Annotated in this window: 50 protein-coding genes, 1 pseudogene and 1 riboswitch (2 of these 52 cut by a window edge); of the genes and pseudogenes, 15 read left to right on the top strand and 36 right to left on the bottom strand. The window is 47.3% G+C overall.

The features are described from left to right. The 3 genes from ASD24_RS25735 to ASD24_RS25725 all read right to left on the bottom strand — a co-directional run. On the bottom strand, window positions 1–72 hold the beginning of the coding sequence (locus ASD24_RS25735; protein WP_056702012.1) for a hypothetical protein. 1,131 nt of this gene lie to the left of the window's left edge; only the first 72 of its 1,203 coding nucleotides appear in the window; it begins with the start codon at window positions 70–72; its stop codon lies beyond the left edge, outside the window. 405 nt (window positions 73–477) lie between these two features. Next, window positions 478–2,082 (bottom strand): DEAD/DEAH box helicase, encoded by a 1,605-nt coding sequence (locus ASD24_RS25730; protein ID WP_056702010.1) that lies wholly within the window; start codon window positions 2,080–2,082, stop codon window positions 478–480. Window positions 2,083–2,757: 675 nt separating this feature from the next. Then, on the bottom strand, window positions 2,758–4,209 hold the full coding sequence (locus ASD24_RS25725) for a SulP family inorganic anion transporter (protein WP_056702007.1): 1,452 nt from the start codon (window positions 4,207–4,209) through the stop codon (window positions 2,758–2,760). Between the two features lie 630 nt (window positions 4,210–4,839). Between ASD24_RS25725 and ASD24_RS31165 the strand changes: the two genes are divergently transcribed. Beyond that, entirely contained in the window at window positions 4,840–5,358 is a 519-nt protein-coding gene (locus ASD24_RS31165; protein ID WP_056702006.1) for a hypothetical protein, read from the top strand. Window positions 5,359–5,783: 425 nt separating this feature from the next. On the opposite strand, the gene ASD24_RS25715 is transcribed toward ASD24_RS31165, so the two are convergent. The 26 genes and pseudogenes from ASD24_RS25715 to ASD24_RS25590 form a co-directional block, all read right to left on the bottom strand. Beyond that, complete coding sequence (locus ASD24_RS25715) at window positions 5,784–7,454, bottom strand: ABC1 kinase family protein (RefSeq protein WP_056702004.1); 1,671 nt, start codon at window positions 7,452–7,454, stop codon at window positions 5,784–5,786. Beyond that, on the bottom strand, window positions 7,455–7,832 hold the full coding sequence (locus tag ASD24_RS25710; RefSeq protein WP_056702003.1) for a phasin family protein: 378 nt from the start codon (window positions 7,830–7,832) through the stop codon (window positions 7,455–7,457). A 100-nt stretch (window positions 7,833–7,932) separates the two neighbouring features. Beyond that, window positions 7,933–8,571 (bottom strand): ThuA domain-containing protein, encoded by a 639-nt coding sequence (locus ASD24_RS25705; protein ID WP_056702001.1) that lies wholly within the window; start codon window positions 8,569–8,571, stop codon window positions 7,933–7,935. A gap of 421 nt (window positions 8,572–8,992) precedes the next feature. Continuing rightward, complete coding sequence (locus tag ASD24_RS25700; RefSeq protein ID WP_056702229.1) at window positions 8,993–10,555, bottom strand: cobyrinate a,c-diamide synthase; 1,563 nt, start codon at window positions 10,553–10,555, stop codon at window positions 8,993–8,995. A 97-nt stretch (window positions 10,556–10,652) separates the two neighbouring features. Continuing rightward, window positions 10,653–11,744, bottom strand: coding sequence for a cobalt-precorrin 5A hydrolase (locus tag ASD24_RS25695; protein ID WP_056701999.1), 1,092 nt, complete (start codon window positions 11,742–11,744; stop codon window positions 10,653–10,655). Continuing rightward, window positions 11,737–12,534, bottom strand: coding sequence for a precorrin-4 C(11)-methyltransferase (gene cobM, locus ASD24_RS25690; RefSeq protein WP_056701998.1), 798 nt, complete (start codon window positions 12,532–12,534; stop codon window positions 11,737–11,739). Before cobM ends, ASD24_RS25695 begins: the two co-directional genes overlap by 8 nt. Further along, window positions 12,531–13,247 (bottom strand): precorrin-2 C(20)-methyltransferase, encoded by a 717-nt coding sequence (cobI, locus tag ASD24_RS25685; protein WP_082560573.1) that lies wholly within the window; start codon window positions 13,245–13,247, stop codon window positions 12,531–12,533. The genes cobM and cobI overlap by 4 nt, the downstream gene beginning before the upstream one ends. Before the next feature lie 32 nt (window positions 13,248–13,279). Beyond that, complete coding sequence (gene cbiE / locus ASD24_RS25680) at window positions 13,280–14,581, bottom strand: precorrin-6y C5,15-methyltransferase (decarboxylating) subunit CbiE (RefSeq protein WP_235540849.1); 1,302 nt, start codon at window positions 14,579–14,581, stop codon at window positions 13,280–13,282. Then, window positions 14,544–15,695, bottom strand: coding sequence for a cobalt-precorrin-5B (C(1))-methyltransferase (locus ASD24_RS25675; protein WP_056702223.1), 1,152 nt, complete (start codon window positions 15,693–15,695; stop codon window positions 14,544–14,546). Before ASD24_RS25675 ends, cbiE begins: the two co-directional genes overlap by 38 nt. 575 nt (window positions 15,696–16,270) lie before the next feature. Beyond that, a complete protein-coding gene (locus ASD24_RS25670; protein WP_056701995.1) occupies window positions 16,271–16,918 on the bottom strand; it encodes a precorrin-8X methylmutase in 648 nt (215 codons plus the stop codon). Between the two features lie 123 nt (window positions 16,919–17,041). Then, window positions 17,042–17,812: a precorrin-6A reductase gene (gene cobK / locus ASD24_RS25665; RefSeq protein ID WP_056701994.1), complete on the bottom strand. Its 771-nt coding sequence runs from the start codon at window positions 17,810–17,812 to the stop codon at window positions 17,042–17,044. Window positions 17,813–18,036: 224 nt separating this feature from the next. Continuing rightward, window positions 18,037–19,095, bottom strand: a pseudogene (locus tag ASD24_RS25660) (sirohydrochlorin chelatase); the annotation flags it as partial. Between the two features lie 278 nt (window positions 19,096–19,373). Then, complete coding sequence (gene cobJ, locus ASD24_RS25655; RefSeq protein WP_056701992.1) at window positions 19,374–21,305, bottom strand: precorrin-3B C(17)-methyltransferase; 1,932 nt, start codon at window positions 21,303–21,305, stop codon at window positions 19,374–19,376. A 335-nt stretch (window positions 21,306–21,640) separates the two neighbouring features. Then, window positions 21,641–21,830: riboswitch (cobalamin riboswitch) on the bottom strand. 330 nt (window positions 21,831–22,160) lie between these two features. Then, window positions 22,161–22,985, bottom strand: a complete 825-nt coding sequence (locus tag ASD24_RS25650; RefSeq protein ID WP_056701989.1) for a uroporphyrinogen-III synthase — start codon at window positions 22,983–22,985, stop codon at window positions 22,161–22,163. 132 nt (window positions 22,986–23,117) lie between these two features. Then, window positions 23,118–24,320, bottom strand: coding sequence for a GerAB/ArcD/ProY family transporter (locus ASD24_RS25645; RefSeq protein WP_056701988.1), 1,203 nt, complete (start codon window positions 24,318–24,320; stop codon window positions 23,118–23,120). A gap of 46 nt (window positions 24,321–24,366) precedes the next feature. Next, entirely contained in the window at window positions 24,367–24,588 is a 222-nt protein-coding gene (locus tag ASD24_RS25640) for a hypothetical protein (protein ID WP_056701986.1), read from the bottom strand. Beyond that, on the bottom strand, window positions 24,581–25,777 hold the full coding sequence (locus ASD24_RS25635) for a Ger(x)C family spore germination protein (RefSeq protein WP_056701984.1): 1,197 nt from the start codon (window positions 25,775–25,777) through the stop codon (window positions 24,581–24,583). The genes ASD24_RS25640 and ASD24_RS25635 overlap by 8 nt, the downstream gene beginning before the upstream one ends. Before the next feature lie 4 nt (window positions 25,778–25,781). Further along, on the bottom strand, window positions 25,782–27,365 hold the full coding sequence (locus ASD24_RS25630) for a spore germination protein (RefSeq protein WP_082560557.1): 1,584 nt from the start codon (window positions 27,363–27,365) through the stop codon (window positions 25,782–25,784). A gap of 254 nt (window positions 27,366–27,619) precedes the next feature. Further along, window positions 27,620–27,955, bottom strand: coding sequence for a hypothetical protein (locus ASD24_RS25625; protein ID WP_056701982.1), 336 nt, complete (start codon window positions 27,953–27,955; stop codon window positions 27,620–27,622). Window positions 27,956–28,001: 46 nt separating this feature from the next. Then, entirely contained in the window at window positions 28,002–28,703 is a 702-nt protein-coding gene (locus ASD24_RS25620; protein ID WP_056701980.1) for a pirin family protein, read from the bottom strand. A 250-nt stretch (window positions 28,704–28,953) separates the two neighbouring features. Then, on the bottom strand, window positions 28,954–29,367 hold the full coding sequence (locus ASD24_RS25615) for a DoxX family protein (protein WP_056701978.1): 414 nt from the start codon (window positions 29,365–29,367) through the stop codon (window positions 28,954–28,956). 56 nt (window positions 29,368–29,423) lie between these two features. Further along, complete coding sequence (locus tag ASD24_RS25610) at window positions 29,424–30,284, bottom strand: M56 family metallopeptidase (protein ID WP_056701977.1); 861 nt, start codon at window positions 30,282–30,284, stop codon at window positions 29,424–29,426. A gap of 1 nt (window position 30,285) precedes the next feature. Continuing rightward, complete coding sequence (locus ASD24_RS25605) at window positions 30,286–30,702, bottom strand: BlaI/MecI/CopY family transcriptional regulator (RefSeq protein WP_056701974.1); 417 nt, start codon at window positions 30,700–30,702, stop codon at window positions 30,286–30,288. A gap of 246 nt (window positions 30,703–30,948) precedes the next feature. After that, window positions 30,949–32,409, bottom strand: a complete 1,461-nt coding sequence (locus ASD24_RS25600) for a catalase (protein WP_056701972.1) — start codon at window positions 32,407–32,409, stop codon at window positions 30,949–30,951. A 265-nt stretch (window positions 32,410–32,674) separates the two neighbouring features. Then, complete coding sequence (locus tag ASD24_RS25595; protein ID WP_056701969.1) at window positions 32,675–33,481, bottom strand: winged helix-turn-helix transcriptional regulator; 807 nt, start codon at window positions 33,479–33,481, stop codon at window positions 32,675–32,677. Further along, window positions 33,457–33,852 carry a Fur family transcriptional regulator gene (locus ASD24_RS25590; RefSeq protein ID WP_056701967.1) on the bottom strand — a complete coding sequence of 132 codons (396 nt, stop codon included), beginning with the start codon at window positions 33,850–33,852 and terminating at the stop codon, window positions 33,457–33,459. The genes ASD24_RS25595 and ASD24_RS25590 overlap by 25 nt, the downstream gene beginning before the upstream one ends. A 282-nt stretch (window positions 33,853–34,134) precedes the next feature. On the opposite strand from ASD24_RS25590, the gene ASD24_RS25585 reads away from it, so the two are divergent. Further along, entirely contained in the window at window positions 34,135–35,226 is a 1,092-nt protein-coding gene (locus tag ASD24_RS25585; protein WP_235540847.1) for a GGDEF domain-containing protein, read from the top strand. 179 nt (window positions 35,227–35,405) lie between these two features. Here the strand turns inward: ASD24_RS25585 and ASD24_RS25580 are convergent, their stop codons facing one another. Together ASD24_RS25580 and ASD24_RS25575 are read right to left on the bottom strand one after the other, a co-directional pair. Continuing rightward, window positions 35,406–36,344, bottom strand: a complete 939-nt coding sequence (locus ASD24_RS25580) for an aldo/keto reductase family protein (protein WP_056701962.1) — start codon at window positions 36,342–36,344, stop codon at window positions 35,406–35,408. 155 nt (window positions 36,345–36,499) lie between these two features. Continuing rightward, complete coding sequence (locus ASD24_RS25575) at window positions 36,500–38,137, bottom strand: hybrid sensor histidine kinase/response regulator (RefSeq protein WP_056701960.1); 1,638 nt, start codon at window positions 38,135–38,137, stop codon at window positions 36,500–36,502. 481 nt (window positions 38,138–38,618) lie between these two features. Here ASD24_RS25575 and ASD24_RS25570 point away from each other — a divergent pair, with 481 nt between their 5' ends. The 3 genes from ASD24_RS25570 to ASD24_RS31455 all read left to right on the top strand — a co-directional run bounded on the left by ASD24_RS25570 (window position 38,619) and on the right by ASD24_RS31455 (window position 42,083). After that, a complete protein-coding gene (locus ASD24_RS25570; RefSeq protein WP_056701958.1) occupies window positions 38,619–40,580 on the top strand; it encodes an anaerobic ribonucleoside triphosphate reductase in 1,962 nt (653 codons plus the stop codon). Continuing rightward, a complete protein-coding gene (gene nrdG, locus ASD24_RS25565; RefSeq protein WP_056701955.1) occupies window positions 40,577–41,086 on the top strand; it encodes an anaerobic ribonucleoside-triphosphate reductase activating protein in 510 nt (169 codons plus the stop codon). Before ASD24_RS25570 ends, nrdG begins: the two co-directional genes overlap by 4 nt. Before the next feature lie 157 nt (window positions 41,087–41,243). Continuing rightward, the gene (locus ASD24_RS31455; RefSeq protein ID WP_056701953.1) at window positions 41,244–42,083 is read left to right on the top strand and encodes a methyl-accepting chemotaxis protein; all 840 of its coding nucleotides are present in this window, start codon (window positions 41,244–41,246) and stop codon (window positions 42,081–42,083) included. A gap of 165 nt (window positions 42,084–42,248) precedes the next feature. Here the strand turns inward: ASD24_RS31455 and ASD24_RS25555 are convergent, their stop codons facing one another. Further along, complete coding sequence (locus ASD24_RS25555) at window positions 42,249–45,068, bottom strand: glycoside hydrolase family 3 C-terminal domain-containing protein (protein ID WP_056701951.1); 2,820 nt, start codon at window positions 45,066–45,068, stop codon at window positions 42,249–42,251. Window positions 45,069–45,432: 364 nt separating this feature from the next. Between ASD24_RS25555 and ASD24_RS25550 the strand changes: the two genes are divergently transcribed. From ASD24_RS25550 to ASD24_RS25530, 5 genes are all read left to right on the top strand, one after another. Next, on the top strand, window positions 45,433–46,977 hold the full coding sequence (locus ASD24_RS25550; RefSeq protein WP_056701950.1) for an FAD-dependent oxidoreductase: 1,545 nt from the start codon (window positions 45,433–45,435) through the stop codon (window positions 46,975–46,977). A gap of 303 nt (window positions 46,978–47,280) precedes the next feature. Beyond that, on the top strand, window positions 47,281–47,610 hold the full coding sequence (locus ASD24_RS25545) for a PadR family transcriptional regulator (RefSeq protein ID WP_056701948.1): 330 nt from the start codon (window positions 47,281–47,283) through the stop codon (window positions 47,608–47,610). Then, on the top strand, window positions 47,603–48,193 hold the full coding sequence (locus ASD24_RS25540; RefSeq protein ID WP_056701945.1) for an HAAS signaling domain-containing protein: 591 nt from the start codon (window positions 47,603–47,605) through the stop codon (window positions 48,191–48,193). Before ASD24_RS25545 ends, ASD24_RS25540 begins: the two co-directional genes overlap by 8 nt. Beyond that, window positions 48,190–49,089, top strand: coding sequence for a DUF4097 family beta strand repeat-containing protein (locus tag ASD24_RS25535; RefSeq protein WP_056701944.1), 900 nt, complete (start codon window positions 48,190–48,192; stop codon window positions 49,087–49,089). The genes ASD24_RS25540 and ASD24_RS25535 overlap by 4 nt, the downstream gene beginning before the upstream one ends. A gap of 305 nt (window positions 49,090–49,394) precedes the next feature. After that, on the top strand, window positions 49,395–50,114 hold the full coding sequence (locus ASD24_RS25530; protein WP_056701941.1) for a 3-ketoacyl-ACP reductase: 720 nt from the start codon (window positions 49,395–49,397) through the stop codon (window positions 50,112–50,114). Window positions 50,115–50,235: 121 nt separating this feature from the next. Here the strand turns inward: ASD24_RS25530 and ASD24_RS25525 are convergent, their stop codons facing one another. Then, window positions 50,236–50,784 (bottom strand): helix-turn-helix domain-containing protein, encoded by a 549-nt coding sequence (locus ASD24_RS25525; protein ID WP_056701940.1) that lies wholly within the window; start codon window positions 50,782–50,784, stop codon window positions 50,236–50,238. A 32-nt stretch (window positions 50,785–50,816) separates the two neighbouring features. Then, window positions 50,817–51,182 (bottom strand): glyoxalase superfamily protein, encoded by a 366-nt coding sequence (locus ASD24_RS25520; protein ID WP_056702220.1) that lies wholly within the window; start codon window positions 51,180–51,182, stop codon window positions 50,817–50,819. 227 nt (window positions 51,183–51,409) lie between these two features. Between ASD24_RS25520 and ASD24_RS25515 the strand changes: the two genes are divergently transcribed. The 5 genes from ASD24_RS25515 (at window position 51,410) to ASD24_RS25495 (ending at window position 55,570) form a co-directional block, all read left to right on the top strand. Continuing rightward, window positions 51,410–52,084 carry an alpha/beta hydrolase gene (locus tag ASD24_RS25515; protein ID WP_056701938.1) on the top strand — a complete coding sequence of 225 codons (675 nt, stop codon included), beginning with the start codon at window positions 51,410–51,412 and terminating at the stop codon, window positions 52,082–52,084. Continuing rightward, a complete protein-coding gene (locus ASD24_RS25510; RefSeq protein ID WP_056701935.1) occupies window positions 52,084–52,854 on the top strand; it encodes a dioxygenase family protein in 771 nt (256 codons plus the stop codon). Before ASD24_RS25515 ends, ASD24_RS25510 begins: the two co-directional genes overlap by 1 nt. A 241-nt stretch (window positions 52,855–53,095) precedes the next feature. After that, on the top strand, window positions 53,096–53,692 hold the full coding sequence (locus ASD24_RS25505) for an SMI1/KNR4 family protein (protein WP_056701933.1): 597 nt from the start codon (window positions 53,096–53,098) through the stop codon (window positions 53,690–53,692). A 194-nt stretch (window positions 53,693–53,886) separates the two neighbouring features. After that, window positions 53,887–54,891, top strand: coding sequence for a cation diffusion facilitator family transporter (locus tag ASD24_RS25500; RefSeq protein ID WP_156395552.1), 1,005 nt, complete (start codon window positions 53,887–53,889; stop codon window positions 54,889–54,891). A 178-nt stretch (window positions 54,892–55,069) separates the two neighbouring features. Next, window positions 55,070–55,570, top strand: coding sequence for a hypothetical protein (locus ASD24_RS25495; protein ID WP_056701931.1), 501 nt, complete (start codon window positions 55,070–55,072; stop codon window positions 55,568–55,570). A gap of 579 nt (window positions 55,571–56,149) precedes the next feature. On the opposite strand, the gene ASD24_RS25490 is transcribed toward ASD24_RS25495, so the two are convergent. Then, complete coding sequence (locus ASD24_RS25490) at window positions 56,150–57,223, bottom strand: ABC transporter substrate-binding protein (RefSeq protein WP_056701929.1); 1,074 nt, start codon at window positions 57,221–57,223, stop codon at window positions 56,150–56,152. Further along, a protein-coding gene (locus ASD24_RS25485) for an ABC transporter permease (protein ID WP_056701927.1) crosses the window boundary here: on the bottom strand, window positions 57,220–57,671 show its 3' portion. It continues 355 nt past the right edge of the window; 452 of the gene's 807 nt are visible here — the last part of the coding sequence; the start codon falls outside the window, past its right edge; it ends in the stop codon at window positions 57,220–57,222. The genes ASD24_RS25490 and ASD24_RS25485 overlap by 4 nt, the downstream gene beginning before the upstream one ends.

The following is a 57,671-nucleotide window of genomic DNA, read 5'->3' as shown; positions in this document are numbered from 1 at the left end:
AAATTTTCGATACGAAGGCGACATGGGTCGTTGCTTCTCGACGAGATCGTGCGGATGGGTATACGTACTCATACGAAGTCCTCCTTCTATAAGGCGTAAACTAGGCTTTAATTCTATATGTTTTATTTTATGACAATTCATTTCAAAAATCCTAGCCTAAAACGGTTCAATATACATAACCACAATGGGCAAAACCCCACTTCTTGTATACCCGCATTCTCCACATTTGCAACAATTCATCCTACTCCCTCGCAAGTGAAGTTACCTTATAAATAATCCATAACTATCCAATACGCACCAGGATTCAAAGCGTTTCTCCCACGGAAAAAAGGGCCACGGCAACATTCCTGCCGTGACCCTTGTTCGAGAACTCGGTACCGTTGTACCGGAGTCCTCTCGTATATATGCCATGCTTACATCCAGCATGGCATCCATCGTTACGCCAGCATGGTAACACCACCGCTGGCGTAATCGATCTTACCGTCCGCGACGTGAATCGCGACGGTCGCCCTTCGCTGCACCGCGCCCAGCGTTGCGCGGGTCGGCGCTGCGTCCACCCCAGCCGCCGCTGCTGCGCCCATCGGCGCTACGGCCACCACTACGGCTGCTGCTACGCTCATCGCCGCTGCGACCACCACGGCTGCTGCTGCGCTCATCACCGCTGCGACCTGCGCCGCGTCCGCCTTGACCAGCGCCGCGACTGCTGTCGCTGCTGCGCGCGGAACCACGTCCGGCGCTACGCTCGTCGCCACTGCGTCCGCCACTACGGCCGCCGCTACGTCCACCGCTGCGTCCACCTTCGCCGCCGCGGGAACCACGGCCACCACGACCGCCATCTCTGCGGTCGCTACGACCTGCGCCGCGGCGAGCACTACCTGTGCCCGCAGAACGTCCGCCTGAACGCTCGTCATCACCTTGACTGTGGATCGTACGACGGGTTTCTCCAGTAGAAGCTACTGGCCCTTCACTTGTCCACTGAATACGGTTCAGCTTCTGATTTGTACCTTCTTCAATACGTGCAAGCTCCGGTCTGTCGTGCTGTGTTGCAAATGTAATAGCAAGACCTGTTCCACCCGCACGACCTGTACGGCCGATTCGGTGAATATAGCTTTCCGCATCATGAGGAATATCGTAGTTGAATACATGTGTTACGCCTTCAACATCCAGACCACGTGCCGCTACATCGGTAGCAACAAGGATCTGCAATTTGGCATCACGGAATGCTTTCATTACATTCTCACGCTTGGATTGGGACAGATCCCCGTGAAGCTCGTCACTTTCGTATCCTGCTTCGCGCAGATCTTCATTCAGCTTGTTGGCGCGACGCTTCGTCCGACAGAAAATGATCGCGAGGTACGGGCGATACGTATCAATCATGCCGCGAAGCGCATCAAACTTACCACGATCCGTGCACTCCAGCACCTGCTGACGAATCTGATGGATCGGAATAACCGACTTCGAGGATACTTTGACATCCTCAGGGTCCTTCATGTAGTTCTTAGCCAGCATCCGAATGCCCTTCGGCATGGTTGCTGAGAACAGCATTGTCTGACGTTTGTGTGGCAGTTCACGAATAATCGTCTCCACATCATCTAAGAAGCCCATGTGCAACATTTGGTCTGCTTCGTCCAGTACCAATTTTTTCACGTTATCCAGCTTCAATGTGCCACGGCGCAAGTGATCGAGCAGACGTCCCGGTGTACCAATCACGATCTGAGTACCGTTCTGCAATTTACGCAGCTGCTTCTCTACATCTTGTCCACCATATACAGCAAGTACATGCAGCTTATCATCATTAGCTGTCAGCTTTTTCGCTTCTTCCGTAATCTGCAACGCGAGTTCACGCGTAGGCGCAATAATTAACGCTTGCGGTGAGCGGTCAGATACGTTGATTTTCTGAATGATCGGCAGCAAAAAAGCCAGCGTTTTCCCTGTGCCTGTCTGTGCCTCAGCAATAATATCGCGTCCTCCGAGTAGTACGGGAATCGAACGTTCCTGTACCGGAGTCGCAACAGCGATTCCTTGATGCTTCAGGATTTCGCACCATTCTGGACGAATGCCCAGTTGTTCAAAGTTTGCCAATCGTTACACCTCTGTATATTCATTTAGATAAGTCCATTTCATAATGGCTTGCGTAATAAATTGAACCAGTTTACTTTACAATGACCACTCCAATGACTTAATAACCATCTAATCAGTGTAAAATGTCTATTTTCAACCTACATAGTTTCCCTTATATCAATCATGATTATGAAATGAATTTTTGAAAAGCAATCCACTCGTTGCTCTTCTTCTCCATACACTGTAGTTTACACGTTAGTCAAGCAAAACAAAAGGGGATACCGCTTTCCCCGCTAACTTGTATCACAAATCTCCGAGATTTGTAGCAGGCTGCATATAACGAAGCTATCCCGAATTTCTAACGAACCTAACGCACTCTATTCCAGCGTATTAAGCGATTTGTCATTTCTAACGAACTCCAGCCGCCCTATTACACGATATATCCGCAAAAACAGAGGACATACTGGCGATAATGGCAAATTAACGTGCCTATGATTCGTTAGAAAAACAAAACCATGGACTATCCCCATATAAGACGTGTTAGGTTCGTTAAAACTAGAACAGCGGCGCCCTCTCCTAAGTTAAACCCTGAGAGAAGTCACCGCTGTAAGTAATTTGACTCCACCGCTACCAAAACCACTTCATTCAGCTACAAATCATATCATCCTGCCGTGGTTCAAACGTAGTTTCAATTGGTTATGTTCCATGACCGCCAGATGTGGCGAATCCGCTTCGCTCTAACAAACGTGAGCTTTCCTCATTCAGTCCACGCAGATGAACGGTTTTGCCAAGCTTCGCGTATTTGAACTTCACCTTGCCAATCGCAACGACGGCCGTATTATCCCAGATATGTGATCCGCCAAAATCAATCGTAATCTCTTCCGGATCAGCCTCCGCGTTGAACTTATCAACAAAATGAGAGGATGAACCGAAGAAAAATGGTCCAACCACGCGATAAATCTTCTGCCCTTGCTCTTGGCTTGTCTGCACACGAATTTTGGTCTGTTTCCAGCCGAAGTGTAGCACACTGAGTACAACCCCAACCATAACCCCGATCGACAGATCGTGTGTATAGACTACAATTGCTACGGTAATTACCATGACAATGGCTTCTGCCCGAGGTACACGAGCAATGTTTTTAACCGAACTCCAGTCGAAGGTTCCGATGCACACCATAAACATGACACCTACGAGTGCCCCCATTGGCACCTCCTTGACTACATCACTGAGAAGCAGCAACAGAATCGCCAGAAATGCTCCTGCAGTGAAGGTCGATAAGCGCCCACGCCCACCCGACTTCACATTAATGACCGATTGCCCGATCATCGCACAACCGCCCATACCACCGAACAAGCCGTTAACAAAGTTAGCGATCCCCTGCCCACGTACTTCTCGGTTTTTACTACTCTTCGTCTCCGTCATCTCATCCACAATCGTTGCGGTCAATAGGGATTCCAGCAAACCTACCAGCGCCATAGTGAAGGAATAAGGTAACAGAATCATCAGCGTGTCCCACGTCCAAGCGATATTAGGCAAATGGAACATCGGGAGTGTACTAGTCAAATTGCCCATATTACCTACTGTTTTTACATCTAAGTGAAAGACCACGGTAATAATCGTCATGACAATGATCGCGATGAGCGGAGCCGGTACCCCTTTGAAAAACCTTGGCAAAATATAAACAATCGCCAGCGTGCCCGCAACCATCGCATACATAATCCAGTTTGCGCCTGTAAAATGCGTGAGCTGTGCCATAAAAATGAGAATCGCCAGTGCATTCACGAATCCGGTCAAAACCGAATGCGGCACAAAGGTTATAAATCGTCCCACTTTGAAAATACCTAAAATAAACTGAATGACCCCTGTCAAAATAGTTGCTGCAAACAGATACTCCAAACCATGATCTTTCACGAGCCCAACCATGAGTACCGCCATAGCACCCGTTGCAGCCGAGATCATACCCGGTCTGCCTCCTGCAATCGAAATCACGATTGCAATCGTAATGGAAGCGTACAATCCGACCATCGGATCGACACCTGCAATGATGGAGAAGGCAATCGCTTCGGGAATAAGTGCGAGCGCAACCGTAATACCTGCCAGCACATCTCCGCGAATGTTGCCAAACCATTGTTGTTTTAACGTATTCATATGTTTCTTGCTGATCCTCCCGCTCTATAACTCCAAATTTAAAATGAGTACCCGATCATCGAGAGAACGATTCATCACTGATTTACGAAGGCAACCAGCACAAAATAGCGGAATACATGATCCGCAAATGATCATCTGCGCCTGTGGTATGACTTCATAACCATCCGAGACTACTGCACAGCAAAAAATAATGCAGGTCTACACCGACATCCGTTCCAGTGTGAATCCATCTAAATTCCATCGTTTCATTCCGGGCTTTGCAATACTGATGAGTCATCATGATAAAAGATTGATACGTGAAGCTCACGATACTCTTGGTTTTCCCCTCTCAGAAAAACCGGATCCGTTATGTACTGACCTATTATTATAGACAAGGCGCCCTATATGTACGAATACGTTTATGTGGATATAATAACGAATTATCTTTTAATATCTTCCTTTTTCTATAAATTACTCCTATATGCTCTAATTAGTCAAAAAATATAACTTGCTCTTTATGCCGCCATGGTTTAGATTCATAAAAAATACCTATTATAGTTAATTACACGTAACGATTGACATATTATAGAATAAACTGCTCTAGCATGCCTTGTTCCATTTTATATCTTTCGATTTGGAGGACTATGATTCATGAAGAAAAGGGTAACGATCATCTTAGTTTTGACCATCGCAATGACGACATTCATCACATTTATTGTAGGTGTCACCTCAGATAGGTCACATTCCGGCAACTCTCAAGACAGCATACTTCCAACGGAAACAACATACTCGGTGATCCATACGTCGGCGGATGGAGGAGATGAGGCCCACCCATCCACTAAAAGTGCCGATTGGGAACATAAAGCCATTGGTGGTACTTCATTTTCTAACGCATTTAACATAGATGCTGGTCGTGGACATCTTAAACTCATCATGAAAAATAATAGTATCCATCCAGTCAAAGTCACCCTGACACATCAGGGGAAGACGGATAAAATCTATTTCGAGAAAATAATCGCTGCACACGATACTCTCATCTGGACTAATTTTGAAGAGGGGTATCCACAAGGAATGCGTGGCGGAAGTTACATCCTACAATGGATCGGCGGTGAACACGCCGTGAATGGCGAGGTTTCGGGTAAGCTTGCATCCAGCATTCATGATTTCTGATCGACTCTGAATTTGGATGGCAAAAAGATTCCAATAAATAAGCATTAATAGGCTTTTTAAAGGCTTAGAAAACTATATGTAATAGTTCTAGTTCCTAAAAGTCCAAATGGTTACCAACATTTTTGTATACTTCTGATATAAAAATTACGAGGCTGTCTTCAAGTCGCCTATGTGACTTTGAGACAGCCTCGTAATATTTACTCCCCAATAAATCACGGTTCTACCTATATTTTTGAACTAAACATTTACACCATAACGGAGAGGACAGAAATAACATGAAGAAGCGAAGCGTTCGCCTTTATCCCCGGATTTTCCCTTTGTAAAAGGGATTCAAAAAAATCTGGGGGTAACAGCGATCGGAAGGTTATTCTGTCATCGGAGCGGCTAGCGTGTAAATTACCCTTATTGTTTATTTCAATATTAGTCTAGAACCGCCCTGATTTAAATATCGAATAGAGCAGAAACGCCACCATCAGAATAGCCACGAGAAATCCAATCTCAATTACTGGAATGTCCCATAGCATCGTTGCCTGATGACTGATCGATGAACCGATAATAAGTCCAACCATAATGATACAAAAGGCAAGGAGTACGATACTGAATGATAGTCGGTTACTGATCTGATCCAACCTTCGCAGCAGCGTCTCCAGTTCAGGCACACTGACTTCCAAACGCAGCTTTCCTTTGCTGATTATAGAAGATAACTGCCGTAGCTGCCCTGGCAATCCAATCACACTCTCTGCCATATCGGCCGCACTGCGGAACAGTTTATTTTTGATCCTACCGGGGCTGAATCGTTCCTTAATCAGTTTACGTCCAAAGGGCTCCGCCATATCAACAATACTCAAGGATGGGTCGAGATGCTCAATTACACCTTCCATCGTCAGTAGCGACTTCCCTAATAGCAGTATATCCGCAGGCATCACCACGCGGTGCCGCTGAGCCACACCAAACAGGTCATTGAGTGCCTCACCTACACTGATCTTAGAGAATGGAATATCGTAATACTTCGTTCTAAGCTTGTCCAGATCGACATGTAGCCCCCGCAGATCCATATCATCAGGCATCATGCCCAGCTTCTCAATGGAACGAACCATACTGTCCGTATCTTTGCGCATCAGTCCAATAATAAGTGAGGCTAGCTGTTGCTTCATCTCGTCACTCAGCGTTCCTACCATACCAAAGTCAATAAAGGCTAATCTACCATCCTTGAGTACCATCAGGTTACCTGGATGTGGGTCGGCATGGAAGAAGCCGTGAATGAAAATCTGATTCAATAACGAATCTACCAGCCGCTGTGCAATATCGTTCAGGTCATGTCCTTTTTTAACTAATTGTTCACGGTCATTCAGCTTGATTCCTTCGATATACTCCATCGTCAGCACACGGGAAGACGTCTGATCCCAGTAAATCGTCGGAATCTTCACCTTATTGTCCGGTTGATATTGCTGAGCGATCTTCTCGGTATTTCTCGCCTCGATGGTATAATCTAGCTCGGCCATAAGAGCCTGTGCATACTCCTCAACCATTTGCGGAATCTGATACTGCTTGATCCAATCCCAGCGCTTCTCTGCCATCGCGGTCAATTCGCGTAAAATATCCAAATCTCGCTGCACAATTCGTGAGATGCCAGGTCGCTGAATTTTGATTGCAACCGCCTCACCGCTCTGAAGTTTACCCAAATGCACCTGACCAATGCTGGCCGCAGCTACAGGGGTATCCTCGAACCGGGAGAAGATCTCTTCCAGCGGTATATCCAATTCCTGTTCCAAAATACCCCTGGCCGTCTCCGAAGAAAATGGCGGAACCTGATCCTGCAGTTTCACCAGTTCACGAATGACCGACTCAGGCAATAAATCTGCCCGTGTGCTCGCCAATTGCCCCAGCTTAACGAAAGCCGGCCCCAGCTCCTGCAGCACTAGCCGTATACGCTCACTCAGTGTTTTGGTCGTGTGGGCTTCACGCGACATCCATCGGCGGGGTAAGGCGAGAATTTGGAACAATCCCAACTCCTCGACCATATAACCGAAGCCATGACGCACCAGCGCCATGGCAATTTCCCGGTATCTGCCGACATGTTTAATTCGTACAGCCATCTACTCGATCTCGTTTCCTTTGAGAGGAGGAACTTCAAGTGGAGCAGGGGAGCTATCCGTTTGAAGCTGTGGTGTCTGATTCAGTTCTGCAAGTTTCTTCTCAAGGAGCGCTACACGTTGCTCTAGACTTGTTACTTCATCTTTTGAAGGTACGCCCACTTCCTGCAGCACACGTTTAACCTGTTCGTGAATCACTCTCTTCAACTGACCTTGCTCCTCGTCACCTCGTTCCATCAGACGCTCAACCAGAGCTTTGGATTCACCCGGCGCGAGTTCACCGCGTTTTACTAGATCATCCACTGTTTTTTCAATCTTTTCCTTGCTTACGACGGTAAGACCTAGCCCTAATGAAATCGCCTTTTTGAACAAATCGCTCATTCCTGTCATCCCCCTCTTTCATTGATGCATATATTATACCCCTATTAGAGGTCGTTCAAAAAGTCCGTACACACAAGTAACACAAACATACAACGATAAGTTACACGTAACGTGCAGCCCATTTGCCTGCTTGGAAGATCAACTTCCGATACGTCTCGTGGGCAAACGTTGGCACATGATGTCCTGGCATCAAGTACACAATCCGTCCCAAACCATATCTATGCGCCCAAGCCGCTGGCTTCGGCCCTTCTTCCGTCTGGTACTCAAGCAATACTTTTGTTTCGGAGAAAGAACCAAACTCAAACTGGTAAGGCTCTTCTTCTAACGTAAACCCGGTAATTCCTTCTGTCACAGGATGTGATTCCGCTGTGACCGTGAATTCCAGCGGAGCATACGGTGGATGCTGCAAAAATTTGGCACCAATCATCTGCTTGAGTTCGTATCGGTTTTGGAGCGAGATTCCGTTATGCAAAATGACCAAACCTCCGCCATTGCTTACATAGGACAGTAATCCTGCTGTTTGCTGCGGAGAGACTTTTCCCTTCCAATCGTCCATATATGAAATACACACATCAAACCCTGTGATATTTTCTTGTAATAACATATTGCGGTTCTCACTGCATTGCACAGTCATAATATCATGAAAAATCCGGCTGATCTCAGCATCCACACCCTGAAGCGGGTGCCAATCGGGATGTGTATAATCGCCGAGTAATAATGCCTTTTTACGATGATCCATTACATGTAATCCCCTTTCTATTTCCCTATTGTAAAGTGACCGAAAAAGCATGTCCCCCTTGAAATCCAAATGAGCAGATTAATCTTCTGCAAAACCCTCATGACGGTAAGGCCGGTATACCTAATCATCGATATGCTATGCCTATAGTTCAGATTCGCGGACATGTTCACTACTACTTCTTAGTATAGCCGCATTATTCATAAGCATATCCCGAAATTTTGTTACCCTTTAGAGAGTTTGTCCCAAGAGAGCCACAGGTGCACTCGTCAATTGTATATGTGTCATTACTGACCAGTCCAGCATCCACAGATGCTCTGGGCAGTATTTAAGTCATTCCACATATGCAGGCAAAAACCTTTAATTCTGATGATTAGCGGCCAACTTCACGACCAAAGTCTCAGATAATCGAACAAAGATAGAGTCACTCTACTTCCTTCTGCTTACTTTGTCGATACATGCGACAATGCTCTACCCATCTGTGAGCAGCTTCAGGATTAGAACCAAGATGTACATGAGTGTACCCAGCTAGAATATGACCTGAATTGTATCCCTCTGGCTTCAACCCTCGCATACCTTTAGTTTCATAGGCATATGGAATCGTATCTGTTTCCCGATAGGTCATCGTAGAGTAATGGAATTCATGACCTCGCAGTATATCTCCCTTTTCCAGCAAAAATGAATCCTGAACAGCACTTGCCTCACGATATCCAAGGGCTGCGCGCTTGGTTTGCATCTGCACATGTGCAGGAACAATACCCGCCATGTTGAACGTCACCCCTTGGCGATCCTTTAACGTTTCGGCAAGCACCATATAACCTCCGCACTCGGCAAACACAGGCATATGCTGACGTGCAGCCTGACGCAACCCTTCTAGAAACAACTTGTTCGTGGCAATAGCTTCAGCAAATTCCTCTGGAAAACCACCGCCCAGATAGATGCTGTCTGCATCCGCTGGAATACCTTCACCCGCAATTGGACTGAAATAAGTAAGCTTCGCGCCAGCTTCTTCAAGCAGCTCCAAGTTATCTGGATAATAGAAGTTAAACGCCGCATCCCGTGCAATTGCGATGACAGGACGTGCTTGATGATCTTGATCGTCTTGGCGCTTCTGGTGTTCTTGGTGTTCTTGGTGTTCTTGGTGTTCTTGGTGTCCTCGATGATCTTGATGCTCCTGTTCAACCTCTTTATTTTGTTGATTTTGTTTCTTTTGTTCAGGAACCTGCCGCTGCTCAAGTTCAGATATGTAGTTCTTGGATTCCAGCGGAGGCGCTGCACCTGCAATCTTCAGAAGTAAATCCAGATCCGTACCCTCACTCAATACATCGGCAGCCCGCTGGAATAACGGGTCAAGTTCACCTCGCTCGATTGCGGGAACCAAACCAAGATGACGCTCTGGAATCGACATATCATCCTCTCGTTTTAGCCAACCTACCACAGGGATGTCGCACATTTGCTCAATCGCCTTCTTTACAATCTGGTAGTGCCCTGCACTCCCGCAGCGGTTAACGATGACACCTGCTATATTCAGCTCAGGTTCCAACTGTTGAAACCCAAGCACAATCGCCGCAGCACTCCGTGCCATACTACGAACATCTACAACCAGGATAACAGGTGTCTGCGTGACCATCGCAATTTCAGCAGTTGAGCCGGTATTGCTGAGGGGATCTTTGCCATCGTACAGTCCCATGACTCCTTCAATGATCGAAATATCCTGCCCCTCCGCTGCTTGCACAAATGTATGACGTACATACTCCGGTGAGGTCATCCACGCGTCCAGATTGCGAGAAGCTCTTCCTGTCACTGCCGTGTGATAGGTTGGATCAATATAGTCTGGGCCGCATTTGAAGCCCTGTACACGTAGTCCCCGCTCAGCGAGAGCTTTCATTAAACCTAGCGTTACCGTTGTTTTACCCGCGCCACTTCCTGTCCCCGCAATAATTAACCGAGGTCTGACATGTGTGGCATGTTGTTTATCGCTTGTCATCATATGAATTCCCTACCTTATCTGCATATTTCGTGCACAAAGACTGATATAACAAAACCGCACCGAATACCGATGCGGTTATCTATATAACTTTAGTTCAAGGTTTAAATGGGATGCGTGCGATAGAAATCGTCAGATTACCGCTTTTCTTCTTCTCCAGCAACCAATGGTCTGCCCCAGAGGAGAGCAGTGCCGCTGGCTCACTGACGCCATAAGCACCCGTATATTTGAATACCGTCTCAGACGGATTCGGTAGGGTAACCGTGTTCAGTTCAGCAGGGGCATAGGTAACCAGCTCCCAGTCGTACTTTTGGCATAGCGCAAGCAAGCCTTCCTCATCCTTTTTCAGATCAATGGTGGCTACGTTACGCACACTCTTCACGGAAAGAGACTGTTCTGCAAGCGTCGCAAGAACCTCCTGCTCCAATTCCTCCAAGGATGTCCCCCGGTTACAGCCCATGCCTAGCACTAGACTTTTGGGACGGTACAACACACCGTTGCTCATGAATCGCTGCTGTTCCTCATCGGTGAGCAGTCGATCACTAATCACGAGTGCCGCATTGAATGCAAATGACTCTGTTTCCGCCATGCTATGAAAGGTACGAATATGATCCGGGACAGGTTTATCGTATTTCCACCAATTCCGCTCACCCGTCTCCTGAATCAGCGCAACTGGCTCCTCATTCACAACCGCTGCACTCACGGGCGTAGCCTTATCGAAGCTATCCACAATCCAACCAAGCTCACGACCGAACAGATCCACAGGGATCGTCCCTTGCACATCTGAAGCCGTCGTAATTACAGGGCGTGCCCCAAGCACCTCTGCCACCTGGCGGGTCAACTCATTGGCACCGCCTAAATGACCGGACAACACGCTGATGACATGTTCTCCGCGATCATCAATGACCAGAACAGCCGGATCCACCTTTTTGTCCACTAATAGCGGCGCAATCATGCGTACTACAGCACCCAGAGATATGAATAAAATAATGCCATTATACCGTTTGAACAAGTCCGGCAGAATCAGTTTCACTGACCCCTCGAACATGTTGTAGCCAAGCTGCTGCTCATCTCCACGGGCGAACTTTGTCATATAATAAACATCCGTCCCCGGGAATTGTCCAGCCATGTTGCGCACCATCTCAACCCCATGCTTGGTGATGGCTACCGCTGCATATGGATTACTCACCGGACTTCACTCCTTTGCGGTACCCATGGGTGAAGGATTTGTCATACAGCTTGGAGCGATGCGCATCCCGATTCACAAGGTCTGGGTCAAGCGCCCAGCCAGCGAGAATCATCGCATGCATTGTAATGCCTGCGGCGCGCAGGTCAGCAGCAAGATTAGCCAGCGTTGTACGCACAATTTTCTGATCAGGCCACGTGGCACGTTGCACCACCGCAACCGGTGTATCCTCACTCCAGCCTGCGGCGAGGAATTCAACCACGACTTTCTTCGCAAGTGTCGCACTCAGGAACAGCGCAACGGTACAGTGATGTGATGCGAGGTCACGCAGCTTCTCCCGTTCTGGTACAGGCGTACGTCCTTCCGCGCGAGTCAGAATAACGGTCTGAGTCAGCTCAGGCACAGTCAGTTCTGCCCCCAATGCCGCTGCCGAAGCAAAGACCGAGCTAACGCCAGGAATAATCTCATAGTCCACACCTTGCTGCTTGAGCAATACCATCTGCTCTAAAATTGCCCCGTACATTGCCGGGTCTCCTGTATGTACGCGAGCTACGCTGCGCCCATTGCGTGTTGCCTCCGTCATCAGCTCAACTTGACGCTCCAGATCCATGCCTGAGCTTTGCAACACTTCGGCTTCCGGCTTCGCCGTAGCAATAAGTTCATCATTCACGAGTGAATCGGTATAGAGCACCAGATCGGCACTTCTCAAAATATTCGAGCCTTTGACAGTAATCAGCTCCGGGTCTCCTGGACCTGCACCTACGATATATACTTTCGGTTCCAATGTCTTCATTTGCTCACCACCATCAGGCTCAGATATTCCAGCTCCTGTCCTTTCAGTTCACGGGCATCGCGCCAGATCAGTTCATATGGGGAAGTGACTTTAGTAACAACTGAGGCTTTGCCGCCAAGACCCATCTCCTCCAACAGTTCCAGCATAAGATCAAGCACCTTCGCTACTTTGATAAATACAATCGTATCGTGATGCTCAATTGCTTGCCGCATGGCCTCTTTATCCGCTGTTGCTGGGATGATACCCACCTGCTCGTCACCATCTGCCAGATGGATATCCAGCGCTGCCGCTGCCCCAAGTACGGATGAAATACCCGGAATAGAAGAAATCGGTACTTCAGGATGCAACTCGCGCATCAGACGTGCCAGGTGAATAAATGTACTGTATAGATTCGGATCTCCTTCGGTTACAAAAGCAACGTCTTTCCCTTCCTTCAGCGCAACCCAACATGCCTCAACGGTTTTACCCCACTCACGTTCTAGTACGACAGGGTCTTTCGTCATCGGGAAGATCAGACCGAGCATTTCCTTCTCTTCTGGATTCACGTACAACTCCACGATCTCATGGGCGTAGGATTTACCACCCTTGCGTTTCTTCGGATAAGCGACCACAGGACATTCCCTGATCATGCGGTATGCTTTGACGGTAATCAGCTCCGGGTCTCCTGGCCCCACACCCACGCCATATAGTGTGCCTACTGCTCCCATGCTCATGTTGTTATCCCCCTTGTTCTGTCCTTCAACGATCATTCTGCCGCTCCTGCTGTTGTTCCCGCGGTTGTTGCTTCTATAGCCTCTGTAACAACATACTGTCCTGTAATCACATAAATCGGGTTCAGTCCGTCAAAACGAGTCATGTTCAAAATCGGCTTACTGCGCGCCGTCTGAAGCAACGTCACTGATGCGTCCATGCCTGCTTCGCGCATCGCCTTCATGCTGTCATGCAGCGTCTCAATCGTCGCTGCATTCACCACGATGCGTCCCTCTGGGCGCAGCCGGGACGCACATAGGGCGATCAGCTGCGCCAGTTCTCCGCCGCTGCCGCCGATGAACACCGCATCCGGATTCGGTAGTTCGTCCAGCCCTGCTGGTGCCTTGGCATGAAGGACAGTAAAGTCCGTCCGGAATTTCACTCGATTGGCCTCGATGTTGACGAGGTCACCTTCATTTTTTTCGATGGCGAAGACCTGCCCCTTCGGCGCTAGCCGTGTACACTCCACAGCTACTGAACCTGAGCCTGCGCCGATATCCCAGACAACGCTATCCTCTGCGAGTTGCAGCTCCGATAAGCTGAACACACGCACTTCGCGCTTCGTGATTAGGCCCTTCTCCGGCTTGCGCTGGTGGAACTCTTCATCCGCGAAGCCAAATCCTTTGCGTGGTGTTGGTGCATCCTTGCGGCGCAGCAATATAACCACATTTAGTGGGCTGCATTCGGCTGCCGCCAGCTCGTCCAATGTATAATGACGGGCACGTTCATCTGCTGCGCCCAGATTCTCAGCCACATAGGCGTCATATTCGGTCATGCCGAATTGTTGCAGATAGGCCGCAATGGCCGCCGGGCTGTTCTGCTCATCGGTGAGCAGCGCAACTTTGGCTTTGCCATCGATGCGCTGTGCGAGTCCCTTGAGCGGGCGTCCGTGCACACTTTCGAGCACGGCGTCCTGCCAGCTCTCGCCGAGCTGGGCAAATGCGAGCTGCAGCGAGCTCAGATGAGGTCGGATCTGCAATTGATCCGAGCCAAGCTTACGCGCCAGATACCCGGCAATGCCGTAGAACAGCGGGTCTCCTGAAGCCAGTACAACAACATGGTGTGTGGCTTGAAGCGCTTTTATTTTCACAACGAGATCACTCAAACCGCCCTTAATCGCAAGCTTCTCGCCTGCAAATGTAGGGAAGTGTTGCAGTAGACGTTCACCGCCAACAAGTACGTTAGCTGCTTGGATCATGTCCAAACATTCGGATGTCAGCCCCGCTGCACCGTCTTCGCCTATACCAATAATGTGGATTTTACGATCCTTTGCTCCAGTTGTTGTCGTCAAGTTCACTGATTTCCGCCCTCCCAAGTTCCATTCCTTTCATCGTTACCAAGACCACTTCCACCGTCATGCCGCCGCCTGCATGCTCCAGACAGTGCCGACAGGCATATGTACATAACCGCTCAAAATAGGGCAAATACCCTGCTTCGGTCATCATATCCGCTACCTGAGTCGCCGTGTTGGCTTCCTCGATCGCTTGCGCCAGCTCATCTCCGGCTCCCGTCTCCCGAGCGACGGACGCAAGAAATCCAAAATCCACCGGCGCACTCTTGGAGTGCACCATCATGACACCTTGTGCCACCTTGGCAAACTTACCCGGCATGCCGACCAGACTGATGCGTTTCATCCCTAGCCGCTTGCCGTGCTTGATCGCAAACCCAACAAAATCGCCCATCTGAATAAAAGCTTCCTCCGGCAGTTCAGGTATCATCTTCATCGCGTATTTCTCACTGCTGCCCCCAGTGGTCAGGACGATATGTTCACAACCGGAAGCCTGGGCTACCGAGATCGCCTGCACGACACTGGCTTTGTACGCCGATGTGGAGAAGGGCACTACAACGCCCCGTGTACCTAAGATCGAGATGCCTCCGAGAATGCCAAGGCGGGAATTCAGCGTTTTTTTCGCGATCTCTTCACCATCTGGCACGCTGATAACCACGCGTACCCCTCGCGCTGTGCCGTGTTCGGCGAGGACTTGCGTTACCGCTTCGGTGATCATCCGGCGCGGAACAGGGTTAATCGCTGCTTCGCCCACGGGGACGGGCAATCCTGGCTTCGTCACACGCCCAACGCCGATCCCGCCGTCCAGCTCCATCCCAGGCTCATCCCGCCAGGATACGTGGGCAATGATCTTAGCGAGATGTGTGGCGTCCGGGTCATCGCCGGCATCCTTGATCGTGGCACAGGTCGCCACCCCATCCTCCAGCCCTTGTTCGATCAGTTCGAACGAGTGGTCAAAGCCCGCAGGAAGGGATACGACAGCTTGCTCAGGCACCGTTCCGGTTAGCAGTAACTGCGTTGCTCCTTTGGCAACAGCTGTGGCACACGCGCCCGTGGTGAAGCCTGAACGCATCGGTTTGTCGGGGTCTGGCGCTTCACCGCTTTTCATGCGTTTCTTCTCCATCATGGTCTATGACCTCCCGTCCTTTCTTATCATTTAAATTGTTGGATGTACTTGAGGTAACTACGTTTGCCGCAGAAGGGGGAGACTCCGGGGTGGCCGCTCCGGGAACGGATCGTTCTTTCGATCGCTGTTGTCCCCAGATTTCTTGGATTCCCCTTCACAAAGGGAGAAATCCGGGGACAAGCGTATGCTTCCGATGTAGCTTTCTTTCAGAAAGCTTTCATGCGAACGCTCCGCTTCTTCAGAATCGATTCCGTTCCCTCCGCTACCCCTGCGTTTGCACTACCCGCCTCGTAAACTACCTGTTTAGTGTCATCTTATAGGCAAACAATGCTCTCATCGAGTTATCTGCATGTAATGAATCGAGGACACGCTATTGGAAGCACATAGCACATTCGAAAATTGTAACGAATCATAGCAACGTTATTCCATGAAATAGACGATGTTACTGCCAGTTTCTGAAGCATTTCACCGTAATAGCGTTATTCAGGTTCATTAGAATATGAAATGGATAAAAATCCTTAATATAAGGTCTGTAGGATTCGTTAATATAACTGCAGATTTACTTCCAGTAACTATGCCTTCATTGCCATGATTGAGATGGCGTTAAGGGCAGCGACTACGATGGTGCTGCCGCCTTTGCGTCCAATATTTGTGATGAACGGGATATCCAGTTTACGCAGCTCATCCTTCGACTCAGCAGCGGACACGAATCCTACAGGCATACCAATGATCAAACCTGGCTTCGCTTCGCCTTCTTTAACCAAACGGATCAGTTCCAGCAGTGCAGTTGGTGCGTTACCAATCGCATAGATTCCACCTTCGTAGGCTTGAGTTGCTTTACGCGTAGAGATAATAGCACGCGTTGTATTCAACCGTTTCGCTTCCTCCATCACGTCTGGATCAGAGATATGTACATGCACGTCTCCGCCGAAGCTGCGAATACGGTCTTTGTTCACTCCCGCTTGAATCATCTGTACATCGGCAATGACAGATTGACCACCACGTAGTGCTGCAATTCCGGCTTGGATCGCATCAGGGTGGAATACCATGCTCCGGCCCAGTTCGAAGTCAGCAGATGCATGAATGACACGTTGCACGACTGGATATTGCTCATCCGTGAACGGATGCTCGCCCAGCTCCTCGGTAATCATCTCGAAGCTTTTGCCTTCAATCTCCTGTGGCTGTACTGTCAGCGGTTTGAAATCTGTTTTGAAATCCATCCTGCATTCACTCCTAAAAGGGATTATGAAATAAATTCATTCATTTAAAATTAAATGTTGAAAATTTGGACTATATGCGCGTAATCAAAAGCGGACTTTTGGAACAACCTCTATATGTGAGGATTATGGCACCAATATACGGTTCAGCTCACCCAGTACACCTTCAAATTCATCAAATACCGTTCCAAACTCCGCCTCAGGACGTGAGATCAAAACCACATGAATACCCTGTTCTAACGCAGATTGAATTTTCTCATCGACCGCTCCTGTTTTGCCGCTCTCCTTGGTCACCATAACGGTTGTGGCGTAATGCTTGTACAATGCTTCATTCATCTCACGTGAAAATGGCCCCTGCATCGCAATAATATTGCGTTGTTCCATACCTAGCTCATTACATTTCTCCATATTATCGAGACGGGGAAGCATACGAGCAACGAGACGAATATCTGGGTCTCCGAGCAGGTGCTTCGTGAAAATTTGTAATGTTTTGCTGCCTGTTGTTAGCATCACAGAACCCTTGAGCTCTTTCGCTTGCTGTGCCGCTTCATCATATGAAGAAACCACATGTAACAACGGATGGTCGTCGTAGGCAAGTCCTGTACGCTCATAACGAATGTACGGAATACCCGCTTGTTTGGCTGCTTCCATTGCATTGGCATGCGCCTCTTCAGCAAATGGGTGGCTAGCATCTACGATGGCTCGACTTCCTTGTTCTTGCACCAGTTCTACCATGGCTTGAATCATCAAACGACCTGTGCGTACCGGCAAACCTGCCTCTGACAGACTATTCGCCGCGCTCTCGGTCACTACAGATGTCAGCACCTCTGTACCTTGCTGCTGAATTTGTAATGCGAGCTCCCGTGCATCGCTTGTTCCACATAACATGAAGATCATGAGCCCTTCACCTGCTCCTCCGCTACAGCAATCTGTGCGTTAGTTGTCTGCTCATCTGTCTCGGCATGTGAAGGAACATCATGGTGATGACCGGAAATGATTTCTTGATCATGATGAGTATGATGTAACTCGCCATCGTGATCGTGATGGAAATCAGGCGCCAGCTTCTGATCAGCCTTCTCGTGTTCATTTTCCGCATGCACATGCAGATGATCATGATGTTCATGCGTGTGGTCGTGCGTATGTTCATAATGGTGATCGTGTGCATGTTCATGATGGTGATCGTGTGCATGAGTCTCTTCGTGGTGATGTGTATGCACATGATCGTGGTGATGATGGTCATGCCCGTGATCATGGTGATGGTCGTGATCATGATGGTGGTCATGGTGATGATCATGGTCGTGGTCGTGATTATGGTCATGATCGTGGTGATGATGGTGATGTTTCGCCGCTTCCAGTCTGAACTGGCAATTATCACAGTTAGCAGCTACACGTCCATTTAAGCCTTCGTTAGCCCGTTCCAGCACCACTTCCACCAGTTGTGGATGTAGGCCGAAATATCCTCCGATCTCAACCTGAACATCTGGATGTGCTGCTGCGAATTCTGCCGTCATCTCATCAATACGTTTAATGAGCACACCTGTGAACAGGAAGTACGGCATCACGATAATTTTCTTCGCTCCAAGCAGAAGGCAACGTTGCAATCCATCTGGGAAGGAAGGCTGAGTTACACCGATAAAGCTGCTCTCCGCCCACTTGTAGGGCAACTTCTCCCACAACATCCGAGTCATTTTGAAAAAGTCACTGTTCGCATCAGGGTCACTACTGCCGCGCCCCAGCACTAGGATCGCCGTCTCTTCGTCCGTAGCTACTGGTGCAGTCGCTACAGCCGTTCCTCCGCCCAAACTTGCATGCACAGGCTGTGCTTCCTGCAAACGGGTCTGCATAATCTGAATAACTTTCTCATGTACACCAATAGGACGGCCATAGATAAACTCCACTTGCGGATAACGCGCTTTGGCACGGTCAATGGCATTTGGAATATCGATTTTGGCATGACCTGCTGCGAACAAAATAATGGGTACGAGCACGACGCGAGTCGCGCCCTTATCTACACATGCCGTTACGCCTTGGGCAATACCTGGTTTAGCTAACTCCAAAAAACAAGTTTCCACAATCGTATTCTTCGGTGCTCTCTCTGCCACCGAGTTTGCAAACTCCATTAACTCTCGGTTTCCCTCGGGATCACGGCTACCATGTCCCACCAGCAATATCGCATTCATCTCCGGTTAATTCCTCCCCAGCCTGATCTACGGATCTAGGCATCTCATCAAATAGTGTTTGTGTTCCATTCATTGCACATCAACAATTGCATGTTTCTACATTTTCATTTCACGATGTAGTCCAGATACTCTCTTCTATATAACAACGTGTTGGTACCACTCGATTCAGAGCTATCCAGCTCGAACTGAAAGGTGATTTATATTGCATTCTCTGCAAAAAAGGATCTTATTGAACACACACTTACAACCTTGTGAGTTCTTTTCTGTCTCGTAGAAAATTAGTCGCCACAGATCGGATTAACTTCCACCGTAACGGGTGCATCCACATGACGGAAGCCTTGAATCACGCCAACACGTTTGAAAAATTTATGAAAACGTTCATTCGGATGTCCTTTTTCTCGATACTCTGCGACAATCCGTTCCACAATGCCGCCAATCTCATCTCCCGCAATGCCTTCGGCCACGGGTTGTGCAGGATGAGCATTACGCCCGAATTTCTTACCTCCAAGGAACAGGTCATAACCGCCTTTGCGATACACAATACCGATATCCTCAAGCACCGCACCATAACAAGCCATCCCACATCCATTGAGGGCAACGCTTGTTTCCTTCGGAGCATTCAATCCGCCAATAACGGCCTGCAAATGATTAGCCATCGGCACGGCATCATCCTTCTCCATGTCGCAGAAGTCACAAGCTTTCACTTTAATGACATCCCCGATCGGTACTACGATAAAGTTCGCTGCCCGCAGCTCATCCACGAGTCGATCCGGCTCAAAGGTTGGCACTCGCAAAATAATCTGGTGCTCTGGTGTATACTCCAGCTCCCCATCTTCACTCGCGCACTGTGCGAGCAGTGCCATCTGCACAGCACTGAACTTCTTGTTGCCGACGCCAGGCGATACGCCAACTTCGAACAGCGGCGGCTTCTGCCCTGGTGCGGGCGCAGTGCGCACCGCCGTAGCGACCGCGGCCTGCGGTGCATCGCCGCTCATGCCGGGCGCAGCAGGCGCCGCATCCAGCCAGCGGCGAGCGGACTCGCCCGCCAGGGCACCGCCTACCGCGAGCCGCGTTAGCGCTTCCGCCGCCAGCTCAGCGGCGCCCGCTTGCGGCGAAGCAACCGCTACGCGCGGCGCGGCTTCTGCCGGCGCTGACGCTGGCCGCTCGCCAGCAAGCACGGCGGTGCCGCCGCCAGCCGGGTGCGATGCCTGCGCAGCAGAGGCTCCTGCACCGGTAGGCGGCTGGCTCTGCGGAGCTAGGCCTGTTCCGGCGCTAACGCCGGGCATGGCTGGCTCCGCCTGGGGCTCCGCGGCTTGCGCTTCGCGAGCCGCGTCCACGCCCGCTGCCTCACCGGAGGTGGCAGCACGGGCTTCTTTTGCGCCGAGCGACCATGGCTCGGCTTCGGTGCGAAGTCGCTCATGAGGTCTGAGCGACTGTTCCGCGGTATTCAGCGTATATTTGCGCTGATACCCACGCGGAGTGACCATGAGCCCTTCGTACATCATGGTCGAGGAGTTACCGATGATCACGGTGGTCAGCATACCGATGTCATGATTAAGCATGTCCTCCAGGGTAGTCATGACAACGTCCTGACGATCCCGGTAGGCGCTTTTGACCAATCCAACCGGAGTCTTGGGATCACGGTAACGAAGCAGCATCTCCTGTGTCTCGACAATTTGACGTGTTCTCCGCCCACTGCGCGGGTTATAGAGTGCAATAACAAAGTCAGCTGATGCCGCTGCCTCAACCCGCCGAATAATCGTATCCCATGGGGTAAGATGGTCACTTAAGCTGATCGTACACGCATCATGCATCACCGGTGCGCCAAGTAGCGATGCACAGGAATTGATAGCCGATACACCTGGGATGACTTCAACGGCAACGCCGCTCTCAGGCTTCCATCCCTGTTCCATCAACACCTCATAGACTAGACCTGCCATACCGTATACACCGGCGTCACCACTGGAGATTACCGCAACAATTTTGCCCATTTCGGCCTGTCTAACCGCTTCTTGAGCCCGACTTACTTCCTCTGTCATCCCCGTCCGCACGATCGCTTGTCCGTTTAATAGCGGCCGAATGAGATCGACATACGTGTTGTAGCCGATGATAACCTCACTCTCCTGAAGCGCCTCCAGTGCACGATTCGTAATATGTTCCATCGCGCCTGGGCCAAATCCGATGACCAGCAACTTACCTTGACCTTGCATCGCTTCTCCTCCTCCATCACCCTGAGTAAACCTATACATTCCGTAATTCCGTTCAGCAACTTCTATATAAATAGGCTTCATGAAACAGCTTTTTTGTTCAAAAATGGATAAGTGCATTCGATCAACAACGATTCATATCTCATTCTCTTAAAATCAAAAAATCCCATCCTACAATCGGATGGGATACGTATGTACGTACACTCAAGAAAACAACTACAACACTTGAATACACAGAGTCGTCGAGTTGTTGAATACGCCAAATAAAAGGCCTACCAGGCGAACCGTCTGTCCGCCTGTTTCCTGATTATTCGTACACCTTTCCTTTCCGCGAAGGGTTTGGTGACACATGCAAGGTAGGTCTCCTGGCTCTGGATCATCAGCTTCTTCTTCTGCCTTCCCCGAATAACGAGTGACATCAACCAAAAAAGAGCTTCACCATTACAGTGGCGGGACCGCTCGGGATTTGCACCCGATTCCCTGTTACCTCTTGCCTGACGCAAGAGCACCTTGCTTGTTTTCAATATCTAATTCAGCATACTATCCACGAGATCGGTCAGATCAAACCTGATAAAGTTGAACGTTCCCCGTATAGGCTGGAATGAGCACCATGCCAAATCATTTGTTTGTATCATAACATCGCTCAGGAAAAAATGTCCATGTTTAAGATCAGGATAAACCGCTTACCTTTTCTCCAATCTTTAGAATAAATCCGTTCACGACAACTAGAGAACAGCAAAAATCCTGACCCATGCAATGGATCAGGATAACGTATATAGAAGTACGGTATGGTCTACAACAAGTACGTCCGTTTTACGGTGTCTATCGATATCTCTTCATACCTATTATGATTTGAAGTTACGCTTTGTCTACTTGTGTAGCCGCATAGTAACGTCCTAGCTCCACGATCAGGGCACCCATCTTCTCTTCTTCTGGCACAACAAGTGCCTCAATGCCCTCTTCACGCATCGCATTCGCCGTAACTTTACCTACAGAAGCAGGAACGACCCCTTCACGAAAGGCTTGCAGCATCTGCTCTAGCTTTCCCTGGGATGTGGCATATGCTGTCAAAAAGCGAACTTGGGGTCCACTTGTAAAAGCTACCGCATCAACCTCATGGTTCACAATCTCATTCAATAGCTGTTCTAATTCATGATCCTCTGGAGGGACATGGCGATAGGGCAACACTTGTCGAACCTCTGCACCTTGTTCTTGCAGCCAGTTTACCAGCTTCGGTGCTGTCTCACCATGTAGCTGCAATATCACTTTTTTCCCTGCAAGATCATGTGATTCCAATTCCCGAATTAACCCATCTGTACTGCCATCATCATCCCGAACTAATGGATTCAGCTTCCGCTTGCGAAGTGCATTCACCGTCTTGTATCCACGCGCTGCAATGGATGATTCAGATAAAGAGTCCAATAATTGACCCGCAACTTCCATGTCCTCTGCCATATCAAATAGCGCATCCAAACCCATACCTGTTGTCAGCACAGCCCAATCCGGTGAATCAGAGATCCAAGATACGAGGCCATCACGAATATTCCGATCATCCAAAAACACCGTTCCCTGTGCAGGTCGCACGAGTGGGATTCCACCCATTTTCTCGACGAGCAGGGACATTTCCTTCGATTTGCGTGGTCCTGTAAGTGCTACACGTATGCCTGCCAAATGTTGAGCCATTCAAGTTCCCCCCAGTTCGTTCAGCCGAACGTTCTTCAGTCTGACTACAGTATACAGGGTAGTCCTGTGGAGGGAAACCTTGTTCATGCCATTTGGTACATGTTTAGCTATAACGTTTTTTTATGAACAGGATCAGGAAGGCTGAAGCTCTCCTGCTTGATGATCTGTATCCTCATCACTTTTCTTCTGATCTTTCGAAGTAGATTCTTTTGAATCCGACGTATGCTTCTGCCCTCCACGATCGCCACTCTCCTTAGCCGCGGAGGGTTGTCGATCTTGTTTGCGAGGATGCAGAAACAGAAATATTAGAATCGGTAACAGCACCTCAAACAAAATGGCGACCCACGTCCATTCTCTAGTAAATCGAAAGAGTTGAATTGCATTGCGGAAGAACCAGAACGCACAGACAAAACCAAGCAAGGCAATCGGCCCAGTTAATACTTTACCGGAAACTTTCGGAATCATTCGTTTCATGCCCCAACAGATAAAGTAGAGATCAAACGCAATTTTCGTAATCATGGTCGGTAGCGTTGCTGCAGCTAGCGCTAGGTCGAACCGATCAAGAAAGTCACTCACTTGTAGCTGCCTCGCTAATTCATACGAAGGGTATACTAGCCTCGATGCAATGGGTACCCCAATCGATGTGATCGTTTCAACGACGATTAGCATCATTAATAGCGCAGCAATCGTTACTCCCCAGAACACGGATTTGAACCGAAAGTCACTGCCTTTCACCACAAACGGCAAGGCCACCATCTCTCCAAAAAAGGACATGAGAAACCAACTACCTTTGCCAACACCAGCCATATCGATATCAAAATACGGCATCAGATTATCCATGTCGATCTGCTGGATGAGCATAAAGGGGACGATGATGGAGTTTACCAGAAATAATGTGATGTACAGCTCTGACATCCCAATTAACGAGCCCAGTCCACCCCTCACGATAAATACAGCCATGACCATCAGCGTTAGAATGATGATGGATATCGGTGTAGTCTCCAGCAAGGTGATGCTAATGTAGTCACCAATTAACCGAATATCACGAGCAAATATGAAAAGGAAAAACATGATGTACAACAGAGCCGTCACCCGACCCATGAACGGATGTCGTACAACGAGTGATTCAAATAAATCTTGATTCGGAAACCGTCGCTGGACTCGACTCAACATCCACAAAACAGAAATCATCACCAAAAACACGGGTATATAAGACAGATACGCATGCTGTTCAGCATAATATATCGCCTGTGCATGCGGCTGTATCAATGTGGTTGTGATGCTAAGCAACATGACCAGCAGAATCAGTTGACGATGGGTGACTGCCTGATTCATAACATGTCTCCTTTCTTTCGGGTATGATCATCCCGATTGGAATCGATTAAGGTAATGGCAACCAGTGTTGAATGAGGTGGGTTAGCCATACAGAAATGAAGAACGTTTTACTTAAATGGGTGACGTAGAAAAAGATCCCCGTACTAAACCCAATGATGGTGTACGAAATCCAACGATTAATCGCCGCCGCCTGCTTCAGATGTTTGAAGTCCATCCAGAGCACAAGCACAACCATGAACAAATAGGTGAAGAGAAGTGGTTTAATCATGAACGATCTCCTCATCACTTAGCCCGATCGGTTTGTTCACAATGCCTACATTTTCGATGATGACATGTGGCTCAACGATAACCTTCACATCAGGGTACACGTCGGTCCAGCGATCCTTCATCTTGTCCCACTCTTTGGGGAGCTGCTGATGAATAGATCGGCCAAGACCGAGGATGTCAGCATTGTATTTGCTTTGTACGAGTCGTACACCTTCCTCAATGTCCTGCCTGATCTTGGTGTGAACAGCTTCATTCAATTTCATAAGCTCCCCCTCTCGGAGGTCACCGTAATTGGATTCGTTATCCACTAAAATTCCCTTAGCATACATTTTGATGGTTACGGTGACCTTCCCATTCTTAACTTGAGGATCATACGAGGAATTGTTCTCATTTAGCTTAATGAACAGGTTCCCTTCACCCCTGGGAGCCTTGACCATGACTTCCGGCGCATTCGCTTCACCCATGGCTAGAATCAGTGCATCCGCAGGTTCCTTTTCAATCATGCCTACTAGCTTATCTTTCTTGAAGATTGCCAGCCCATCCAGCTTTATGTTGGTTTTGACGTTCTTCCAGCTCTTCGGCACATTCTCCACTACGGAAGCAATGGGAAGAAACGGATCTACACCTTCAGCAAGAATGGCATCAGTAAAGATTTTGAGTGAACGAGGCGTACGCATGTTCAGGAAGCATAGCTCACGCACCATCTCTGAAGGGAACTTCTCAATTGGCGCATCTGTGTCCAACACCTCATGGGCAGGTCCCCTCGTTACAATTGGCATCGCAGATAAACGATTGAGCGGATAACGTGTTAATAGATCCAGCATCGGGGCAACCCCCTCGCGAGCCAAATCTTCACCAATCATTAACGTTCGACGGTGAGCATAATAGAGCTGACGTGAGAGTGCCTTCTGCCCTTTGAGTGAAGTTCCACGCAGCGTCTCGGCTGTATTGGATAACATGAACCATGGTTTATCACCACTCGTGCCTCCCCCGCCTCCTTCACTTCCCGAAGCACCTGACTGTCCGGGTAAGGCAATCTGTAAGCTCGTTCGATATAGCTGTTCTTCCTTATCCACTGCAATCCCAATGACAAAGGCAACATCATTAATTTCTCTTCGATCCCAGCATCCAGTCAGAAGAGTGCTCAGCAACAATATCCCTACTAGAAGATATCTTCGTATGAATAACATGCATTCACCACCCCTCTTCGGATTCAGGCGTACCGTTGATCTTCTCATTCATCCTCTTCTGGTCACGGTGAACGGTAGAAGGACGATTAATCATCTTCCACCAAGGTGCACGCATGACAATATCCTTCGTATCTGTCTTGCTATAGGGACTAAGACCCGATAGATATGGAACGCCGAAGGAGGTCATCTGTGTTAGATGTACCGAGATAAGTACCAACCCAATGACAATCCCGTACAATCCGAGTGCCCCAGCAAGCAACATAATCGGAAAGCGCAATAAGCGAACCGTAATGGCAAAATTGAAGCGTGGAATGGTAAACGATGCAATCCCTGTCATTGAAACGATAATAACCATCGGTGCAGATACAATCCCTGCCTGAACAGCTGCTTGCCCGATTACCAAAGCACCGAGGATACTCACGGCTTGGCCTACTGTTTTGGGTAACCTGACCCCAGCTTCCCGCAGAGCTTCGAAGGATAATTCCATAATGAGCGCTTCGACTAAGGCTGGAAAAGGAATGGCCTCCCTCGCCCCAGCAATACTTAGTATTAAAGTCGTTGGCAACATATCCTGATGGAAGGTCGTAATTGAGATATAAAGAGCGGGCAAAAACAAAGCAATTGCCACAAATAAAAACCGAATCCAGCGAATAAGGTTACTGATGAAGAACCGTTCATAATAATCCTCGCTCGCCTGAAGCATCTGCCACATCGTAACTGGTCCAATTAAGGCAAATGGACTTCCATCTACAAAAATGGCAAACCGACCTTCCAGCAAATTACCTGCAACCGTATCCGGTCGTTCGGTGTAATGCATCTGTGGAAATGGGGAATACGGATGGTCTTCGATCAGTTCCTCTATATATCCCGTCTCCAAAATCCCATCGATCTTAATCTTGTTGAGACGCTTCTTAACATCCTTAATCAGCTTCGGATCTGCAACATCATCTAGATAGCTCAACACCACATTAGTTTTGGTGTCCGATCCGATGGTCATGCTCAGCATTTTAAGCGTAGGTGTCTTGAGCTTAAACCGCAGCAGCGCAGTATTTACACGTAGTGTCTCCGTGAATCCTTCCCGTGGACCACGAATAACCGATTCTGTCTGAGGCTCCTCAACACCGCGCCGAACACCGCCTTTGACATTGAACAGCCATGCCTCCTTACTACCATTCATCAACAGTAGTGCTGAGGATTCCAGTACACCGTCTGCAGCTTCTGCCCACGTCGCTACTTTCTTCACCTGAGACAGAGCAACACGGGTATCATCCAAGGGAGCTTCTGGTTCATTCGTCCGCTGCTCCACCAGACCACGAATGAAAGGACGTAACATATGCTCCTGAATATCTGTGGAGTTTACGATACCTTCAATATATACAATGACGCCCTGAACCTCGGGTGAGATCATGACATTGCGAAAGACCACATCTGAGCAATCTGAGAAAATATCCTTAACCGCCAGCATATGGCTTTCATGTGTAAGACCAATCGGCTGTCGTAAAATGGGCGGGGACGGTAATCCCAATGGGATATGAGTCTTCTCTTCTGCGTGCCGGGAACCGCTTTTCCCCGATGTATGATCCGCCATATACCGTCCCTCCTCTCTTGTTTTTATACAAGGTAGCTTGTGCCAGAAAGAACGGAATTATGTGGACTGATCTAAAACTTTGGCAGATCTATGTCGGAGCCTGAGAATGTATATAATCCTCACCTGAGAATTCAGCACCTAACATTTCGGAACAACAAAAAAAGGAATCCTGAACATACAGGATTCCTCACGTTGTCGAAAGCTCGGCAACTCACTTTAAATCGCTTTTCATTTATTCGTTCAATCATACTGGTTTAGTCTGCAAAATAGTCTTCAGGCACATAACGAATCTCTGAACCTGCATATATGGTAAGTGCTTGACTTTCCTTGTTGTACTCCACCTTGTCCCCTTGGACATAATACCAATGCTTCACCAGGGGCTGATCTTTACGTTGTACAAATCGAAACACATTCAGCTCCTGTCTAAGCTGCAGAATCTGCTCGACTGTCTGCTTGTCTAACCCTGTGACAGTAAAGATAAAGTGGGTTCCATCATGCTGATACCGATAGGACGACGTATCTGTTTTACTATTCACCAGCCCTCGTCCTGTCACCGCATGTTTAACCATAAACCACTCTTGCTGAGTCATATAGGCATCCCCTATTCTTCGAATTTATCCACGCCAGTTCGATTCATTAAGGTAGATCAATCAACATGAAAAATACATCCTCGCTCGCTTGAAGCTCCAACGATGGCGTTTCTTCTACACGAGCGGTATCACCGGTAGACAGATGGAATTCTCCGTTCAAATCAAGCTTGCCTTCAATGGCAAAAATGTAGCTGCGCCGACCAGCTGCCTGCTGAAATGACAGCGTATCCCCTTTACTCAAACGACTGAGATAAATGGTCATGTCCTGCTGGATGGATGCAATTCGAGGCCCGCCCTCTGCAGATACGATTGGAACAAGCTGACCCGTAAGCTCATCTGGATCAAACGAAGTCGTCTCATAGGATGGTTTCAGTCCTCTGGTGTGCGGCATAAACCAGAGCTGGAGTAAGCGTACCTCCTCCTGATCTGAAGCATTATGCTCGGTGTGAATGACTCCACTGCCTGCAGACATCCGTTGAATGCCACCAAATGATGTGACCGCCACATTGCCCAAGTTGTCCTCATGGCGTAGTTTACCGTTTAATACAATCGACACGATCTCCATATCACTATGCGGATGTGCGCCGAAACCACGACCTGGAGCAATGACATCATCGTTAGCTACACGCATTGGACCAAAAGCAGTGTTCTCAGGATCTTGATATTCTCCAAAAGAAAAGCTGTGACTACCACGTAACCAGCCCCGATCAAAGCTTGAACGGGCATCGGATGGAATAAGGTTAATCATGGAGCGCATCCTCCTCAACATTCTTATTTTTTCTTAGTAGCATACTTATTCTCATTGTACCAAAAACGTAGTCCCATCGTCCAAAACAAAAAAAAGCCTTGCCTGCTTATCTTCATTCCCGTAATATTACCCGGAATTCCGACAAGCGAGGCAAGGCTGACTTTGACGATACATAATGACGATATTATTATTGTTAACTTTATCTATCAGGTCATAGCAATTTACTTTTAATTTAACTAATGAACCTAAGTTAAGCACTCACGTTCTGACGTACAGTGCTCTGTCTGGATAAGATCTGATCCAATGCCAAGAAACGGCTTCCTGCAAACAGCAAGGTCAACGAACCTGCCAGAAGCATGTAGTCTAGTTCAGTTCCGTTCAAGAACGGTGCGCCTACTTTGGCTGTGAACAGTACACCTACCATAATAGCAACAAATGCTGCAGCGAATACACGTGTGCCTAGACCAAGGATCATTGCTACCCCCCCAGCCAGCTCAATGACCGCTACAACCGAGGCGAGGAAACCAGGGACACCAATGCTCTCAAAGAAACCAACCGTACCGCTAATCCCACCTTCGAATTTGCTCCAGCCGTGCAATACAAAGATCAATCCAATCATAATTCTAGAAAAAAACAATCCGATCTCTACGGTTCTCGTATTCATATCAATCATCCTCCTAAATATTCATATCGTTTCAAGTGACATCTTCTCCACGTATCTCACCCAATGGACCAAACAAACAGGACGGAAAGTAACAAGATTACGGTAGCCGAAGTCAGAACTGCATAACGTGGCAGAATCAATCTGACATCTTGTTCGGGATCCAGCAGTCTAGATATGCGGACATTGACCGACGTATCAGCGAACGATGATTGAGCCGCCATCCCTTTGGCATGCCATTGTTCTGGATAGGCACGGATAAGCTTGAGCAAGGCACTTCCAATCCCCGCTGCATTACCCGTACGTTCGATAGCTTCATTATCTGCCAAAATCTCTCTAACCACATGGTAGTGCTTAGACGTATGCTTCAATACAGGCAGGTAAGGCATCATGATGGCAAACACCGACAACAACGTTGTCTTTAGTGGGTCACGGTGCCATAGATGGTGAACCTCATGATATACCACTGCAGTTTCTTCCTCAGCATCAAGCATACTTAGCAGTCCAGTAGATAACACAACATATGGTCTCCAGAGGCCGATCGTAAATGCAACTGGTGACCGCTTGTCCACGATAATAAAGCCTGGACGTTTCAGATGTTGATATTTTGCCTCGAATTCCCTCGACAGTCCCACATTCTCCAGCGTACGAAGCTTCTGAATTGCTGCTCGTGTCTGCATGATCCGATCCAGTAACAACCAACCTGTTCCAGCAAATGTGAGACACACCAACACGAGCAGAACATGTCCTACAGATACCCAACCTAACCGGCTCATCCAGTGATTGCATAGCCAGAGTAGATTGAACGGGATATCCCACCCGAAAATTTTGTACATCGCGTACATAAACATCTGCATGAACACAAACAACGGAATGCCAATGCCGACGGTAAACAGTAGCTTCGAGCGAGCTCTCCACATGTCAGTTACTATCCTTTTTCCATTGTTTAATCTTCTGTTCCAGTCGTTCAATCAAACTTGAATCTGCTTCCTCCAATGCATCCAGCATATGATTCAATGCCAGAGCACCGAATTCATCCACCAGTTCATGGGACAGCTCTTTGGATTGGTTGTTCATGAACTCCTCCTTGCTCTGTACCGGCTGGTACAATGACGTTCTACCCTTCTGCGTCTTGCCGAGCAGCCCCTTGTCCACGAGCCGATTCATAACCGTCATCACCGTATTGAAATTAACATCCTTGTCCTTCTCCAGTGCGGCTTGAACCTCGCGGATACTGCTTCCCGGACGAGCCCACAAAATATCCATAATCTTCGCTTCCAGCGGACCAAAGAAACGATTCAGCCCACGTTCACCTACTTTGAAATTATTTATTCTCATTTCCGACACCCCTCACACTACCCATTGTAGTGCCATCAAGTAAGAAGTCAACCTTTATGTCAGCTATTTATTGTAAATGATTTGTAAATATGTTTACCATTTCAGTGCAATATCTGGAGTTTATCGAGTGACTCTTGATTCCCAAAAAAGCACGAAGACCAGGCAGTTCCGCAAGCGATGCGGTTCTCCCTGGCCTATATATATCAATATCATATCTTATGAATATTATGAGAAAATTAGTTCTTATTACTGATTTTGTGGTGGCATATGAGCCGAAATATCAACGCCAAGCCCTTGAGCTAACCGAGCGCCGAATTGTCCATCTGCTCGGAAGAAGTGACATAGTGCACGCATTTGAGTATCTACAGGCACGCCCTTCAGATCATTGACCAAATTATCTAATAAATGTTGCTGCTCTACAGTGGTAAATGAGCGGTATAGCTCACCTGCCTGCGTGTAATCATCCGTCTTCTCCAGCTTCTCCCGTGTAACCTCACCATGCAGTGGAACTCGGCTATCTCTATAGGTAGCATCCTCCTGTGGGCTGTTGCCAGAACTGTTCGGTTCATAGTTTACCGGAGAGGGATCCTGGTTCACATTCATAAGTCCATCCCGTTGGTGATTGCGCACAGGTGCGTACGGGCAATTCACTGGAATTTGCAAATAATTCGGGCCAAGACGATGGCGCTGCGTATCTGGGTAAGAGAACAAACGCCCTTGTAACAATTTATCCTCCGACGGCTCAATGCCTGGTACTAATGCACTTGGTGAAAATGCAGCTTGCTCCACTTCGGCAAAGAAGTTCTGTGGATTACGATTCAACGTCATCGTGCCCACCGTTTGGAACGGGATGACATCTTCAGGCCATGTTTTGGTTGGATCGAGCGGGTCAAAAGCAAAGTCATCCATGTGCTCTGGTTTTAACAACTGAACCTGTAGCTTCCACTGTGGGTATTGTCCGTTCTTGATATGATCGTGTAAATCCCGGGTGGCATGATTAAAGTCCTGCCCTTGAACCTCGGCAACTTCTTGACGGGAGAAGCCGCGTACACCTTGGGCAGACTCCCATTTGTATTTCACGTAATGGACTTCGCCTTGGGCATTGATCCATTTGAAAGCATGCACACCGAACCCATCCATCTCACGATAATTAGCGGGTGTACCCAGATCAGAGAATAACCAAGTCATCATATGCGTCGACTCTGGGGTAAGGGTCATAAAATCCCAGTATCTTGCCGGGTCTTGAATGTTCGTATCTGGTGCAGGCTTCAATGAATGAACCATATCAGGAAACTTCATGGCATCCCGAATAAAGAATACAGGTAAATGGTTGCCTACAAGATCGTAATTCCCTTCCCGGGTATAGAACTTAACGGCAAACCCACGAGGATCACGAGCCGTCTCTGGTGACCCTGTTCCATGAATAACAGTGGAGAAACGAACGAGTACATCCGTCTCCGTGCCTGGCTCTTGAAGGAAATCAGCACTCGTATAAGCCTTCATACTTTGCTCCAGTGTAAATACACCATGCGCACCAGCACCTCTAGCATGCACTACACGTTCTGGAATACGTTCACGGTCAAAATGGGCGATCTTCTCCAGCAGGTGATAATCCTCAAGTAATGTTGGCCCTCTCCTGCCTGCTGTACGGGAATTCTGATTGTCACCTACAGGTGCACCTTGATTGGTTGTCATACGTTCTGTCATCTTGTTTTCCTCCTCATGTTGGTCTCACGCTTGCTCTATGTGCTCTATGATTAAGATCATATTCAACATTTGATCGAATATACATTTAGACTTGATCTAACTGTTAAAATGATTCTAACATGTCTGCTTTATTGCTTGCATGAGGTTTACATGAGCATAAGATGAGGGTCACATGGCTTTCGCATGAACGAACTTCATGATTGTAGAAGTTGTTCAAAAAGACCCCTTTTTTGAACACGCACATATAGGCACAAAAAAAAGCGGACTAATCCGCTAGGCGGTAGCCCACTCCTCTTACCGTTACAATATATTTTGGGGAAGCTGCGTTATCGCCCAATTTTTTGCGCAAGCTTTTGATATGCACATCGACGACATTACTTCCTCCTGTGAAATCCGTCTCCCAAATATCGCTAAGCATCTCTTCACGGGAAATTACGGCGCCCTTGGCATCGATCAGCTTAAGCAAAAGATCATATTCCGTCTTGGTGAGATGAATTCGATCCTCATCCCGCTGCACGCTCATCCGCTCTCGATCCAGCCATAGATCTTTGAATCCGATCCGTTGCCCTTCCTTAGGCAAAAACCCACGCTTCGGCACAGCCGGGCTGTTGCCGATCATTCGCTGAACGCGGTATAGAGCTTCCTGCGGCCGCGCTGGCCAGACCAACAACTCTTCCTGAAGCATCGGGCCGCTTGCATTGCCAATCATTTTCTCCCCTACAAGGTACAAACAAGGCGTTGTATACTCTGCTTCTCGATTCAAACGACTGCTGATTCCAGCGAAGGCATCAATTGTCCCCGCAACAGATAGGTCATAGACGAGAAGATCAAAATCAAGACGTTCATGCAAATCTGGTTCCCAGCGATGGAATACCAGCACATCAAAGCAACTATCCGTCAATGCTTTGACCAGTTCGTGAACCTGGCCTGGCATAGGGCTAATGAGAATAACACGTCTTGTAATCGGACAAGCTTCTGCCAATGGAGTTGGATCCGTCAGAGCCGGCTTGACCCGAAGTGGTAAACGCCGACCCGACAGGTTGATTTTTACTTGATCCGTTTGTTTTTGCATTCCCCGCAGACACCTCCAAAGACCACATGGGCATGGTCAATTGCATATCCGGTTTCTTCAGCCACCTGCTTCATCCATTGTGCGGGGACCTCCGTCATAACCTCGTCCACTTTACCACAAACTTCACACATAATATGTTGATGGTCATCCATTCGGGCATCGTAGCGACTTGCCGTCTCACCGAGCTTAAGCTCCCGAATCAATTCCTTATCCGTTAAATAGCGAAGTGAATTATATACCGTACCATAGGCTAGGTTATAACCTTGCTCTACAAGACGGTTCATTACGTCTGCCGCTGTAGGATGATCCTCTGAATGACGAACTACATCATACACGGCCTGTCGTTGTATAGTCAGATTTAGAGTTCTCACAAGCAATTCTCCTTTATTCCCATTCTATAGAAGGACACAGTCTATAAATACTGTGACACACAGAAACATTTTGATTTAGATTAAGTATAAATCTTAATGTATAATGAAGTCAACATCAGTGGCTACACTAGAATTCAACTAATTCTCTATAATTCCCAGTACTCACATCCACTATTTGGGATAAATTGGTTCGCTACTAGCTTCATTTTCAGATAAAATATAACAATGTGTGTAAAGGGGGGATGCTCATTGTTCAGCACGTTTTTTGTTAATCTTTGTATCATGATCACATTTATGTACGTGTCCGGAATTATCGCTAAATTCTATAGCATCCGTGTTCCCTTTCCATCCATACGTGTGCAACTGATCGGGGGTATCCTGTTCGGTATATACGGTACAGTATTAATGAATTATTCCTTCAGTATTAATGAAAGTACGATCGTAGATCTAAGACATCTTGCGATAATAACAGCCGCCGTATATTTAGGTGGAATGGCCTCCTTCATCTCAGGACTCGTAATCTCCATCCTGCGTGTAGTGATCTTTGGTCTATCCTCCTCTGCTATAGATGCAGCATTTGTCATGGTCCTCATCGGTCTAGCTGGGGTATATTTCTCTTATGCTCCTTGGTCTAGATTAACTAAAATCTTGACGATGAACTTATTTTCTATGGCATTAATTTTTATTATTCTACTGATGAATACAACGAGCATTAATGAGTTCATGAAAATATATCCTGTACAATTAACCATCTCATTCATCGGCGGAATCTTTATTTACTTTATTGCCGAATTTATTAACAAGTCGAATGAATTGTTATTTACGTTGGAACGAAGGGCTTCAACCGATCATCTGACGAGCTTGAATAACCGGCTTCAATTTGAGAAGTCACTCAAATTCCAACTGGAATATGCTAGAGAACATCAGAAGAAATTGTCCCTACTGGTGATTGACATCGATCGCTTCAAAAGAGTAAATGACACTTTCGGCCACACCTCGGGTGATGCCGTTCTGAAGCAACTGGGGCGGCTTCTCATTGAACATGCACGTCCTGTGGACATTGTCTCCCGTAACGGGGGCGAGGAATTTGCAATTTTGCTGGTCGATTGTGATCAGCAGCAAGCTCTGGCTGTTGCTGAACGGATACGGAAGGCTGTAGAGAGGTATCTCTTTTCTCTTCCCGACGGAAATACAACACGTCTAACCGTTTCGATCGGCGTGGCCGTGTTTCCAGATAACTGCGACGACAAAGATGACGATGACTTCTTCGAACAGGCGGATCGTGGCTTGTACGAGGCCAAAAATACAGGACGGAATCGGGTATGTGTTATGAAAAAGCGCTCACTGCCACTCCCTGTGCAACATAGGTTATAATGTCTCGTTATATAAAATGAACTAAAGAATCTTACACTTACCACTCTCCGATGACAGAGTAACCTTCCGATCACGTATAAGATTAAAAGGGATGTCCTCTCATCCGTCCATCTAGGCGGTTTGAGAGTGCATCCCTTTCTTCATTTCATATCGTTCAGAAGCCGATAGGCCACCTCATATTAAGCCAAAATTTGCTCAATCTCTTCAATAATGGACGCATCCAACTTCACACCGGAAGCTACAACGTTCTCCTTCACTTGTTCTGGACGACTTGCGCCTACAAGTGCACTAGACACATTTGGTTGACGCAGAATCCAAGCAAGTGCCAGTTGACCCACCTTCAGATCTAGCTTGTCTGCCACCTCGATCAGTTGGCGAACTTTACCGATTCGATCTGCATTGATCTTGCCTTCGTCCCAGCCGAGCTTGGCTGCACGGCTATTCTCAGGAATATCCGATATTGACGTGTATTTCCCGGTCAATAAGCCTTGAGCAAGCGGAGAATAAACAACTTGTCCAATGCCTTTTTGTTCACCTAGTGGAATAATCTCCTTCTCGATGTATCGATCAAACATATTATATACCGGTTGGTTCACCACGATGTGATCCAATAACAGACGATCTGCTGTACCCAGCGCCGCCTCCATCTGAGCTGCTGTCCATTGGCTAACACCCACATACAGCACCTTACCTTGACGTACCAGATCATCTAACGCGCGTAGTGTCTCTTCAATCGGTGTTTCCGTATGGTAACGATGGCAATAGTAAATGTCCACATAATCGGCTCCAAGACGCTTCAAGCTCGCGTCGCATTGCTCCATAATATGTTTGCGGGATAATCCCTGGTCATTAGGACCGTCGCCCATTTTGCCAAATACTTTTGTTGCCAGAACATAAGAATCACGAGAGTATGCTTTCAACGTCTGACCCAGCAGCTCCTCTGCTGCGCCACGCTCATACACGTTAGCTGTATCAAAAAAGTTAATACCTTCATCGAATGCGGTTTCAATCGATTTCACCGCGTTTTCACGTTCCACATATCCTCCGTATGTCAGCCAGCTACCCAAGCTGATTTCGCTTACTTTCAGTCCGCTTCCACCTAATCTGCGATACTCCATTGATTGCACATCCTCCTTGTATAAATCATTTATGATGACGTTCCCTTTCTATTGTAACGCAACTGTACACGTTAAACGAATCATTTTGACCAGACTCCAAAAAGAAATAAGCGCACCTGATGAACAGATGCGCTACAGATCCTATAGATGACCCTCTAATGCAAGATAACGCTCAACGCGTTTAATAGATCAGCCTGTCTCACGGGTTTCGTTAGAACGGCGTCAAATACTTCTGCCTCTTGGGGGTTAATATGCATACCATAGGGCACGAGTACAATAATCGGCAGTGCGTGAGCACGAGTTTTCAGGTTATGCACGAAATCGACCGCACCACCTTCGACCAATCCCATATCAATTACCGCTACATCCGGGCTGAAGCCGTCTTCCATCCAGCTATATGCCTCTGCTGAGCCTGAGGTCATATGCACATCCATCTTCCATCTTCGCATCAAGGAAGATACACCCTGCAAGATGTCCGGGTCTTTGGCAAGTAACACCTTCGTTCCCTTCAATCGCTGCTGGATGCTGGTAAGCTGAGGTAGCTCCCAGTGTCTAAGCAGTGGCAGCCTAATCTGGAATTCCGTCTCGTCTTCCCCCAAGCTGTTGATCTGAATACTACCATTCATCAGAATCGCTAGATTCTGACTCACTGCTAACCCCAGATTCGTACCAACGATTCGCTGTGTGCTGATGTTCCCGTCTGAAGTATGAAGCACCTGTCGCATCTTATCCGCAGGCAGCATCTTGCCGCTATACTTCACATTCAACAGGAGTACAGCTTGGTTGTCTGTACTCTCTTCATCCACAACGGCCGTGATCAGCACCGAACCAGTCCGTGTATAGTCAATAGCGTATTGCAGCACATGTGCCAGCAATTGCCCAATCTTAATCTCATCCCCTACAAATACTTGGGATACATTCATCTCCAGGTTCAAACCAACCTCAATGCCCTTGCTGATTGCCTGTCCAACATGAAGATACACCGTATTCTCAATTGTAGACACCAGATCAAATGGATCATCGTGTACAACCGTTTTGCCAGTATCATTGATGTTGAAGTTCATCATGTTGTTCAGTAGCGATAATAGTATATTGCCACTTGTCTCAATCATGTTCACATACTCCAGATGCTCTTCGGGCATATCTGGCGTCCGCATGAGATCCGTCAACCCCAGAATCCCGTTCAATGGATTGCGGATTTCGTGGCTCATTAACGCAAGCATCTGCGTTTTGGTCATGGCTTCGGACTCGGCTCGTTCCTTCTCTGCTTGCAACTGTGCCTTCAGTTGTTCCGTATCACTCAGCTTCTGCTCCTGCACCAACAGGCTATCTTCGAGATCAATGACGTATCCGAGAAAAACAGCCATTGCTTTTAGTGTTTTCATATCCGTTTCGTTCAGTTGGTAATCCGGGTTGTCCATTAGGCAAATGGTGCCAAACGCATCACCCGATCGCCGCAAAATAGGGACTCCGATGAAGAATCGACTCCCCAAACCATCCGTCACATCCATAAAACGTGTTAATGGATGCTGCGCCGTATCTTTAATGGTTAGCTCACTGCTTTTATCTTGCAAAACCAAACTACAGTAGGATGTCTCAAATGGAAGCTCGCTACCTTTAGTGACCAACTGCTCATGGCGGTTAAATGCCTCAAGAATCACATTCGTCATGCCATCATTGCTGGCAACGAAGATGGTATTTACCTGCAAAATCCCACTTAATACGTCCACGATGTGGGTCGCAGCTTCCTGTATATTTTCATAAAAGCCCTTTGCAACACCTGTAGTTCCCATGACTCACCCCTCTTGTCTAAGCTGCGCTTCAAATTAGAATCAATCCATTAAGATATATGAGGGTAAAAAAAACTCCTGAACCAGTTGTCACAACCTGTACATATATGTTTTAACACCACGGACATTCAGAAGAATCACACGGGCAATTTCAGGATCGCTGCTCATTCTGAGAAGCTCCTGTTTCGCTGGATCTCCATGATAGGAATGGCCGATGATCATCTACCATTGCTCCTAGATTCTGTGTCCGTGAGCGAGATGTTTTGACGCGGTGTAGCATAAAAAGAAATTATACTCTTCGGATTCAACTTTGGAAACCTTTATCCACATTCTACAGGCACATCTCCTGTTCAGTCACGATTACGATGTGATCATTATCACACCCAAAAATCCATATATAGTTTATAACTGGATAATGAAAAACTACATGTAGTATTTAATCAGGCTTAGCCAATATATACTCTCATTATAGGAGGAACCTTAAATGAATATGCTTGAATGTGCCTCTCCACCAGCAAACGACCTACTTTCTGACCTTGGCAGACGAATTATTGGGGCTGAGGATGCGGATACGTTAAGGGAGAATGCCAACCTGAATGGAGATTCATTTAGTGGAAAAATGAGCCGGCTCGGTTCAGAGACAGCAAAGTGGCATGCTGTTCGCCATGTCCTGCCCGAAGGGCTCGCGCAAGCTGTTGAGCATGGAGACCTCTATGTTCATGACCTTGATCAGTATGGACTTGGTACAACCAACTGTATCTTCATTCCATTTGACCGACTGCTCGCCTCTGGCTTCAATACGGGTAACGGCTCAGTTCGTACACCCCAAACGATCATGTCAGCGATGGCATTGGTAGCTATTATTTTTCAGTCTCAACAAAATAGCCAATACGGCGGTGTATCTGCCAATAAAATAGATTGGGATCTTGCACCTTATGTGCGACGCTCCTTCCGGAAGCATTATCGTAAAGGGCAACGGCTCTTTGGAGAGCATGCATACATTCCGGATGAGCAACTGTATCTGGATAGTGCTGAAGCACAGGAGCAATGCCCACGTGCCTACGATTTTGCCATGGATGAGACGATCCTAGAGACCGAACAAGCTGCTGAATCATTGATCCATAATCTCAATACCATGAGCAGCCGTGCTGGAGGACAAATTCCGTTCACATCACTTAATTACGGACTCTGCACCTCAGCCGAAGGACGACTCGTATCTCGCTCGTTGCTAGAAGCGACCATCCGTGGTCTAGGAAACGGGGAGACACCTGTATTCCCGCAGCATATTTTCCAGTGCAAACAAGGGGTTAATCAGGCTTCTGGAGAGCCCAACTATGATCTATTCCAGCTTGCCGTCACCTGTTCTTCGCGCCGTATGTACCCTAACTTCGTTAATGTGGATGCTTCGTTCAATCTGCCGTTCTATCAGCCAGACGACCCGGACACCATTATCGCTACGATGGGCTGCCGTACACGTACGCTGGCAGATCGGTTCGGACGTAACCGTCAGAGTGGAAAAGGTAATCTGTCCTTCAATACGATCAACTTGGTTAAACTAGGTATTCGGTTCGGCATCTGTCAGGGAACACGCGCTGTAGCCGATCGGACAGGCTTCTATGCTGCACTTCAATCGGTCATGGAGCATGCTGCTTCAGGTCTGCTTCATCGATATCAGATTCAGAAGGCGCAGCCAGCTAAAGCCTCGGACTTTATGATGCGTGAGGGTGTATGGGAAGGTGGTAAACAGCTAGATCCCGATGAACCGGTGGCTGATCTCTTGAAACATGGTACGTTATCGATTGGTTTCATCGGTCTTGCGGAGTGTATGACTGCCCTATATGGACGACACCATGGTCAAGATCCTCATATTCATCAAGAAGCAGTAAATGTCATTCGTACGATGCGAGAATTCTGCGACCGAATGAGTGAATTACATAACTTGAACATTACACTGTTCGCTACACCTGCCGAAGGTTTATCTGGTAAATTCACAACGATTGACCGTAAGCGATTCGGTTCGATTGCAGGTGTTAATGACCGTGAGTATTACACGAATTCGTTCCATGTGCCTGTATATTACAATCTACCTGCCTACCGCAAAATTGAACTTGAGGCACCTTTCCATACACTATGTAACGCTGGAGCAATCTCCTATGTTGAGCTTGATGGGAATGTGCGAGCCAACACGAAGGCTTTCCAGCGAATTGTGCAATATGCATTGGCACAAGATATTGGCTACTTCTCCATCAATCATCCCATTGATCGCTGCCCATCTTGCGGCTATGAAGGTGTTATTGGAGAGAGCTGCCCGAACTGTGGCATTCACGAGAACAACGTGCATTTCCAACGTATACGCCGAGTTACCGGTTATCTCACCGGGGATTACAAAGTGCGATTCAATGGTGCCAAACAAGCTGAAGTTCGAGATCGGGTGAAGCATAAGTGAACCTGCACGGTTACATCCCTGAATCCGTCAATGAAGGCCCCGGCTTACGTGCAGTGTTGTTCATCAGTGGTTGTCGCCATGCTTGTCCAGGCTGTTTCAGCCCAGACTCATGGAGCTTTCGCTCAGGTGAGCCGTTTACGGAGGAGAAGCAGCAAGAAATCATGCATGAGGTTACAACCCATCCTCTGCTGGATGGCGTAACCTTATGTGGTGGCGACCCCTTTTTCTCGGCAGCCGATCTGATTCCTTGGGTTCAACAATTTCGAGCACTACGTCCTGATCTGTCTGTCTGGGCATACACTGGATTTACGTATGAAGAACTAGTGCTGGAGCCGTCTCGGGCAGCACTAGCCGAATTATGTGACGTCATTATTGATGGGCGTTATGTCGCCGCCGAACGAGATGTTTCTTTAGTTTATCGCGGTAGCCGTAACCAACGAATTATTGATGTGAGAGCAACACAAATCAACCAGAAGATCGTTACCTTGCAGATGGATGCATCGTAACGGTCTTTTTTTCTTTCGTAAGCATACTTCATAAATTTTTACGCAATGTCTATGCTTGATCTATTTTGAACTCTTTTAGATGACGATATATAATATAGGCTTGTATTAAATGTATTGCTGGTATTTCATTCCAAGTCATTTAGGAGGATCATTACATATGGATATTGTTCAAGCACTGATTGCGGTTATGCCTTATTTTCGAGTGGCTATGCGTCAAGATGTAACCCTTTCCATTATCGATCATGAGAAATTTTTGTATTTTTCCGCGGGAGAATCACTGAAGCAGCTGAATTACCAAGCTGGAGATCCTCTGCTGGAATCCAATGTGAATTTTCAAGATCTGAAAGGCGGTACAGAGAAAAGATGGGATCACTATCCCAAAGAGTTATTCGGTATCCCCTTTGATGTCGCTTTTATTCCCATTAAAGATACACAAGGGAACATCCTGGCTCTGTTAAATATCCTGTATAGCATGGATAACCAGGATCAGCTTCAACAACTCATGGATGCAGCTGACAACCTTACTAATCAATTAATGGACAGCGTACAGCATGTCGCTGCACACTCGGAAGAACTTAGTGCCACGACAGAAGAGATTTTGAACAATTCCAAAGAAGCGGTGCAGAAATCGAGTAATGTCAATCAGGTTGCCAGCTTTATTCGCGAAATATCCGAGCAAACGAACCTGCTTGGCTTAAATGCAGCCATTGAAGCTGCTCGTGTAGGTGAGGCAGGGGCGGGATTTGGAGTCGTTGCCAAGGAGATTCGCAAGCTGTCCGTAGATACCAAGGATGCAACCACTCGTATTGAAGAATCTCTTCTAGCTGTTCGGCAATCGATACAGGGAATGGAAAATGAGATTGGTGAAATTACTGCAAGTTCGCAAGAACAGGCAGAACTCGTTAACAATTTTATGACGACAATCGATGAATTAAATGCAACCAATCAACAGCTCAAACTATTTATTGATAAAATTATTAAAACGGAAGCACAATAGCAAATTCATTTGATAATTAAAGCAGCCTTGCCTATAAGGCACATATCAGATTGATCCAACAATGATTCGTCTATGAGATATAAGTTGTACAAAAAAGAACCTTCGAGCCCACCGTACACGTGGTTTCAAAGGTTCTTTGCATTAGATTAATAGAATTCAGCGCAATTATCGAATCTGAAAATGACTGAGACGTACCCCAGCTGATAACAGGATATATACATCCTGTACGCCTGTTGCACCCTTAAGCTCAGCTTTCACCGAAGACCATTGCTGGGCTCCGCCTTGTGCCAGCTCAGTACGCCCTGCCAATGTACCTTCAGGGGCACCCAATCGAACTTCCACTACAGCACCCTCCTGTTCGGAGGATACGCGCGCTTCCAGCTCAGTTGTTTCACTGCCGAGATCTGCATCCTTATACAGAACCCATCCCTGTTTTCCAAGCGCGCGAATAGCTGTTCCGCCTTCTTTGCTCTCATCCAGATCTACACTGAGGTACGCATCATAGTTCTCAGCTCGTGTGGAGACACTCAAGTTTCGGGCTGGAATTGTCTCTCCCTCAACCGTCAGATCGGCAACAAGCTGAATATCCGAAGAGGATTTCCCCACCATAATCGCATAGGTCCCAGACTCCACCACATAGCGATCCTGAGTCACGTCCCAGAAGGCCAATTCTTGAACCGGAAGCTTGAAGCTCACGTTAACGGTTGCTCCGGCTTCAATATGAAGGCGACGGAATCCCTTTAACGTTTTGAGCGGACGTTTCACACGAGATTTGCCTGCACGTACATACAATTGTACAACCTCATCGCTCGCGATTGTGCCCGTATTCGTGATATCCACTGTTACCGTGATATCATCTTCTGTTCCTGCCTGGGCAGGTGTCAGCTCTAGATTGCTGTATTTGAATGCTGCATACGTCAATCCATGTCCGAACGGATACAATACATTTCCTTCAAAATATTGATACGTACGACCCGATTGAATAATATCGTAGTCTTTAATATCTGTAAGTTGATCTGCGGATTGTACCCATGTCATGTTCAGACGACCAGCTGGAGCGTAATCGGCATACAGTACATCGGCAAGCGCGTTCCCTAGTTCCTGCCCTGCATGAGACGTGTACAATACGGCTGGAATGTTCTCTTGTACCCAATTTGAAGTGAACGGATAGCTGCCCACAATGACAACAATCGTATTCGGATTAGCAGCATACACGGCTTCCACTAAGCGTTGCTGGGATTCTGCCAGATCCAGACTTGGGCGGTCGATCTCTTCTTTGCCGTTCACCAGCGGGTTATTACCTACAAATACAATAGCCGTTTCCGCTTCCTTCGCTGCTGCAACCGCTTCTTCCACACCATTCACAACGACGTCCTTCTGGAATGTCTCCGCTCTGCCAAAGGACTTCAGCTCTTCTGAAACGGCGAATGCATCGTTCCCACCGTTCGGTGCAGTTACCGTCTTGCCGTTCCATGTCGTTAAGCCTACGCTACCGTCAGGCTGTGGCAACAGATGAAATACTTCCTTGACGAACCAGCCGTATACTTCGTTCGCAGATGCCGTTACCTTTTCTTCATCCGTGGTCACATATTTACCATTGCGTTCCGATTGCAGCGTGTAGCTGCCAAATCCCCAGTCCGTAAGTGTAAAGGTATCTGCTTCTCCGGAAGCAATTAGTGGTGAATTCTCCTCTTCAGCCAGACCAACTGCCTTGCCGTTCGCTACGGAAGTCAGCGTAATTCGATCATTCCCATCCTGGAAGAGCACGTTGTCGCTGCCCACTTTGCTCTGAATCGCCTCTAGTGGTGAGACACTATATGGCATGGTGCCTGCATACCAATCTCGATATACGGTGCCGCCCAGTGTACCAATGACCGCCACTTTGCCCGCTTTGGTTTTGTCCAATGGCAGAGTGCCATTCTCGTTTTTGAGCAATACAACCTGCTCTCTTGCTGCTCTCAGTGACAACGCTTTGGCTTTGTCCGTCATCATCGCTTCTTCTCCAATGGATGCATACGGATTGCCTTCCTCTGGATCGAACTCACCTAGACGGAAGCGAACACGGAAAGTGTTGAATAGCGCGTGGTCGATATCCTCCCATGCAAGTATGCCCTGCTCCAACCCTTCACGAAGAGCTTGCTTGGACAGATCAGCATCATCGGTAATGCTATCGATTCCTGCTTTGACCGACTCTACGGTACCTGGTGTATGAGAATCATAGTACTTATGATCATTCTTAATCCCCATCACATCGCCTGCATCGCTGACAACAAAACCATCCATTCCCCATTCACCCTTAACAACCTCATTCACATAAGGATGTAATAGAGCCGGCGTACCGTTGATGGAGTTATATGCCGTCATCATTGACTGCGCGCCACCTTCTTTGAATGGCTTCTCAAACGCTTTCAGGTAATATTCACGCATATTACGTGGATCAATGCTGGACGAGCCACTGCCACGATCTACTTCATTATTGTTCGCAAGGAAGTGCTTCAGCGTTGCAACTGCCTTGTAATACTTCGGATGGTCACCTTGAATCCCTTTAACAAGTGCTGTAGACAGCTCTCCTGTAAGTTCAGGGTCTTCGCCATAAGCTTCCTCATTCCGTCCCCAACGTGGATCACGCTCCATATCAACCGTCGGCGCCCAGAGCGTAAGACCGTTCACTGCTGGATTGCGTTTATAAAATACACGTGCCTCGTCCCCGATAACGGAGCCGATCTCTTTCATCAGATCGGTGTCCCATGTACACGCAAGCCCTACCGGTTGTGGGAAAGATGTTGCTTCTCCCAGCCATGCCAAACCATGGGCAGCTTCAGTACCATGTTTATATGCAGCAACACCGAGTCGTTCTACCGCCGGCTGATACTGTAACATGGATTCAATTTTCTCATCTTCAGTTAGACGGGATACAAGGTCTTTCACGCGAGAGTCTAGTTCTAATGACGTATCTTGAAAAGGATATTTTGTTTGGTTGGTCATTGTATGGAATCTCCTTTGAATTCAAAATGATAGCGAATACATAATAAGTGAAGGCATACCTATTCAATTGTACCTAATGGATATGTATATGAACAATAAAGTCCTTATACATCATATGTTTTGTTACTCTTTTTCCACTATAAAATAAATGACCTAAAACGATTTCGATAATACTCTTATCATATAGTATGTTCATCAAAAAAAATAGAGGTTACCACAGGAAAATATGAATATTCCTCGGAAAGTCCGTCATGTATTGTTTTTTTCTCGCTTAGTGTGGCAATCATGACAATAGAAGATTGATTTACTGCGCCTATACATCTAGAACCCATTGGATTTAAGAGAAGATACAGGAGGAATAGATATGAGTGATCAGCAACACCCCCCGGTGGGACTGCCTCCCATTCCGGAATCGCTATGGAGGGCTACGCACGCCTTCGATTCATATCCCAAACTGGAAGAAGATACAACAGCGGATGTAGCCATTATCGGTGCAGGGATTGCAGGTATCACAACAGCGTATTTGCTATCCCAAAAAGGGCTACGCGTTGTGGTTCTTGAAGCAGGTAAGGTGCTGGATGGAACAACTGGACACACCACGGCGAAGGTATCTGCACAGCATGGCGTCATATTCAACGAGTTAATGCAGCACTTCGGACACGAACAGGCACGTATGTACTATGAAGGTAATGCGGAGGCTGCAAGCTGGATGCGTGAGCTAGTGAAGTCACACAAGATTGATTGTCAGTGGGCTGATGAGGATGCTTACGTGTATATCCAATCCGAAGAGAACTTGAAGAAGCTTGAGATTGAGTTGACAGCCTATGGGAAGCTCGATATCCCTGGTCAATGGGTTGATCCACTCCCTATCGATGTTCCATCAAGAGCAGGCATCAAGATGCCAGGACAAGCTCGCTTTGATCCGCTAGCCTACCTGCGTTTTCTACTAGACTCCGCTGTGAAAAATGGGGTTCGCATCTTCGAGCATACAACGGTAACCGATGTGGAAGAAGACGCTGCTCTGCATGTTAGAACCTATGGGAATGGCCCTTCGGTTACAGCGGAGTATGTGGTTGTTGCCTCCCATTTCCCGGTATATGATCCTGGTTTTTATTTTACGAGACTTCATGCCGAGCGATCTTATGCTCTAGCTGTTGAGCCGTTAAAACCCTTTGCTGGCGGTATGTACATCTCTGATGATGAACCATCCCGTTCATTGCGTACCGTCCTGCATGAAGGAAAGGAATTGATCCTTTTTGGTGGAGAGAATCATAAAACCGGTCAAGGCATCTGTACGTTTGGTCATTATGAGCGGTTAGAACGCTACGCCGCAGATACTTATGGCATTCGCAACATCCCGTTCCGCTGGTCTGCACAGGATCTCATCTCACTCGATAAGGTTCCTTACATCGGCCCAATCACCGGAAGACATGAGCGCGTTTACGTAGCTACCGGTTTTGCCAAATGGGGTATGACCACAGGTACGATGGCCGGGCATCTGCTTGCCGATCGAATTACGGGTATAGAGAATCCACATGCTGAGATATTCCATCCAGCAAGATTCAAGAGTGATCCAGGTATCAAGAATTTTATTGTGGAAAATGTTAATGTTGCCAAAGAATTAATCTCTGGCAAAGTAGGCATCGTGCACAAACATGTGAATGAGCTCGGCAATGATGAAGGCTCAGTTGTCCGTCATGATGGCAAACGTGCTGGAGCATACAAAGATGCTTCCGGGAAGCTCTTCCTGGTTGATACCACCTGCACCCACCTTGGGTGTGAAGTGGAATGGAATGAAGGCGAACGCTCATGGGATTGCCCATGCCATGGTTCACGATTTAATTATGCAGGAGAAGTCATCGAGGGGCCTGCAGTCAAGGATCTCAAAGTGCTCGAAGCAATGGAATAAAGCTTTATTAGCAAAAATCAATCAGTATGCAGACCTGGATAGAGTTCCGTCTTCAGACGGAGGCATTTTATCCGGGTTTTGCGTATACTGAGGTAATAGAACATACATACATAAATTTACATTTAGTATAATAGATTGGATTAGGATCTATCATTTGCACGAGAACGTACAGCATAAAGCTGTGTTCCAGAACTATTTTAAAATCACTACCTTGCATTATACAGTACTGAGTGCTATTCTATATCCACAGCTACTGAACAATACACACTAGTGATTGAATACGGAAATGAAGGAGGAACCTGTGTGAATGTAAATATCCAGTTCAAAAAAGGAGTGTTGGAGCTATGCGTCCTGGTCCTAATCAACCGTCAGGATCGTTATGGCTACGAACTGGCTCAGGCGGTCTCCAAACATATTGAAGTGGCCGAAGGTGCACTATACCCACTTCTACGCAGGCTTGTGAATGATGGCTACTGTACGACCTATTTGCAGGAATCAACGGAGGGGCCTCCACGTAAGTACTATAAGTTGTCTGATGAAGGTCGTGTTTACATGGATACCCTCACCAAGGAATGGAATGAATTTGTGCGTAATGTCGCACATCTTATTGAGGATGGTAACTCGAATGAATAAACAACAATTTATGCAACTTATGGAGCTGCAGCTTAGCGCTATGGATCCGCAAGAACGAGCAGAGTTACTTGCTGACTACGAACAGCATTTTGAGCTTGGGCTTGTGGATGGACGAACGGAGGAAGACATTGCCCGCGAACTTGGGCAACCAGAGGAAATTGCACGTGAAGCACTTGATGACCGGTATGTCATGGATACGATGATTCCGGATCATGCCTATGGCGTTATGCCAACGAATGCTTCTCCACCACAGAGCAGTACAACGGCACGTAATGTGTTTACTGGGATCGGACTCGTTTTCCTGAATCTCATGTTAGGTCTCCCGCTTGGTCTACTCTTGTGGTCTGTCTGGCTCACTGTTGCCGGATTGTCTCTTCTCGCCATAACACCTATTGCTGCAGTATTCGATCTCTTATTCTTAGGAGAATTTGTACCCTCGAAGTTGTTCTTCTCCATTGCAGCATGTGGTATAGGCATTCTGTTTGCTATATTAGCCAAATTACTATTCAAAGCTTTCCGCTCCGTGACGCTTCAATACGTAAGATGGAACAAAAAAACGATGCAAGGGGAGTATAATGGATGACTACAAAAAAATGGTTCGTCACAGCCTTGTTATGTATTCTGATTGGTCTGGTTGGCGTATCGGCATACGGTGTTGAATTCGGCAATCAACGTGAAGATTATTCCAAACGATGGGACTTCAAGAATGATGAATTGCAGCGACTGCTGATCGACGCGAATCTCAATGCCAACATTCAATTCATAGTGAGTCCTGAATCTCAGGGCTATATTGAAGCAGAGGGCAAATGGGATAAGGAAAGCATTGAAAGTCTGGAGAATGCTACATTATCCGGTGGTACGTTCAATCTCGTCAAACCCGATCGTGTCCGCATTGAATTTTTCAATTTCAATTGGAGCAACTCGAAGCCAACCTTAACCGTTGCCATTCCTGAAGGGCATACGCTAGATGAAGTGAAGCTCACTTCTTCCTCCACGGACTACAACCTAGCAGGGCTACATGCCAACACACTGGATATCACGAATACATCTGGCGAACTTCGATTGAAGGACATTACCGTCCCCCGCATTGAACTTAGTCTTACCTCTGGAGATATCTCTGGCTCAGGGATCGAAGGTGATATGAATGTGAAAATGACCTCAGGCAGCTTCAAGATGGACGCTGTTACTGGAAATGTCACCAGTGATCTGACATCCGGCGATTTTCAGATTAAAGAACTCGCAGGTGCAGCTAATGTAACGTTTACCTCAGGAACGGTAAGAATTGAGCAGACGACTGTAGCTCCGATTGATGTGTCAGGGCAATCTGGCGATATTACCATTAAAGCAGCACCTGAATTCGCAGGTTTCTATGATGTTAAGGTTACTTCGGGAGATATTAACATTCCGGAATCCCCGATGACAAGCACAGAGGTCATCAAGGCAAGAGCAACTTCAGGCAGCATTAAGATCACACAATAATGATGAAGTAAATATCCGAACCGTGGGTAATATAGTATAATCAAATGCTATACAAATTGAACTATACATTTACACGGGAACGGAGAGGGCAGAAATAACCTGAAGAAGCGTAGCGTTCGCCTGAAAGCTTTCTGAAGGAAAGCTACATCGGAAGCATAAGCTATCCCCGGATTTCTCCTTTAAGGAAAAATTCAAAAAAATCTGGGGATAACAGCGATCGGAAGGTTGCTCTGTCATCGGAGTGGCAAGTGTAAATATTCTTTAGTTTAATTTTTATAGATCATCTCGAAGGAGGAATTACCCACATGGAACTTAAGAATAGAACAGCGATCATCACTGGTGCAGGTAAAGGGATTGGTCGTGCCATCGCAGAGGCACTTGCCAAAGAAGGTGTGCATCTTGGACTGATCGCCCGCACAGCTTCAGATTTGCAAGCACTCCAACAATCGCTTAGTCAAGAGCATGGTGTCAAAGTAACCAGCGCTATTGCTGATATCTCAGATCGTACACAGGCTGAGGCAGCTGTTGCTGCCATCGAGATGGAGCTTGGTGCCATCGATATTCTCATTAATAATGCTGGTATTGCTACCTTCGGCACACTATTAGATATGGACCCAGAGGAATGGGAGCGCATCTTGCATGTCAACGTCATGGGTACATATTATGTAACACGCGCTGTACTGCCAAGCATGATTAAAGAGAGCAGCGGAAGCATTATCAATATCGCATCTACGGCAGGTGAGCGTGGATTCGCTACGGGTTCAGCATATTGTGCATCCAAGTTCGCTCTGCTGGGTATGACCGAGTCCCTCATGCAGGAAGTGCGCAAATCCAATATCCGCGTAACGGCTTTAACGCCAAGCACGGTAAATACAGAGCTTGCTACGAATGCAGGCCTGAAAGTCGGCGACGAAGATCGCATGATGCAAGCGGAAGATGTAGCTGAACTTGCTTTGGCCACACTTAAACTCTCGGATCGTGTATTTGTCAAAGCTGCGGGCATCTGGACAACAAATCCACAATAAGATAAATAACCCTATGCAAATGAAGCCGTCAGAGCAATTCTGGCGGCTTTTTGTCTTGCTCTCACTTGGCATTCTTCGCTCTCTCCGTCGTCGTTCAACACTACATTGGACTACACAGGGATTAGGCGTTCCACAATTGATCCAAATCCAGCTCCTTCGATACGGCAATTAACACAATGGCCGGTTCATCTCCGACGTTGGCGACCTCATGCGGTACGATGGCATTCCAAGTGAAGGAATCTCCTTCTTCAAGCAGCTCAACGTCCTCGCCCTGCTCTGCGCGAATTTTACCCTGTAGAATAAGATGGCTCTCTTCTCCCACATGTTTGTTAATGCCTGTCGATGCTCCCGGTGGAAGTTCCACGATGGACAACCGCATGGCCCCCTTAGCGGTGAGATGCTGAACCTTGATCTGCCCACTACCTGCAGTGGTCTCCTGGCGCTCATGCTTGCGCACCACATTCATCCGTTGCTCCGGCGTCAGCAGCAGATAAGGAAGTGGCACGTTAAGATAATCGGCTATACTTTCGAGCGTAGCGATCGATGGTGATGTTTTATTATTTTCCACATTACTAATAAATCCTTTGGACAAGCCTGTACCTTCGCACATTTGCATAATTGTAATCTGTTTCTGTTTGCGGATCGTACGGATGGCTGAGCCAATATCCATATCGCTCCCCCTCCCTTCCCTGTATAAACGAACTACTCCGTCATGGTCTGAGCAAAAATAATTCGGTTACCAAACGGATCAGTTACATTCATCTCCCTTGAATGCCAAGGCGTGTCCTCAACACCGGGTCGGGCATATTTGTAGTTGGAGAGTTGAAGTTGCTGATGCAACGCTTGCACATCGTCTGTCTCTACTCGTAGCGCCGCTCCGGGCGTACAATCCCCATGATGCTCCGATAGATGGATGATAATTGTATCACGCGAAATCTGCATATATAAGGGCATATCCGGCTCAAATCGATGCTCCCAATCCAATTGAAAACCGAGGTAGTCCAGGTAGAACTCTTTTGCCTTGTTTTCATCAAACATCCTCAGAATAGGGACAATACCTTTTAACATGCTTATCACGTCCTTGATCATAAGTTGTAAACCCATTGAAATGACCCAAACCTATCTCCACCAATATTCCCTATACACAACATAGTTCTATAATACAAAAAAGATGTTGACCTCACAATAAATGCATGATAAATTTTGTTCATAAATAAGAATAATTATTTCATATTGGTGAACTTTTTGATTTTCAAAATAGAAGCTTCTCATTTCTTACCAAGGTGGTGTTTCCAATGCAATCAGCATATATTCATGAAGTCCGTCTTCCTGCTCATTACAATGCAGATCAACAGTATCCCGTCATCTTCGCCCTGCACGGCATGGGATCAGATGAACAAGACATGCTTCGTTTAATGGAGCCTTTGCAGTCTGATTTTATTATCGTTGCGGTGCGTGGGCCGATCGTCCAAGGCGGCGGTTATGCATTTTTTCAGATCAAGAGCATTGGCAATCCAATCCGTGAATTATATGATGCGTCTGTCCAGGGACTACAGCAATTAATAGTTGAACTGTCCTCCAAGTATGCTATTGACCCTTCACGACGTTATGTAGCTGGGTTCAGCCAAGGTGCTATTATGGCGATGACTCTTGCCCTCGTGATGGGAGATGCAATCAAAGGCATTGTCGCGATGAGTGGTTATCTACCCCATTTTGTAAAAAACGAGTACACACTACAACCGAATCCAGCATTATCTGCGTTTGTCTCCCATGGCGATCAGGATCATCTATTCCCACTGCAGTTGGGTGAAGATAATGCGAATTTCTTCCGTCAATATACAGAGCACGTGACTTATGTACCTTATCACGGCGGGCACCATGTGACCCCCGAGCTATACCAGCAATTCCAACACTTCCTTCGGACAGATGCAAATCTGATGAACGAAGAACCGAAAGGACTGAATTCATAATGATGCCATCTCTATTTATTGCACACGGTGCTCCATCCCTTGCATTGGAGGAAAATGCATACACTGAATTTTTGCAGGAACTCGGACAAACACTACCTAAACCTAAAGCGATCGTGTTGTTCTCCGCTCACTGGGAAGCAACGATGCAACAAGTCTCTTCTGTCGCGGAGTATGAGACAATTTATGATTTTGGCGGATTCCAGCCCGAATTGTATCAGATCAAATACCCTGCTCAAGGACATGCTGAGACGACGACTGAGGTCGAGCGTCTATTCACGGAAGCCGGAATTCCGGTGCAGACAGATGATGTACGCGGCTTGGATCACGGGGCATGGGTTGTGCTTCGCCTTCTCTACCCTGATGCCGACATTCCTGTTGTCGCTTTGTCCGTGAACCGATACCTGACAGGGGAACAGCAGTATCAGGTAGGACAAGCACTCGCTTCCTTGCGCGAGCAAGATGTTCTTGTTATTGGCAGCGGTGGAACTGTGCATAATCTCCGTCGTCTAAACTGGGGCAGCAACGAAATAGACCCTTGGGCGCTGGAGTTCGACCATTGGTTACAGGACAAATTGGAGAACTGGGATACCGAGTCTCTGTTTGCCTACGATACACTTGCTCCTTCTGCGCAAGCAGCCGTGCCTACACCAGAACACTTCGTACCATTGCTAATTGCAATGGGTGCCGGGGATCGCAACAAACAAGCGACCTTGATGTTCAAAGCCTATCAGCTGGGCAATCTAAGTCTGTCCTGTTGGAAGTTTGATTAAATCATTGGATCGTAAAAGATACGAATAAAATAAAGCGTGGCACAGGTATCTCCCCTGTCGCTCACGCTTTTTTGGGTTGTTACGGGTGCTAAAACCTGAGACCAATGTAGCATATAGACAAGGACTCGCGATTCTTGTGAGACTTTCCGGATTATACCTATAATATGAGGTGAAATCAGACGAGGCTTATTTTGTACATCATTCACCACTTGTATTTCAATAGTTCACTGGAGGGATGGGCATGCCGGAACAACGTATATATGCATTGATGGACGAGCTAGACGGTTTATTAGATGAGAAAGTACAAGATGAGGAAAATCAGGAGCTACTCAGCGCCTATCGTGAGCTGGATGGTGTCACAGATGAACAATTGGATGCATTCGAGCAGGAACATAGCGTGCAGTTACCCGCAGATTTCCGTGCATTTTACAAACGCAAAAATGGGAGTGGCTACGGCTTTCATATCCTATATCCCACCGATGCCGAAGGCAACGAAGACACCGCATTTTATCTATTATCGCTAGAGAAGATTCACAGAGAGCAATCCACAGTTGTAGAGAATAAGTTGGAAGACTTCTACACTGCTGAGGAGATGAGCAAACTGGATGCTCGAATCAAGCCTTATCTGTTTCAAAAGAAATGGGTTCCCTTCGGTATGCTGGGAGGTGGTTCCCTATATCTAATGTTCGATTTCGATCCAACAGCAGAAGGGACATATGGACAGATCATTCTGTACAAGCATGACCCCGACTTTATCTATTATGTGGCTGGGACATTCACAGAGCTTTTGGAGCAATCCAACGAGAATTTACGCGCCTTGGACGCGATTGAATACTGAGGTTGTATGGCATTGCCATATACGCTCCTCCTGTCTTCAAGTATCTATACTAGCCAGTTGATGATATGACCTTTTTTGCATAATGCTGGGATATGTAAAGACGGTTATAATAACATTTAGTGGGAATGCACATGCTATCCAGATCAGGACTGTCTTTCTACACCTATCACATATTTCTGGGAGGAACATTCGAAGTGGCTGAACAACCGAAGTCTGAGAGCTTGATGTCTCTCGTCAAAAAAGGAAACACATCCTCTGCCGTAGCCATGGCAGGAAATGCGGTACTTGCTCTATGCAAAGGAGGAGCCTTCCTATTCAGTGGTAGTGGTGCCATGTTCGCCTCGGCGATGCACTCTTTGGCTGACGCGATTAATCAGGGGTTTGTATTTGTCGGAAGTGTATTGTCCGAGAAAAAACCAACTCCACGATTCCCCACAGGGTTCGGGCGTGTCATTAACATTTTCTGCATGATCGCCGTTATCGTGGTCACCATCATGGCCTACGAAACCATTCACGAGGGTATTCATTTGTTGCAGCATCCGGTTGGTCATACGGGTGGCTTGTGGATTAACATCGGTGTACTCGTGTTAAACATCTTGATTGATGGAGCCATTCTGATCAAAGCGATGAAGGAAATCCTGAAAGAAGCTCGTGCACCCAAAGCAACAGGATTCGGACTCGTACCTGCCGCCATCAAAAACGTAGGCCGCGCTGCACCACCAACCCGTCTCGTATTCTACGAAGATGTGGTGGCTGTACTTGGGGCGATGCTTGCCCTGATCTCGGTTGTGGTCATTGCGCTGACCAACTTCGCTCTGCTCGACGGCATCGTAACTACGATCATTGGTTGTCTCATGATCGCAGTAGCCTTCCGAGTAGGTTATGACAATATGATCGGACTCATCGGCGTAGCTGCTCCGCAGGATATTGAGGATAAAGTATCCCAGACCATTCTCGCAGATACCCATGTGGCCGATATCCAGATGATGCGTATCATTCAGGAAGGTCGCTACTATCATGTAGAAGGTCTGATCGAGCTAACTAAAGGTCTATCCCTCGCAGATGCGGATGATATCAAATTCCGTATTCAGGAGAAACTGATGACCAACCCGGACATTGCCGATGCAGCGATCTCCATTATTGAGGATGACGGCGTAAATAGCTGGGGCAAGAAGCATGCTGACATTTCACAAAAATAGACTTGACCTACCCTGTTGAACCTAATGGTAGATCATATGGATGAGAACGCAGAACCTAGACTTAAGTCTAGGTTCTTTTTAACGCCAAGGACTGAGGTTATTCTTTTCCAATTCATGGTATGCTGTGTATATTGAAATGACAACGTTCGTAAAACGAAGAGAAAGGGAGAACACTACGATGGCAAAACGTGCAATCTTTGCGCCTGTCCTCATCCTGCTAGGTGTGTACTTAATTCTGAACCAGGGAGGTTCAGTCGGTCCAGGGATGATCTTCGCCACATTCTGGCCTACATTATTCATTATCCCTCTGGGATTATTCTTCCACTGGCTCTACTTCTCCATGATCGGCCGAGGGGTTGGCCTGCTCGTTCCCGGCGGTATTTTACTCACTACAGGTATTGTGTGCCAAATCGCGATGCTGTTTGATAACTGGGGAACGATGTGGCCTGGCTTTATTCTTGCGGTAGCTGTGGGTCTGTTCGAATTGTATTGGTTCGGTGGACGTAACAAATGGTTGTTGATTCCGATCAACATTCTGACCGTGCTCTTCTTGCTGTTCTTCGCGGTAATGTCGATTGGCTCGATGTTAAACAGCATGTCCTTCTTCCAGCCTATTGTAGCGATTGTGCTAATTATGGGCGGGGCATGGCTCATTGTCGGTCGCAAAAAGCACATGTAGACCATTGGACATTTACACTTAGTCACTCCGAGTGCAGAATAATCTTCTGATCGCTGTTATCCCCAGATTTCTTTGATTCCCCTTCTATGAAGGGTAAAATCCGGGGTTAGCTTATGCTTCCGATGTAGCTTTCCTTCAGAAAGCTTTCAGGCGAACGCTCCGCTTCTCCAGCTTATTTCTGCCCTCTACGTTAACGTGTAAAATAAACATAGACCTACCTTCGCTATTAGCTCTAGAAGTAGGGTAAGGAAAAAAAAACGAAAGATCCCCTGAACTTATTAGTATAGTTCAGGGGATCTTTCGTTTTGTGATTTGGGTGAAATGGGGTGCATCTCGTCAACATGCGTATGACGAGATACACCCCTTTTTATTTTTTCTAACGAACCGTAGACACGCTATTGACTCCATTTCACACTTGTTTGAGATTTAACGAATCTCAGCATCGTTATTTATGATAATTAGAGTTACTTTTGGCATTCTACCCTCTTATCTCACAGAATAGCGTCGCTGAAGTTCGTTAGAATTCATCATCCCTGCAACTCAGCCCAATAAGGTGTGTTGGGTTCGTTAGCATGTTGGCTATTTGCTATGCATTTTAAACTCCAGGAACAAGTCATTGTAATGCGAGAGCATTTTTTTGCCCAAATTATCGTACACTTCAAGCTTACCTGTCAGCGTCTCATCGGGATAAAAGCGTTCATCCTCAGTGATGTCCTCAGGCAATAGCTCTAATGCAGCGGCATTCGGGGTGGAATACCCCACGTACTCAGCATTACGAGCAGCATGATCTGGATCTAACATGAAATTGATAAACTGATGCGCTCCCTCAATATTCCTTGCGGTGGTAGGAATGACCATGTTATCGAACCATAGATTCGAACCTTCCTCTGGCACCATATAGTCCAATTTGTCGTTCTCATCCATAATCTCAGACGCGTCTCCAGACCAGACGAGCCCAACTGCGGCTTCCTCGTTGGCGAGCAACATTTTGATCTCATCTCCGACGATTGCTCTAACGTTAGGCGTTAGCGTAGACAGCTTCGCGAGTGCCTCTTGCAGGTGATCCTCATTGGTATCGTTCAGGGAATAACCCAGGCTGTTCAGCCCCATTCCCATGACTTCACGAGCACCGTCGAGTAAGAGAATCTGATTCTTCAGGCGTGGGTCCCACAGATCGTTCCAACTCTCAAATGTCAGCCCATCGACCAGTTCAGGGTTGAACACAACACCTACCGTTCCCCAGAAATAAGGAATGGAGAACTTGTTGTCCTCGTCAAACGATAGGTTCATGAACCGGGCGTCAATGTTCTTCAGATTAGGCAGTTTGCTATGATCCAAGGCAACGAGCAGGTTCTCTTCTTTCATTTTGCTAATCGCATACTCGGAAGGAATCGCCACATCGAACGTGGTTCCCCCCTGCTCAATCTTGGTCAGCATCGCTTCATTGGAGTCAAACGTCTGGTAGATGACCTTCATGCCTGTCTCTTCCTCAAACTCCGTCAGCAGATCTGGATCAATATAATCGCCCCAATTATAGATGGTCAGCGTATTGCCGCCAGAATAGCCTTGGCTCTTGTTCAGATAAGACGTAAGGATCATCAAGGCAAAGGCCGCCACAAAGACAAGTGCAAATGTCCGTACCAATTGCTTCATGGACGTAGCCCCCTTCCAGCAGGAGTACGCGCCGCGCGGCGGTTAATGAAGTAATAGCCCACAACGAGCAATACCGTCAGCAGGAACAACAGTGTGGACAATGCGTTGATGGACAAGGATACACCTTGGCGTGCCCGTGAATAGATCTCTACGGAGAGCGTAGAGTAGCCGTTTCCTGTGACGAAGAAGGTTACCGCAAAATCATCTAGTGAATAGGTTAGTGCCATGAAAAATCCAGCAAATATGCCTGGCTTCACATACGGCAGTACCACACGCGTTAGAATCTGCCACGACCCCGCCCCGAGGTCACGCGCCGCATCCATCAAGGTTGGGCTCATCTCCTGTAGTTTCGGCAGCACCATAATGACGACGATCGGCACGCTGAATGCAATATGAGAAAGCAGAACCGAAGTAAAGCCTAGCTTAATACCAATCATCGTAAACAGAA

Source organism: Paenibacillus sp. Root52 (assembly GCF_001426865.1).
Lineage (GTDB): Bacteria > Bacillota > Bacilli > Paenibacillales > Paenibacillaceae > Paenibacillus.
Note: the sequence above shows the minus strand (reverse complement) of the source record. Positions and strands in the feature narration are given on the sequence as shown.

Coding starts and splice junctions, on each gene's coding strand:
- ASD24_RS25520 (WP_056702220.1), bottom strand. CDS start 51,182: ATGTTAAAAGGTATTGTCCCTATTCTGAGGATGTTTGATGAAAACAAG.
- ASD24_RS25550 (WP_056701950.1), top strand. CDS start 45,433: ATGAGTGATCAGCAACACCCCCCGGTGGGACTGCCTCCCATTCCGGAA.
- ASD24_RS25710 (WP_056702003.1), bottom strand. CDS start 7,832: ATGAGCGATTTGTTCAAAAAGGCGATTTCATTAGGGCTAGGTCTTACC.
- ASD24_RS25615 (WP_056701978.1), bottom strand. CDS start 29,367: ATGAATACGAGAACCGTAGAGATCGGATTGTTTTTTTCTAGAATTATG.
- ASD24_RS25645 (WP_056701988.1), bottom strand. CDS start 24,320: ATGAATCAGGCAGTCACCCATCGTCAACTGATTCTGCTGGTCATGTTG.
- ASD24_RS25705 (WP_056702001.1), bottom strand. CDS start 8,571: ATGGATCATCGTAAAAAGGCATTATTACTCGGCGATTATACACATCCC.
- ASD24_RS25715 (WP_056702004.1), bottom strand. CDS start 7,454: ATGGCTGTACGAATTAAACATGTCGGCAGATACCGGGAAATTGCCATG.
- ASD24_RS25530 (WP_056701941.1), top strand. CDS start 49,395: ATGGAACTTAAGAATAGAACAGCGATCATCACTGGTGCAGGTAAAGGG.
- ASD24_RS25610 (WP_056701977.1), bottom strand. CDS start 30,284: ATGTGGAGAGCTCGCTCGAAGCTACTGTTTACCGTCGGCATTGGCATT.
- ASD24_RS25495 (WP_056701931.1), top strand. CDS start 55,070: ATGGCAAAACGTGCAATCTTTGCGCCTGTCCTCATCCTGCTAGGTGTG.
- ASD24_RS25725 (WP_056702007.1), bottom strand. CDS start 4,209: ATGAATACGTTAAAACAACAATGGTTTGGCAACATTCGCGGAGATGTG.
- cobK (WP_056701994.1), bottom strand. CDS start 17,812: ATGATCTTCATGTTATGTGGAACAAGCGATGCACGGGAGCTCGCATTA.
- ASD24_RS25505 (WP_056701933.1), top strand. CDS start 53,096: ATGCCGGAACAACGTATATATGCATTGATGGACGAGCTAGACGGTTTA.
- ASD24_RS25670 (WP_056701995.1), bottom strand. CDS start 16,918: ATGGATTTCAAAACAGATTTCAAACCGCTGACAGTACAGCCACAGGAG.
- ASD24_RS25490 (WP_056701929.1), bottom strand. CDS start 57,223: ATGAAGCAATTGGTACGGACATTTGCACTTGTCTTTGTGGCGGCCTTT.
- cobJ (WP_056701992.1), bottom strand. CDS start 21,305: ATGCAAGGTCAAGGTAAGTTGCTGGTCATCGGATTTGGCCCAGGCGCG.
- ASD24_RS25620 (WP_056701980.1), bottom strand. CDS start 28,703: ATGATTAACCTTATTCCATCCGATGCCCGTTCAAGCTTTGATCGGGGC.
- cobI (WP_082560573.1), bottom strand. CDS start 13,247: ATGAGCATGGGAGCAGTAGGCACACTATATGGCGTGGGTGTGGGGCCA.
- ASD24_RS25535 (WP_056701944.1), top strand. CDS start 48,190: ATGACTACAAAAAAATGGTTCGTCACAGCCTTGTTATGTATTCTGATT.
- ASD24_RS25585 (WP_235540847.1), top strand. CDS start 34,135: ATGATCACATTTATGTACGTGTCCGGAATTATCGCTAAATTCTATAGC.
- ASD24_RS25700 (WP_056702229.1), bottom strand. CDS start 10,555: ATGACAAGCGATAAACAACATGCCACACATGTCAGACCTCGGTTAATT.
- ASD24_RS25675 (WP_056702223.1), bottom strand. CDS start 15,695: ATGGAGAAGAAACGCATGAAAAGCGGTGAAGCGCCAGACCCCGACAAA.
- ASD24_RS25595 (WP_056701969.1), bottom strand. CDS start 33,481: ATGCAAAAACAAACGGATCAAGTAAAAATCAACCTGTCGGGTCGGCGT.
- ASD24_RS25600 (WP_056701972.1), bottom strand. CDS start 32,409: ATGACAGAACGTATGACAACCAATCAAGGTGCACCTGTAGGTGACAAT.
- ASD24_RS25555 (WP_056701951.1), bottom strand. CDS start 45,068: ATGACCAACCAAACAAAATATCCTTTTCAAGATACGTCATTAGAACTA.
- ASD24_RS25510 (WP_056701935.1), top strand. CDS start 52,084: ATGATGCCATCTCTATTTATTGCACACGGTGCTCCATCCCTTGCATTG.
- ASD24_RS25630 (WP_082560557.1), bottom strand. CDS start 27,365: ATGGCGGATCATACATCGGGGAAAAGCGGTTCCCGGCACGCAGAAGAG.
- ASD24_RS25575 (WP_056701960.1), bottom strand. CDS start 38,137: ATGGGAACTACAGGTGTTGCAAAGGGCTTTTATGAAAATATACAGGAA.
- ASD24_RS25650 (WP_056701989.1), bottom strand. CDS start 22,985: ATGGCTCAACATTTGGCAGGCATACGTGTAGCACTTACAGGACCACGC.
- ASD24_RS25540 (WP_056701945.1), top strand. CDS start 47,603: ATGAATAAACAACAATTTATGCAACTTATGGAGCTGCAGCTTAGCGCT.
- ASD24_RS25635 (WP_056701984.1), bottom strand. CDS start 25,777: ATGTTATTCATACGAAGATATCTTCTAGTAGGGATATTGTTGCTGAGC.
- ASD24_RS25570 (WP_056701958.1), top strand. CDS start 38,619: ATGAATATGCTTGAATGTGCCTCTCCACCAGCAAACGACCTACTTTCT.
- ASD24_RS25580 (WP_056701962.1), bottom strand. CDS start 36,344: ATGGAGTATCGCAGATTAGGTGGAAGCGGACTGAAAGTAAGCGAAATC.
- ASD24_RS25605 (WP_056701974.1), bottom strand. CDS start 30,702: ATGAGAATAAATAATTTCAAAGTAGGTGAACGTGGGCTGAATCGTTTC.
- ASD24_RS25525 (WP_056701940.1), bottom strand. CDS start 50,784: ATGGATATTGGCTCAGCCATCCGTACGATCCGCAAACAGAAACAGATT.
- cobM (WP_056701998.1), bottom strand. CDS start 12,534: ATGAAGACATTGGAACCGAAAGTATATATCGTAGGTGCAGGTCCAGGA.
- ASD24_RS31455 (WP_056701953.1), top strand. CDS start 41,244: ATGGATATTGTTCAAGCACTGATTGCGGTTATGCCTTATTTTCGAGTG.
- ASD24_RS25640 (WP_056701986.1), bottom strand. CDS start 24,588: ATGATTAAACCACTTCTCTTCACCTATTTGTTCATGGTTGTGCTTGTG.
- ASD24_RS25625 (WP_056701982.1), bottom strand. CDS start 27,955: ATGACTCAGCAAGAGTGGTTTATGGTTAAACATGCGGTGACAGGACGA.
- ASD24_RS31165 (WP_056702006.1), top strand. CDS start 4,840: ATGAAGAAAAGGGTAACGATCATCTTAGTTTTGACCATCGCAATGACG.
- ASD24_RS25515 (WP_056701938.1), top strand. CDS start 51,410: ATGCAATCAGCATATATTCATGAAGTCCGTCTTCCTGCTCATTACAAT.